This window comes from Coprobacillus cateniformis (genome assembly GCF_009767585.1).
GTDB lineage: Bacteria > Bacillota_I > Bacilli_A > Erysipelotrichales > Coprobacillaceae > Coprobacillus > Coprobacillus cateniformis.
This window is the reverse complement of record NZ_WSNW01000001.1, coordinates 2,737,055-2,794,725: the sequence shown is the minus strand read 5'-3', so window position 1 is coordinate 2,794,725 and position 57,671 is coordinate 2,737,055. Positions and strand designations below refer to the sequence as shown.

Here is a 57,671-nt window from a genome sequence, read left to right as displayed (position 1 = left end):
ACTTTTTTTACTCGTTTTCATGATATTCACCTCTTTTATTCAATGGCTAAATATTCTTCATACCATTTATCTATTCTTCTATTGGCTATTTTCACAAATAGATTTAAATTATCATTTAATTGTCTAAATGATAGATGTTTAGTTAGAGATATACTAACTTTATAATCTTTTTTACTACTGATTTTAAATTCTTCGTTTTGTGTTATTTTTACTAGACCATAAAACATTTCATTAAATGACTTTAATGCTTCATCATGTGAAGCCCCAAGGACTTTTCTTCTATAAAAAGTATCTTGTATTCTAGCTAATTTTAGATTGATTAGATTGATTCTTTGATTATAATTTAAGATTTTAATACGTTTATTCTTGCTATAAGATCTATCATATTGCTTATTTTTAAGTCTTAGAGGTAATTGCATCGTTTGAACAACTCTAGAAAATGCTTGAATTAATAAGTTTTTTAAATAATCAATTAATGAAATAAACATTTTCTTTCTTTCCATACAAACTTCACCTTTTCCAGTAGGTGAATAATTAAAATACCTTTGCTTATTAGATACTGTGATAATCCTTTTTATTGGATTTCCATCTTTATCTCTTCTTACCTCTCCTTTTTTACAACGATGAATTGCATCAGGATCATTAGCTTTTGTAGTTCTTCCAGTCTTTCTATTGATATACATATCACGTTGATAACGTAGTTCTTCCTCTTCAGGTTTTTCATAAATATATCTATCAAAGGCTATAACATCTATATATCTACCTTTACCCTTAGTTATAAACTTATATAAATAACAGATCATCTTATAATTAAGACTTACTTTAAGCATAAAATTTTTAATTAGTTCATGTTCTTGTGATTTTGTTAATCCTATTGGAATCATAACCCTTAAATATACCGCATATATCTTATTCTTATGATTTCTAAAATCTTCATAAGCTAAAAGTGTATTAATTGCCTTATGAGGATTGATCATATTAGAATAAAATTTTTCTTCAGTAAATTCTTTTATAATGCAACGTTCATGTATATCTAAGCGTTGTATAAATTGTCCAGTAAATTCAAGACTTCTTGTGCTCATGGTACCTCCAGTCAGTTCCTCGCTTTATATAAACATTAAAGGAACTTTAATGATTTTTAATTTTTTTCACTTTTTTCAGGAGTATTTTTAAGTTCCTGAATAAGCGAAATATAATAATTAACTTGATTCATAATATCATTGCCTACAAAAGCATCAGATTTAGCAATAGCAACTTTTTTTCTAGCTTCCCTTGATTTAGGTAAGTCATACTTAGGTCGAATATACTGTCTCGCATATTCAATGAGTTTGAGTTGCATTTCCTGGTCTTCAGCAAAAAAGTTGACCATAATTCTAATAAGGTAGGCTTCTTTTTCTAATTCTGAATACTTAGTCAGCATCTTTACTAATAAAACTTCATCATCACTCGGATATATTTGCCATCTGGCAGTATCTGAGCGTGGTAACAATACTTTTCTTTTCATTTTTTCATCTCCTTTTGGTTTTAAATACGAAAAAAAGCGATATTCTTTAACGAATATCGCTTGCATAATTATTTCTTTTATTAATCTATACAGTCCGTTTGACATTTTTTTACAAAAATCAAATGGTGCCCGAGGTCGGACTCGAACCGACATGACGCGAGTCGCAGCATTTTGAGTGCTGTGCGTATACCAATTTCGCCACTCGGGCATCGTGTGCTCAATTATTATATTATAGAATTGTAGTAAAAGTCAATAGGAAAACTATCATTTATAACAAAATGAAATAGTCTTCATTTCAAAAAGAGAAATCAAGACTATTTTTATATATAATATTAATCACACATCATTTTAATAATTTCTTTATCTGTTTCTTTCATTCCATCTCGAGATAAACGTCCAATATTACGAATTGTATTTTCAACACCTTTACAAACAATCCCATCGCCACCTTTAAACTGGCAGCCATTTTTATACATATAATAACCAAGAATTCCAGCATCTACACTCTCAGCTATTTTGGCAGCACATGAAGGCTTTGCTCCATCACATACAATTCCCGAATTAATGGCTAAGGCATTAACCAATGTATGAGCAATTGTTTTATAATCGCCACCTTTAAGATAAGCAATCCCACAGCCTGCCCCTACACCTGCGCTGACAGCTCCACAATAAGCCGATAATCTGCCAATTCCTGTTTTCTGATGAATTGTACATAAGTTAGATATAATCAAAGCACGATATAATTGTTCTTGTGTTGCCTTTTCTTCCAAAGCATAAATAATAACAGGTAAAGATGCTGTCATTCCTTGATTTCCACTACCAGAATTAATAATAACTGGCATTTCACAACCGCTCATTCTTGCATCACTGCCTGCTGCTGCATAAGCTTTTGCTTTAATCTTGACATCATCACCATAAGTTTTTAAAAGGATACTTCCAATATTAGCACCCCAGTTATTTTCAATCCCTTCCTTAGCAATCGCATAATTACAATCAATTTGTCTTTGTAAAACGTCTTGAACATCCTCAATAGCAACTGTTGTTGCAAATTCATAAATATCTTTGACATTTAATAAACTACGATCAGTTAACGAAGAATCACTTGATGCAACCACACCAGATTCATAAAGAACTTCACCATCTTTTTCAATATACACAATATTTGTATGATAGCCAGCAATACGAACTTTGGCATTATGATAAATACCATGAAGATGAACACAAATATCTAAAGCACAATCACTTTCAATGGCTTGAACTTTCATTGATATCGAGTCTAAGAAATGACGCATTTCTTCTTTTTGTAAATTTGTAACAATAGAAATAACTTCTAATACCTTTGTACTATCACCAGCCACAATTCCTGCAGCAACACTCGCCTCAATACCTTTTAAGCCACCAGTATTAGGAACAATAACACTCTTGACATTTTTAACAATATTTCCACTGACAAAAATATCTACTGACTGAACCTCATCTTGCAGTGTATCAAAGCACTTACTTGCACAATATGCTAATGCAATCGGTTCAGTACATCCCATTGCCGGAACCAATTCCTCTTTTAAAACTTGTACATATGTTTGATAAATATGTTTTTCCATTCTTTCCACCTCTTTATAGACATATTCTAACACGCTCATACAAAATAAGAAAGGCATCATTTGCCTTTCTTAGGTTTTCTAATTATAAATTGTCCTAGTTTTTTAAGATCTAATGGAAATAATGGTGATAAATAAGACATTCCAAAAGGCTTCAATCTTGCCAGATAGACCCACAAAAAGATATTAAAAATAACAAATCCAAAGATATTGAATAACATTATACTTACAATCATCATCACTTTAATATATTTATTTGTTAAGGATAACTCATAGTTTGGTGTTGCGAATCCACCAATTGCTCCAACCGCACAAAAGAGCAAGATTTCTTCTGAAAAGAATCCTAAATCAATAGCAAATTGTCCTAATAATAAAGCAGCAATTAACCCCATCGCATTAGATATGGCTTCTGGTGTATGAATCGTTGCTATTCTTAATAATTCAATAGATAATTCAACCAGTAATATCTGGATAAAGAATGTCCAGTCCCATTGCATAAAAGAAACAGATAGTGACCAAACAGGAACAAGATAAATGGATAATAAAACAGCACTTAAACGAATAATACGAATAAATGTTCCAATCAATGGTGTTTGACGATGCTCTTCCACATGTTCTAGAATTTCAAATATTGTCGTTGGAATCATTAAGACAGATGAAGATGTATCACAAATAATTGCAATATATCCATGCTGAATATGCGTTGCTACAATATCTGGTCTTTCACTATATCTCACCAAAGGAAAAGGATTATAGTTTTGATCTAAGATAAGTTCTTCTAGTGCCCTATCTGTCATAATTAAATCTTTCGCTTTTATTTCTTTAATCCTTTGCATCACTTGTTTTAAAACATTTTGATCAACTTTATTTTGAAGATAGGCAATAGCGATATCCATTTGATTTTCTGTTCCAATAATTTCTCTTTTAAAACATAATTCTACGGATTTAATACGTCTTCTAATTAATCCTGTATTGTTTAAGATAGATTCATTAAAACCATCTTTTGCACCACGAACACTTTTTTCTGTTTCAGGTTCTTCAATAGATCTGTTTGGATAATTCTTCGTATCCATCAAATAAGTCGTTTCACCATCAAACAGAGCACAATTTCCACTCATAATTGAATATTGGATTTGCTTAATATCATTTGTATTGACGATATCAACATCTCCCATATTCAGACAATTATCTAGATTTTTTCCTTCACCATTTTCTATTCCTTCTACAAGTCTTGAAATCAGTGTATCGTTAGAAAGACTGGCCAAAAAATAAAGATGAATCAGTCTTCCTTTATATATCAATACACGATGTTTTAAGTCATAAGAATTATTCATGATTTCGGTTTAAAAATAATGGCAACCAAGAATCCAAAGAGAATAGCTGCTGTAATTCCGGCTGCTGTTAAATCAAACATTCCCATAGCAATACCAAAAATACCATATTCTTCAGTTGCAGCCATTGCTCCATGCATCAAAGAATGTCCAAAACTTGTAATTGGAATTAAAGCCCCGGCATGAAAAATTTCCACCAGTTTATCATAAATATGAAATAAGTCTAAAAATGAACCAAGCACAACAAATAAACTTGTTATATGTCCTGGTGTTAACTTACTATTATCATAAATCATTTGAGCTAAAAAACACACCAAACCACTAAATAAAAATGCCATTATATAATTCATTCGACGACCTCCAAACTGATAGCATGTGCAACACATGGAATCGTATCTTTTTGTGCACTCATCATTGGTGAAAGCAAAGCTCCTGTTGCAACAACAAGAACACGTTTGTACTTTTTGTCTTTCAACATTGGATATAAATGCCCCATCGTGACAAGCCCACTACATGCACATCCACTTCCACCTTGAAAAACTTCTTGATTTTGTAAATCATATAACATACACCCACAGTCATTATAATGGACAACATCAATTTTATGACGTTGCATCATTTCCTTTAAAATCTTATGACCATAAGTTGATAAATCACCTGTAACAACCAAATCATAATCTTGAAAACTTCTTTTTAAGTCTTCAAAATGAGTTGTGATTGTATCATATGCTGCTGGTGCCATAGCACGTCCCATATCATTAGGGTCATCTTGTGAATAATCAACAACTTTTCCTAATGTAATAGATTCAACTCTCACTTGTGTTGGCTGATTAGTTAATAAAGTTGAAATAGCGCCTGTTGCAGTAAATGTTGTTGTATCTTTCTTTTGAACACCATATTCAACAGGGTAACGATACTGACGCTCAGCTGTTGCATTATGGCTTGATACCATGGCGATAACCTTATCCACGAAACCACCTTCAATTAATAAAGATGACATTGCCATAGATAAACAAAAGCTTGAGCAGGCACCATAAATACCAACAAATGGTTTAGGTAACTCCCTAGCCAAATAATTAACTGTTGTAATTTGATTTAATAAATCTCCACCAATATAAAGATCAATATCTTTTTGCTTTAATTTCTCTCTTTTTAAACAGATATCTAAAGAATCTCTTAGCATCTTTCGTTCTGCTTTTTCAAAAGAATCTTCACCACAATGATAATCGCCAAATCCTTTATCAAAACTTGAGCCTAATGGTCCTTGATATTCCAATGGTCCACATACAGTCCCTGTTGATGCAATATATACATTCTCTAGTTTTATTGAATTACCCAAAAAGTGTGATGACATAACGAATCACTCCTAACAATGAGGCACTCACAATTCCATACGTAATAACTGTTCCGCCTAATTTAAACATATTACTTCCAATTCCCATAACCAATCCTTCACTTTTACTATCAAGTGCACTTGAAGCCATACTATTTGCAAATCCAGTAATTGGAATAAAAGTACCTGCTCCAGCATGTTTAGCAATACTATCATATAATCCTAACCCAGTTAATAAGCAAGCCACAAATACAAGGGTTATAGTCATCATTGGGATTGCATCTTTTTCACTACAGTTATAAACATTCATGAAAAATTCTAGAACACCTTGAGCAATGGCTCCCATAACACCACCATATAAGAAAGCATTGAAACCATTTTTGACTTTATGACCACCTGGTTTTAATTCTTCAGCCATTTGATCATATTCTTTTCTATCCATAATTTTCACCTCTTAAATAGTCTTTACAATTTTTTCAAAAATAAACACAAAAAAACAAGCCTTAGTACTAAGACTTGTTTAAACGAACAAAAATACGTTTCATTAATTTAATCAATGTATATCCTATAAAAATTTCTATTGGCAATATTGCACATTCTTTAATAACTCGAATACATAGAGAAACAAAAAATGGAATACCATACATCATATCTAACCACAGTGGTGTTAAACATAATGTCACAACGATTTCAACCAAAGTCACACATAATATCCATGTCGAAAATTCTTTGGCCTCATCTTGACTGATTTGCTTTTTTAATATAAAAATCAAAATGATAAAGATAATCGTTAAAATTAAGCAAACAGAAATCAATGTTAACTTTTCTTGAGATGTAATAATATGAACAGTCGTTGATATCGTCACTTGATCAAGTGTATATATGTAAATTGAAGCACCTAACCCAAGAACCAATATCAATCCCATAACTATTGACTGAACAATCTTTTCACTTAACATCTTTGCATGTTCCTTAGCGAGTGAAGGAATGACACTAACCAAGATTGTTCCAAGTGTAAATCCAAGAAATGGAAAACCTGTAGGAACCAATATCAATCCGATAATATCACTACTCAATCCAACTAAAAATGCATATCCTGGAGATAAAAAGTAACCTGCTAACATCAAGGGAATATATTCAAACCCTATCTTTAAACTTTCCGCTCCAAACAATGGAATCATAATAGCCAATCTCTTACATATAGCTGTTAAAATAATAAAGATTGCCGCAATGACCAAATTCATAACATTCCCTTTTTCAAAAGGATAAAACTTAAATACATAAAATCCCAGTGCAATAATGATTATTGCTAAAATAATTTGTTCCATAACACAATGCTACTTATAACAAATGTTTCCTGCTTCGTCCTCATTTCTAGTCCACAGGCGTTAATTCCGATCAACAGACCGTACATTCTTTGCTACTAACGTAGACTCCTCCTTCTTTTTAATATATAGGTTATATCATAATATGATTGTATACAAAATACAACTCTTTTTACCTATATCATCAAGAATTTTAAATTATATCATCTTAATATCTTCATATTCTTTAATGAACTTAACAAAAAAATCAAACCGAATAAATCGCGTTGATTAGAGACTTGAAAATAATATTTTTTGGGTTGTTTTTTGATAAATCATATTTTCATAATGGTATCTATTTTGTTACTATCTTATCGCTAATAGAAAGCACATATCATTCAAACAAAAAACACATCCTATATAATGTGTTCTTTGCTCAAAAATATTTATTTTTATATTTATAAATTCACAATGTTTCGATTTATCCCATTTAAAAATGCCATTATATTTTCATAAACTTCATCAACACATCTTTGTCTTGCCTCAATTGAACCCCAAGCAATATGTGGTGTTAAAATCACTTTATTCATATCTTGAATAGAATAAATAATATCATTTTCTAATAATGGTTCATGTTCAAATACATCTAATCCAACTCCAGCTAAATGTCCTTCATTTAAGACCTTGACTAAGGCTTTCTCTTCAATAATCCCACCACGTCCAACATTAATAAGATAAGCATTATCTTTCATCTTTCTTAAGGCATCTTCATTAAATAAATATTTTGTTTTTTCATTTAATGGAGCATGAATACTAATAATATCAGAACTCTTTAATAAAGTTTCAAAATCAACTTGCTGATAATCACTTGTTGCATTCTGCCCACTTGTTGAATAATATTGAATTTTTGCTCCCATTGCAGTCGCAATGAAAGCCACTTTTCTACCAATATCACCCAATCCAACAATCCCCCAAGTTAATGAAGAAACATCATGAAATACTTCATCAAAATAACTAAAGCGTCCACTTAATGCATATTCTTTAGACTTCACATATTTATCATACATTGCATTCTTTTCAATCAGATGCATTAATAATGCGATTGTATGCTGAGCAACAGTATCCGTTGAATATCCCTTTACATTTGCAACTTTGATCCCCTGTTGACGACAATATTCTAAATCAATATTATTCGTTCCAGTCGCAAATAAACAAATCAATTGTAATTGATGCATTCCCTTCAACACTGATTCATTCAATATATTTTTATTTGTAATAACAATATGAGCATCTTTTATTCTTTCACGAATTTGATCTTGAGTTGTATCTTCATACATAACAACATCACCTAAAGATTCAAATCTTGATAAATCAACATCATAACCAACAGAAGCACTTTGTAAAATGACAATCTTCTTATCATTTTTCTTTAACATTCCCTTCACATCATGATATTTTAAGTTTTGTAACATTTCACCTAATTTTAACGCTTCATTAAGTTCTAATATATGTGTTTCTAAAGGTAACCCACACATCGTCTGATCAACAATCTGAAAATTTAAAATATGCTGAATCATTGCAATACCTAAAGCTTTAGAAGTCATTGTTTTATAATCTTCTAAAGCAGATAAAACATTTTCTTTAAAATTTTCATCTTTTGAAGCACAAGCTAATAAACAATCATGAAAGGAATGATGGTTTAAAATCTCATTTCTAAAAGTATCATTATATAATAATGGTAAAACAATATCATACATTTCCATTGGTACTGCTTTTTGATATCCTTTCGTAAAATTATATATTAATGCCACTCCTAAATCTTCATCTTTCATTTTATCTACAATCTTCATTCTTTTTCCTCCCTAAATATATAAACCTCTACTCTTTGCCTTTCAGCTTTCGCTTTATCATCATAAAAAATAATACAAGTCTTCATCTTCTTTTCCATTGTATTATATTTGACTATATTATATGAAATATAACGACTTTGACTTTCCTTTAATCCGCCAGTTGCACTTCCTGCACCTATATAATAGCACTCATCCTTACATCTAAAATAAGGTAAATGCTTATGTCCATGAAAAACATAATGAATATTTCTTTTTTGTAACCATTCTATTAATAAAGGTGCATCGACTAAAACCTTTGATGTTTCCACAATTCTATTGATAAACGTCTTTTCGTGCCATTTGGTTTTAATAAATTGTGCCTTACTTAAAGGATAGACATGATGATGTAACATCACAAGCATTGTATAGTCTTCTAAATGATCAATGGCTTCTAATTCATCATCTATTTCATCTAACTGTCTTTGCCCAATTTTTCCTCTCGCAAGATTCCCTTCACTGGTTGTATCCATTTTAATTAAAATCATCTTTTCTTTTTCTAATACTTTTATGTTTTCACCTAATAAATAAGCAATCACTTTACTCTTTTGATTCCTAGCCATATTAAAACCATGAACAATGACATCATGGTTACCCAGTATAAATGTAACATTTGCTTTATACCGTTTTTTTAAACTGTTCATAAAATCATTTGCTAAATACATATTTTTACGATTCGGTGATTCCATAAGATCTCCCGTAATTAGTACTTTTATCTGTTGATCTGTTTGTAAATAAGGCATGATAAAATCTAATGAATTATATAATTGAATCAAACCCTTTTGTCTTTTGTTTTTACCTAAGTGCAAATCACTTAATTGAATATAGTATGAATCATCTTTATTATCATTATAAACATCAAACAAATTCACTTTTTGATCAATATAATCAATTAATTTCTTGAATTCTGTTTGGGATGTCAATGCTGAAAAAACTTGTTGTGTATCATTAAAAATCAAAATACCGGGCCATAAATCAGCATGATTCATTGCACAGAAAAAAGCTGGGAACGGATCAAAAAATGATAAATCCTTGCGTTCAAAAGGCTCTTCAATTGCATAAAAATAAACATCTTTATACTCCTGAAAATGAATATTGAGTAGTTCTTCTCCATTATATCCAGGTATGTAAAGAACATGTGTCTTTTGGGCATATTGATCAGCTAGTTTTTGAATTCCATCAAGAAAAGGATAACGTAAGATATGCTCCATATCTCCAACTTTGATACGTTTGGAGAAAAATGTATAGTCAGTTTCTTGTATTCTTTCTAAAGAATCACATATTATCCCACGCTTCTTTAACCATTGACGAAAGCCATATAAATATTCATATGATGAAACGATATCACGCATATACGCAGTTTCATTTTGATAAATTATATTAAAAAAAGTGTTTATAAAATCAATATCGCGCAATATTCTCACCTCTCTGTGACCTATTATACACTAAATATCCATAAATATGTAGAAAAAGACGAAGTATCTCAAATTCAAATTGAACTGAAGTATTTCAGATTTATTCTCTAAAAAGACTAAAGAACAACTCTATTCTTTAGTCTTATAGATCATTTAAAATTTTAAATTTCTAGGTGTTCTTGGGAATGGTTCTACATCTCGAATGTTTTGCATACCAGTCAAATACATTAAGAAACGATCAAATCCTAATCCAAAGCCAGCATGTTTACAGCCACCATATCTACGTAAATCCATATACCATTGTAAACCATCCTTCGCCATTCCTTTTTCTTCCATGATTCTTTCCAAAACATCATATCTCTCTTCACGTTGACTTCCACCAACCAACTCACCAATTCCTGGAACAAGCAAGTCACAAGCAGCAACAGTCTTATTATCATCATTTAAGCGCATATAGAAAGCTTTGATTTCTTTAGGATAGTCTGTTAAGAAAACAGGACCTCCAATAACTTGTTCACAAATATAGCGTTCATGTTCACTATTTAAATCCATACCCCATTTGACTTCATTTTCAAATTTAACATCAGCTTTTTCTAATATTTCAACAGCTTCTGTATATGTCATTCGTTTGAAATCACTATTACGAACATGTGTTATACGTTCAATACACTCTTTATCAATCATTTGTGCAAAGAACTTCATTTCTTCAGGAGCATTCTCTAAAACATAATCAATACAGAATTTGACCATATCCTCAATTAAATCCATATCATCTTCTAAATCAGCAAAAGCAATTTCAGGTTCAATCATCCAAAATTCACTTGCATGACGTGATGTATTTGAATTTTCAGCTCTAAATGCTGGTCCAAAAGTATAAACATCTCTAAATGCCATACAGAAAGCTTCAACATGTAATTGACCAGTGACTGTCAAGAAAGCTTCTTTACCAAAGAAATCTTTATCAAAATCAGTATTATCAATCGTTGTTGCTCTAAACATTTCTCCAGCACCTTCACCATCATTTCCAGTAATTAATGGTGTATGCACATAAACAAATCCCTGTGATTGAAAAAATTCATGAATGGCCATTGATAATACACTGCGTAATCTAAATATTGCATAGAATGTGTTTGCTCTTGGTCTTAAATGTGGAATTTCTCTCATATACTCAAAAGAATGTCTTTTCTTTTGTAATGGAAAATCATCATCACAAGCACCCTCTACAACAATTTGTGTAGCCTCTATTTCAAAAGGCTGCTTACTCTCTGGCGTTAACTTGAATTTACCTAATACACGTATAGCACTTCCTGTACTAATGTGTTTAATTGTATCATAATCTTCTAAAGTTTCCTTCAGATAAACAATTTGACAATTTCTAAAATAAGTTCCATCATTCAAAGCCAAAAAACCAACTTTTCCATTATCCCTATTTGTACGTACCCAACCATCTAATTCTACATACTCCAAGCTTTCTGTTTCGAACTCTGCACCTGACATCACCATTTCATAGAGTTCTCTTACTGTCATAAATTCAAACATCTTTCTTCCTCCTTTGTATAATATAAAAAGCCATTCCTGTTAAGGAACGACTTATATCGCGGTACCATCCTCATTCATAATCTCTCAATTATGCACTCTGAAGCTTTAACGCAGCCTAACGGGATAGTCTACTCTTATTTCTCCTATCCTGCTCATTGAGTGTTCCATATTTTTGATATCTACTTTGCTTACACCATCCAAAGTTCGCTTAAGATACTGATAAAAATATGTTCTCAAATCATTGCTTATTAGTATTATTAACACCTTTTGATGAATATTTCAATACTTTTTCATAATTATTCATCATTTGCATGCATTTTTAAGACAAGTTCTTGAATTGCTACAACAACATCGACAGTTTGCACCACAACATCATCATGAACGGTAAAATGGCTATGTGTGAAATCTACAATCCCCTTAACACCTAATGCCATTAAACGATCAACTGTTTCTTGAACCTGATCACTAATTGCCAAAATAGCAATCTTACATCCTTCTGGAAATGTTTTCTCCAAATCATCAATATGATTTAATTTGACTCCAAAGCGTTCTCCTACTTTATTTTGATCTTGATCATAACAGCAAACAATCTTTCCAACTGTATATTGCCATCTATTATATTTTAAAATTGCACTTCCCAAATTCCCTACACCAATCAATATAATAGATTCATCTAATCCTAATCCTAGAACATTATTTAAAATATTAATGATTTCTTTTGTATCATAACCAATACCTCTTTTTCCTAAAGATTCTTTATCAGTTAAAAAACCAAAATCTCTACGAATTGTTGTGTCTAAAATTCCAGTTGCTTCACTCAATTCACTAGATAAAAAATGTTCTTTTCCTTCATGTTGCATATTGCGCAACGCCTTAAGATATCTAGGGAAACGTGACATCGTTGCCTTTGATATTTTTTGATGTTTATTTACCATATTATTCACCAATACTTTCTTCTTCTAAATCATATGACGGTTTGACACTTAAGTCAAGAGACGAGAATTGCTGATGTTCATACATCACTCTGGCTGCTGAAGCTATCATAGCAGCATTATCAGTACAATAGGCCATTGGTGGAAATAAAACTTTTATTGGACTATCAGCAGTTAATTTCTTCCTTAATCCTCTATTTGCACTCACACCACCTGCCACTATAATCTCTTTCACTTGATAATCTTTAGCAGCCTTTATTGTTTTAGATACCAATACATCTAAAGCAACTTCCTGAAACGAACACGCCAAATCAGCAGGAACAATATCTTCACCACGTTGAGCAGCATTATGACATAAGTTAATTACTGCTGACTTTAATCCACTAAATGAGAAATTATATGAATCATCATTTAATGGTAATGGTAAATCATATGTGTGTTGACCACTAGCAGCCATTTTATCAATAACTGGTCCCCCAGGATATGGCAAGTGTAAAACTCTGCCCGCTTTATCATATGCTTCACCAATTGCATCATCTAAAGTTTGGCCAATGACTTCAAAAGAAAATTCACTTTTCATATAAACAAGTTCACTATGTCCTCCACTTACAACCAGACATAGACAAGGGTATTCAATATCTTCGACCAATTCATTGGCATAAATATGTCCAGCAATATGATGAACACCAATAAACGGTTTATGATAAGCCAAAGCCAATGTTTTTGCAGCCTGCATTCCAACATGTAAAGACCCAACTAATCCAGGTCCTTTTGTAACAGCAATTGCATCTATATCATTCATATTAACATCAGCTTCGTTTAAAGCTGTTTTTAAAACAGTTGAAACACATTCGACATGCATACGACTTGCGATTTCTGGTACAACTCCACCATATAAACGATGTGTATCAATTTGTGATGCGACAACATTACATAACAATTCTCGCTTGTCTTTTAAAATAGCTACTGACATTTCATCACAACTTGATTCAATTGCAAGTATTAAACTCATTCTTGTCCCTCCAATCTTTTGACCATTAAATAAGCATCTTCATGATTATCTTGATAATAATTTTTACGTATTGCCTGATTTTCAAAGCCCAGACCTTTATATAAAGAAATAGCTTTATGATTGGAAACACGCACTTCTAAACTCATAACTTCACAACCTTGAGAAACTGCTAAGGCAAGCATCTCTTCCATTAATAGTCTCCCATAACCTTGCCCCTGATAATCAGGATCAATTCCTACTGTTGTAATCTGCGATTGTTCATACATAATCCAAACACCTACATACCCAACAATCTGCTCATCTACTTCTAAAACAAAATTATATGAAAATTGATTTTCTAAAATTTCGTACATGAAATCCGAAACATCCCAAGTTGATGTAAAAAGAATATGTTCTAACTCAACAATTCTCTCTAAATCATTTATATCCATTGCTCTTATAAGCATATTTGTTTTGCCTCAACATCTTTTAAATAGCAAGGAACTAACGCATCTACATTTTCAATAGGTTCAATTTTTTGTGATAACTCATAAAGATTCTGTCCTAAATTAACCTCAGCCAAAGGAAGTTTAACAACTTCACATTGTCCTACAACCTGATATCCTTCATAAGTTTTCATAAATTCATCAAAATCTTTAATCGCAAGCAACTGTTCTTCACCTAACGCCTGACCATTCTGATAAGCACAAACAAAAACTTTCTGACTTCGTGCATCAATGACTGATACACATGTCTTCAATCCCGCATAAGCTGCCAAAGAAGATATAACTTTTATATGAATTGATGAAACCACACTCAATGTTTTGGCTATTGTCATTGCAACTCTGACACCAGTATAAGATCCTGGTCCTTTTGTAATAATCATTTCATCAATATCTAATAATTGAAGTTGATGTTTCTTAAGCAAAGATGACAAATAAGGTATAGCATTTTCTGACTGTCTCTTTGACCCAAGTTCTTGAACCATTTCTAAACATTGTCCATCTCGATACAACGCCACCATTAAATACTGATTAGATGTATCCATAATCAAGCTTGTCATAACTTCAACTCCTCTACTATATTTTGATATTGAGCTCCATTTGCTTGAAAAGCAAAAGTTCGTGATTCATCATCATTTTTGGTAATTGTAATGTCTAGTCTTTCTTGTGGTAATATGTCTTGAATATAAATAGGCCATTCAACAACACATACCCCTTCATCTTCAAACATTTCTTCAAAACCTAATTCTTCATTTTGACCTTCTAAACGATAAGCATCGAAATGATATAACGGAAGATTCCCTTGATATATCTTAACAATTGTAAATGTTGGAGAATTAATAATCTTTTGAATTCCTAATCCTTTTCCAATCCCTTTTGTAAAGGTTGTCTTCCCAGCTCCCAAATCACCTTCTAAAGTCAATATTGCTCCTGGGAATAAATATGACGCTAATTTTTCACCAAAATCAATCATGTCTTGTTGATTTACAAATGTTAACATAGTCTTCCTCCTATCTATTGTGGACTTGTTCTTGATAAATATGATACCAATGTTCAGCAAACCCTGGTCTAAATGGTCCTGACATATTCATAGCCATCTGAATCAATACATCTAACTGTTCATTTAAGATACGATCTAATTGCTCACCATAATTCATTATTGCCTTATGCTGACGATATTCTTCTTCATCTAAGATTTTATATTTATAATCTGGAAAAACCTTTAAATCTAAATCATAATCTATGTACTTCAATGCTTCACCATCATATAGAGTTGGTGAGGCAATATTACAATAAAAATGAACCCCATTCTTACGAATCATGCATATAACATTATACCATCGATTCTTGGGAAAATAACAGATTGCTGGTTCCCTTGTATACCATTTTCTTCCATCAGACTCTGTTACCAATGTTCTATTATTAATAACAATAAAATGTTGATCCGTTTCTTCAAGAACAAACCCTTTATTCCAGCAACGATGTATACTTCCATCATGTTTATAACAATGAATCAATACATCTTTTCTTTCTAAGCGTTTATTCATAAACCTACCTCTTTCTACAACATTAATATTATACACAAAATAGAGCGAATTTGAAAGGCTTATTATCATCAAGAAAGAAAGTTAAAAAGAAAACTGAGCACTCTGTCCATTTTTACAAAATACTCAGTTTTTATTTTAGTTCAATTTTAAAACTTTATTTAATCTTGGATATATAACTATAAATAATACAAAACAAACAACAAGTGTTCCTAAATTATAAGGAATATTATACGTTAAATTTCCTTGAAGTGGTGTTTGAAAAGCAAACCAACCAGCCAATAAATGAGAAATTGTTTTTATAATCATAATAATGACCATTCCCCAAGGTATATCCATTCCTTTAAAATGCCACAATGGGAAAATCCCACAAAGACCAACTAAGGCCATCGGTAAAACATAATCAAAGAATAGAGATGCTATTCCATAATAAGTTGCTAATCCGAGAACAAATTGAGCACCCAAACAAACCAAAGCTGTAATGAGACCACGAATTGGTCCAAGTAAATATGATGCTAAAAATAAAGCAATTAATGAAAACGCAATATTTCCTCCATGAGGCATTTCCGTTATTTTTGTCATTGGTTCTAACACCAATTGAATGGCAACAAACATTGCCATATAAACCATGTATTTGATTTTTGTGTTCTGTGTATTCATTTTTCTTCCTCCCTTATTCATACATCGGGAGCCAACAAATAAAAAAGCTTTCTCACGAGCGTAAGAAAGCAAAAAAATCCTATTTGCACTCTCTACGCTGGCATTACCCAGTTCAGATGGTAAGGGATAAGGTTAACAACCTCTCTCAGCAAAATGCACCCCTGGCTCGACAATATTATAGCGCATTATATAAATAATTCAAGACTTTTTCTTCACCTATCCATATTCTAACAAGTCAGTTCCTACTCATTTACAAAACATTCTTTTTCTTTTCTTTCTTATATCTTGTTTTGTTATATTTTTCACGTATTTTTTCCTAGTTTTTTTTATATTTAATGCTATAATAAAGAGGAATTAAGGGAGGAAGATACAAATGTCAAAAGTTATTGCGGTGAACGCTGGTAGTTCATCATTAAAATTCCAATTATTCGAAATGGATAATGAAACAGTTATCACTTCAGGAGTTATTGAAAGAATTGGTATGGAAGATTCAATTTTCACAATTAAGTATAATGGTGAAAAAGATGTTCGTACTTTAGCAATTCCAACTCATAAAGAAGCTGTTCATTTATTATTAGATACATTAATTGAGAAACAAATCGTTTCTTCATTAGATGAAATCAAAGGTGTTGGTCACAGAGTTGTTCAAGGTGGTTCTTATTTCCAGGAATCTGCTATTATTGATGAAGATGTTATCAACAAAATTGATGAATTAAAATCTTTAGCACCTTTACATAACCCTGCTCACTTAACAGGATATTATGCATTCAAGGAAGCCATTCCAAGTGCTGGTGCAGTTGCAGTTTTTGATACAGCATTCCATCAAACATTACAACCAAAATGCTATATCTATCCAATTCCATATAAATTTTATACTGAAAACAAAGTTAGAAAATATGGTGCTCATGGAACATCTCATTTCTATGTTTCTCAAAGAGTTATTGACAAATTAGGTCAACCAGAGCATTCTAAAATCATTGTTGCACACTTAGGTGCTGGTGGTTCTTTAACAGCTGTTAAAGATGGAAAATCAATTAATACTTCAATGGGATTCACACCATTAGCTGGTATCATGATGGGAACTCGTAGTGGAGATCTTGACCCTTCTATTATTGATTATTTAATTGAACAAGTTGGTATGGATATGAAAGATGTTATTCATATGTTAAACAAAGAATCTGGACTTTTAGGTGTTTCAGGTGTTTCTAGTGACTTTAGAGATGTCTTAAATGCTGCGAATGAAGGTAATGAAAGAGCAAAACTTGCTATTGATATCTTCTTTAGAAGAGTTATTGCTTATATTGGTAGATACTTTATTGCTTTAGGTGGTTGTGATGCGATTGCATTTACAGCAGGTATTGGTGAAAACTCAGCTTATGCAAGAAAAGAAATTCTTTCATTAGTAAGTGAAGCTTTAGGTATTGTTGTTGATGATGATGCAAACGAAAATGGTGAAGGTGAACGTTTAATTTCTACACCTGAATCAAAAATCAAAGTTTATGTTATCCCTACAAATGAAGAATTGGTTATTGCAAGAGATACAAAACGTTTATTAAACTTATAATAAATAAGAGACTTAAAAAATATAAGTTATAAAAATAATTATAGAGACATAACAAACAAAGGTATTAATCTTTAGATGTTATGTCTCTTTTTGTTATTCATACATCAATATGTCCTTAAAAATCAATGAGTTGTTTGACTTGTATAATAGCAAGATTTAGCAAAACAAAGATATTTTAAATTGATATAATAGATAAAATGAATGGAATAGTTTATACCTATAAAATATTCTTAACACTATCTTATTCTATTAAAGGAGAAAAATATCATGAATACACAAAATAATCAACATAAACAAACGATACCATTTCCAGATGAAATTATTCACTTAGAAACTATTAATAAAAAATTAGATTTATCCATAGCCGAAACAAATTCAAGAGTTGAAAGAGTCAATTATGAATATATAAATTCAAAAAAGTATATGACAGATTATCGTGGGGAACTTGATCCACACGAAATGTTTCAAAATGAATTAGCCCTTAAACAAATTGATAGAACAGGAGCATTTGCTGTTGAAGTATGGGATAAACTCATGAAAATAAAAGAATCTCCCTACTTTGCTCGAATTGACTTTCAAGAAAAGGATGAACAATTAATCGAAAAAATCTACATAGGTCGCTTTTCTTTTCTTCATGAAAATGAACTTTTGATCTATGATTGGCGTTCCCCAATTGCTAGTATGTTCTATGATTATGAAACTGGACCTGCAAAGTATGATGCTCCTATAGGCCAAATTGAAGGCGCCTTAACACTTAAGCGACAGTTTAAGATAAAGAATGGTATTTTAGAATACGCATTAGAAAGTTCTATAAACATCCAAGATGATGTTTTACAACGTGTTCTATCTGATACTTCAAGTGAGAAAATGAAATCAATTATTTCTACAATTCAAAAAAAACAAAACCAAATTATTCGAAATGAAAAAAACAACACAATTATTATACAAGGTGTCGCTGGATCAGGAAAAACATCAATCGCACTCCATCGTATCGCTTTTTTGCTATATCGCTTTAAAAATAAACTATCAGCAAGAAATATAACAATAATATCACCTAATAAAGTCTTTGGTGATTATATTTCTACTGTTCTTCCAGAATTAGGGGAGGAACCAATATATGAATTAAGCTTTGAAAATATTGCCCAAATACAACTAGAAGATATTATCCAATTTGAATCTGATAAAGATCCATTAGAAACCAAAGATATACATTGGGCAAAAAGAACACGTTTTAAATCAACATTATATTTTGTCAAACAAATGAATGTATATTTATCTGAAATTTCTAAGACTCTCTTTGTTCCAAAGGATTATATATATGATGAATTAATAGCTCCAGCTGATTTTATAAAAGAACGCTTTTTCGCTTATCAATCTTACCCAATAAAAAAACGATTACAATTAATTGCTGATGATATTTATCATCGTTTCACATCACGCAATACGATGGGATATAAAGTTCCGCGGCCTCGAACAATTCTGAGTGGCTTAAACAAAATGTTAAAAATGAAAAGCACTATTGCTCTCTATAAAGAATTTTACAAATGGTTAGATTTATCTGAGATGTTTGTATTACCTGCAAAAAAAACTTTAGAATGGTCAGATGTATATCCCTTTCTCTATCTTCATGCAGCATTTGAAGGATTACAAGAGAGTCAACTTATCAAACATTTGGTAATTGATGAAATGCAAGATTATACCCCTATCCAATTTGCTGTTATCAATCAATTATTCCCATGTCAAAAAACTATTTTAGGTGACTTTAAGCAATTGATAAATCCTAATCATCTCAATACTATTGAAGACATACAAACATTATATAATGATGCAATCTATGTAGAACTCACAAAGAGTTATCGCTCTACCTATGAAATTATTACTTTTGCAAATAAAATTCAAAATATTGATCAGTTAGAACCAGTCGAACGACATGGTGAAACTCCACAACTTATATTCTGTAAGAATAAGCAAGATGAAATGCTGAAGTTAAAAAAGAAACTAAAATTATTTCAAGCCAGTTATCGTGCATCTCTTGGAATCATTGTGAGAACAAATAGTGAAGCAAAATCTCTATACTCACAACTCTTACCAGATTATAATATCAATTTAATCTCTCCAGAAAGTACAAGATTTGAAATTGGAATTTCTATTACATCAATTCAAATGTCAAAAGGATTAGAATTTGATGAAGTTATTATTTTAAATGTTAATCATGATAACTATAAGACTGAATATGATAGAAGTCTTCTTTATATTGCTGTCACAAGATGCATGCATCAATTAACAATAATGTATGTAGAAAAACCATCTCATTTCCTCCCATAAATCTTCACTTTATAAGAATAATCATTTTTCTTAATCTTCTTTTTTAAATAATATGAATAGAATAGCACATGCTCCTATCCCCATTATAAGATAAGAGAAAATTATTGTTTGATCTTCTGTTGGAATATCTTTTTGAGGTATATTGACCTTTGGTTCATCTCCTAACGTAATAACTGGAGCCTTTACATTCATAAAAGTAATTGATTGTATTTCTCGACTTTCTGGAATAATAAATTCTGTATCAGCAGCAAGAATATAGCCGAATGGTGCTTCTACTTCGTGAAGAATATAAGTTCTTCCTACAATAAGTCCTTGTACCAAATGTCCTTCCTTTTCACTCACCCACTCATCTATAACTTTATGAGATTCTTTATCTATTACCTGAAGTTTTGCTCCAATGATATTTTCAAGCGTTTCACTATCAACCTTATTTATTTGTGTTTTTGTCACTTGATTTAAAAAATCATATGTAAATATAAGCGTATCTTGTTTCTCAGTAGTATACTTACCATCAACATAATAATGAACATTTTTTAAAAGGTATCCATCTGGCTGTTTCGTTTCTTTAACAACATATAAAGAATTAGTATCACCTACTAATTCATCATTGAGCTCTGACAGTGGCATAATTGCATATTCAGGAGTTAAATCTAATGGTAAATCTGATTGAAAAGAAACCTTTCCATCTTGACGAGAAACAATAGTCTCTAAGAGTGTTCCTGCTTCAACAATAACATCTCCATCATAATTATAAATATCTCTATTGGCAAATAATGATATCTCAGCCCCACTTAAATACTTCTTTGTTTCTTCATCCTTCTTGCTAACCTCCACAACAATCTTTTGTCGCTCATTAGTAATGCCTATATCTTCGTACACAATATCAACACTCTGTCCTTTATATGACAAAGAAAAAGTCTTGACTTCTGAGTTCAAGACATACCCATATGGTGCTTCTAATTCTTTACATTCATAATCTCCCAAAGGAAGTTCATGAGATGTTATTTTTCCTCCTTCTGTTGTTTCTAATGTTTCAATAAGTTCACCTTGCTTATACAGAACTATCCCATCGTGACTTGGATCAAGGATATCACTTTTAGCATAAATCCCAAACTTTGCGTGAGCTAATCCTCTTTCCTCATAAATAAATTTCCCATCTTTATAATCTGTTAAAACTTCACCTTTTTTCTCAATAGTTACCTTGCCCTTTACAGATTGGTCAACCAATTGAACAACTGTAATAGGTGTAACTTGGTCACTGGATATCTCATAATGATCCATAGTGATTTCAAAAGGAATAGGTTCTTTTGTAAGAACGTACCCATCAGGTGCCTCAATTTCCTCTAATTGATAATGTCCTATTTTCAATTTCGTATTCAATGTTATCGTCCCATCATCATGTGTTGTCCATTGATTAACAATAATTTGTGGAAACAACGACCAATCAATATAAGATACATATTCATTTGTATCCACATTTTTAACTTTGAAAGTTGCTCCTTTCAAAAGAACTGTTTTACCTGTTTCCTTATCTTTCTTCACAACTTTTAACAATGATTCAAAAGGAACGTTATTTACAGTTACTTTTTTAATTTGATATCCTATCTCATATAGCGAGGCATCTTTTTCAATTGTTATTAGAAAATCACTTGCTCCATAATATCCCTCAGGAGTTTTGGTTTCTTTAACACGATAAGTTCCATATGGTAATAAAGAAGTTGTTAGATATCCATTTGTATCTGTTGTTCCAACAAAATACTTATGAGCCTTATCAAATCCAACTTTCTCATATTCACTATTTAAAACAAAAGTGAACTCAGCGCCTGCAAGTCCTGGCACGGTACCTGCTTCACCATCTTTGATTCCTTCTTTAAAAATTTGTATCCGTTGACTTGCTATTGTATTACTCGTTTTTGTTTTCACAGTAACATGTGACGTTGTTTGGTTCTGGTAATGAAGAGAAACATATATAATATCAGGATTTAATATCATTGAAGGATTTGTCTGTAATTCTTTAATATAATAATTTCCCATTGGTAAATCTGTCCATTCTATATGCCCATTCTCATCTGTTATTTTCTTTGAAACAAGTTCATCTTGACTATAAAAAACTTTTGTTCCAGAGACATTTGTAATCTTTTCTCGAGCATATAATCCAAATTCTACTTGAGATAAAAAAGCATCACCAAGTTGGTGATCTGTAATAGTACTCTCTATTTCTTTTTCTAAATGAATACTTCCTAAGGGTTCTTTATCTTCAATGGTCGTTGAACTTGTAATGACAGGAGTTGTTTGATTGTCATACCTCAATGAAACTTGATAACGCTCTGTATTTAATAAATATCCAGTTGGAGCTTGCGTCTCATAAACAATATAATTTCCTAAAGGAAGATTCTTTGTTACTGCTGTTCCTTGTTTATCAGTCGTTAAAGTATCAACAACATCTCCATTATTATATAAAACTTTACCAGCAGCTGATATTATCTCCCCATCCGCCACAACATTAAATTTAGCACCAATAATTCTATCTTTATTCTCACTTTCCTTTACTACAGTTATTTTCCCTGTGGGTTCTTTATTACTTACCGTTTGACTTGCACTATCCCCAGCATTCAATGTTATTGTATAAATCGTATCATCTACTAAAAATCCTTGTGGTGCTGTTTTCTCTTGTAAATAATATATGCCTGTTGTTAAGTTATCCACCTTGATTTTACCATTCGTTACAGTTACCTCCTTATCATAATCTCCATTATTCCATAACCTAAAAACTGCTCCATTAATTAGATTTCCATAAACATCAGTCTTGGTTAACTCTAAACTTGCTAATTGTAGCCAGTCCACAGTAAGAGAAGTTGTTTTAGATGGATCTTCAACATATTCACCATATCCTGTAGATTGATAACTACCTCCTGCTTTTGCTAATATCGGACTAAAGTTATAACTTTTTGTTTGTTCTCCAGTATTCCATTTATCTAATTCCACATTCAAAGGAGCTTCAAAATGAAATTTTGTTTTACCTTTAATTGTTAAACTTCCACCTGTTTGTCTGTTTCCATTTCCTTCATTAACATAAGTTACTTCATCTGGTAAATTTATAGTTATACCAAAAATATCGCTACCACTTTTCAAAGTAATAGATTCCGTTTTTTGAATATTTCCATCTCTGAATGCAAGGACATTAGATTTAGAAAATTCTAATTCAAACGATGGAACCTTATTTTTTTCTATAAATTCCATAAAATTCTTAATAGTTTTGAATGAAGAATTATCTCCATAGTAGTAATAACTCAAAGCAAGTGATGTGACTACTATACCATGTGCTCTATTTTCAAAACCACTCCATTGTTCTGGACCACCCCATCCATAATACAATACCTTCCTAATATCAGCATTATCATAAATGGAAACTGTAATCTTTGTACCTGTTGGTGGTGTGCTTTTTGGGTGTTCCATACAAAATGCTTGTTTTCCATTAATAGTAAAATCTCCTACAATATTACTACCATATGTTATTTTTCCATTATATTCGATTTTATCTTGTTTTGGATAATCATTGCTATTAGAAATATTATTTGCAGATACATTTCCAATTGAGACTAACGAAAATGATACTATTATTATGATTGATAGTATCATTTTAAATAATTTGCTTAACTTGTTCAATATTCATTTCTCCTTTTCATTAAAAAAAGAGTATCAATATACTCTTCAATATTTTATCAATTCTATTCCCATTCATCAGGCCACTCAAAGCTCCCACCCCATCCATAATTATTACCGTTATTAAATTCTTGATAACTATCTGAATCAGGTGTTACGATAATAGAATTTTTTTTGTCAGGTTGTGATTCATCTATTTTCGAACTCGATGAACTACTTGAATTTGATTTACTCTTATTCTTACTAGATGAACCTTTACTTGAATTATTTGATTGAGAAGACTGAGAAGAAGATCCAGGATCTTTTTTCTTTTCTTCAACTACAATCTTAATATCTTTCCTCGTTTCATTTCCACTTTCATCCTTAGCAATTACATTAGCTGTGTAAATTCCACTTTTGCTATAATTCACTTTACTATCATCAATAGAAAGAGTGACTTTAGACAAATCAGTGACTTTTAATTGAGTTATATCTAACTTACCATTAAGGTTTACTTTATAACTTTCTTTTAAATCCTTAAACTCTGGTGCTGTTGTATCTACAATTTCTACTGTAGTTTCAACAGTTTTTTGATTACGTGTAAAAGATACCTTATATTGACCTATAGACAAATAAGTTTTTCCTTCTTCATTTTGGCCATCAACAGTCATTTTGACATCTTTTAAAAAGTTATCTTTATTATCTAAATAATCACTTACTTTTGTAGAAATAGATTGTCCATATTCTACAACAAACTTTTCTTTCTTTAATATCATCTTTTCTTGAGAACATCCTAATAAAATACTACTCAATAAAATAATCATGATTTTTGAGCGATGTCTTTTCAATACATTTTTCATAATATCCCACCCTTTAGATCAATATCATTTTATCATATTCTATTCATGTCTCAAACAAAAGTCACAACTCATATTAAAATAGTTGGGGAACGATTCTTGATTAGCATTATTTTTGTCTCCTTTCTCTGATAAGAAAAGGAACAAGATTTCTCTTGTTCCCTTAACAAATAAAACTCATTACATAACTTGTTAACATTGCTGCTATAGCAACAAATACCAACCCTTTTTCCTTATAAGCAAAATACATCGCAACAAAACACCCTCCAATTGCACTATATATATTTGCTGTTGCATAAATAATACTTGGAAACGTTAAAGCGGATAAAACTGCATAAGGCACATAATATAACAATGATTTTAAAAATGGTGATGTTATTTCTTTCCTAAAGAGTGTTAATGGTAACATTCTTGGCAAATATGTAAAGATAGCCATAATTGCAACACTTATAAATATGTATTCACTCATACACTATCCTCCTCAAGAGGATAACGCCATGCACCATAAATTGCACCACTTAATGTTGCAATAATCAATTTAAAACCACTCGATAAATGATCAAACATCTGACCATAAAAGAAAATAACAGACATAACAGCACTTATAAAAACAACTTCTAATATTTTGCGTGACTTCGTTGCTGGTGGAACAATAATAGCTAAAAACATTCCATACAAAGCAATTCCCATTGCATTTTGTAATGCAACTGGTAAAAAATTCATTAATACCTCACCAGCAAATGCTCCACATGTCCATCCAATAATAGGCAATAAAATAAATCCAGACATAAAACGAAAAGTTAAATTTCCATGCTGTAAAGAAGCTAAACTAAAAGTTTCATCAGTAATACCAAACGAAATAATCATTCTTTGCAAAGTACTCATTTTCTGATCGATTTTTTGACTCAAAGATAATGACATTAAGAAATATCTAGCATTAATCATTAACAATGTTAACGCCATCTCAATATAAGATGCATTTGTCAGCATTAAAGAAACACCTGCAAATTGTCCAGATGATGTTAAATTGGTCATCGAAATCAATGTTGCTAAACCTAGTGGCAAGCCACTTGAAACAACCAGTACACCAAATGAAAAAGAAACTGGAAAATAGCCCAATGCTATTGGTATCCCCTTTTTACATCCACATAAAAACTCTTCCATCTATAATTCCCCCACATATATGACCTAATCATACATGAAAGAGAATTACTTATCAAATAGATTTTTTTCTACAAACTCTAAAATTTCTTGTTGATCAGTTAAAACATGATAAAATGGTTTTCTTAAATCTAACCTTTGAATATCTATGGAACGAATATCACTTAATTGAATACGGCAATACGTTATATGTTTGTCTGTTTTTATTGTAATATCCTTCTCAAATGAAGGATTAGCTGGTGTTGAATCCTCTTTAATAGATGTACAGGGAAGAACTAACATCTTATATCCCATATCCTTTAAAACATAGCACCAATGTCCATCCATTAATTCTTTAGGAAACCCTCGTCCAATATTGAAATATGCCAGTTCATGGATATGTGGTCTTTTATGAACATGATAATAAGTTTGATCACAATCTCCATCTTTTACAAGATGACAATAGAAATATTCTAATTGATTGGTTTGATGCAATAAAGCATAGCTATACTTTTCTACATCATAGACACCAGATTCTTTTAGTTTCTTGAGTGATTTATTCATTTCCATTAAATTTGTTTCTATACTCATAATAACCCTCCTACTTATATATTCAAAATTTTTTCTCATTTTTCTTCTTTTTAAACAAACTTTTTTAAAAAATTTTTAAAATCTATGTAAAACGTAGGAAATCTGACTTATTTTCGATAGAAAATATCACAATTATTCCTAATATCACATAAAATAGTCATATAGTGTCATATTGTTTTCACAATTTGAAAACTATAAAAAAAAGATTCATGTATAATGAATTACGTTATTGAAGAAGGATGAAAGAAAATAGCGCCAGGACTCTTAGGAGTTGACGAGGACCAGATTTATCGAAAGATTCGGCGGATGATCTGGAGGTATGATGCTACCTAAACGATGAGCAAAAATAATGAGTAATCATTAAACAAATATCATCAAGCATAACTTCATTCAATAATAAAAAAATCTAATGGAGGTATGTTTTTATGTGTGGAATTACAGCGTATTGCGGTAATGGTTTTGCTTTACCCTTTTTAATGCAAGGATTGTCTAAACTTGAGTATCGAGGATATGATAGTGCTGGCATAACAATTCTTGAAAATGAAGGTTTAAAAACGATTAAATGTAAGGGACGATTAAAAAATCTTGAAGATAAGCTTCAAGATTATCACTTGGAAGGACATGTTGGAATTGGTCATACAAGATGGGCAACTCATGGAATTCCTTCAAATTTAAATTCTCATCCTCATACAAATGATGATGAAACAATTTCTTTAGTTCATAATGGTATTATTGAAAACTATCGTGAATTAAAAGAAGAACTAATCAAAAAAGGATATCAGTTTCAATCAGAAACTGATAGTGAAGTTGTTGTTCATTTATTAGATGAATACTTTGAGGGAAATCTTTTTGAAGCCACAAAGAAAGTTTTAAAAAGGATTGATGGTAGTTATGCCTTATGTATTGTTTCAACATTAGAACCTGATAAAATCATTGTAGCCAAAAAAGATAGTCCATTAATTATTGGAAAAGCAGATGGAGCCTATGTAGCTGCAAGTGATATTCCAGCTTTATTGGAATATACAAAAGATGTTTATTTCTTAAATGATTATGAAATGGCTATTTTAGAAAATGAACATATCGAATTTTATAATCATGATGGAAATCCCATAACAAAAGAATTAGTCACAATTCCTTATGATTTAGAAGCTGCTCAAAAAGATGGTTATGATACTTTTATGTTAAAAGAAATCTATGAACAACCACATGTGATTCAAGAAACATTAAGAGGGCGTATTGTTAAAGATAAAATTGTTCTTGATGAACTACAGGAGATTGATTTCATTAACTATAATAAAGTTTACTTTGTGGCTTGCGGAACAGCTTATCATGCAACGCTATGTGGTTCTCAAGTTTTAGAAAGAACCACAAAACTCCCTGTCATTGTTATGGTAGCAAGTGAATTTAGATATAATGATCCACTTATTGATGAGCATACTTTAGCTATTTTTGTATCACAATCTGGGGAGACCGCCGATACTTTAGCTGCACTTCGTTTAGCCAAAGAAAAAGGCGCAACAACAATTGCGATAGCTAATGTCTTAGGAAGTACAATTTCTAGAGATGCTGACTATGTTTTATATACATGTGCTGGTCCAGAAATTGCTGTTGCTTCTACGAAGGCTTATACAACTCAATTGGTTTTACTCATGTTACTCGCTTATTATATAGCTCAAGTTCTTGGAAAAGATATTGATCATGAATTAATTGATCAATTAAATACAATCCCTCAATATGTTGAGAACATTTTAAATGATCATGCTATCTTTGAAAACTATGCAAAAATGTTAGAAAATCTTCATGATGCTTATTTCATTGGAAGAAGTTTAGATTATGCAAGTGTTTTAGAAGGTGCATTAAAACTCAAAGAAGTCTCTTATGTCCATGCTGATGCTTATATTGCTGGAGAATTAAAACATGGTCCAATTGCTTTAATTGAAGAAGGTTCCGTTGTAATCGCAGTCGCAACACAACCACATATTGCAGCAAAAACAATAAGTAATATTCAAGAAACAATTGCCAGAGGAGCAAAAGTTATCCTCTTGACAACACATCGTGAAGAGATTAAAAATGTTGAAAACACTTATTATTTACCAAATGTTTCTCCAACATTGCAGTCTATTTTGGTTGCTATACCTTTACAATTAATGGCTTATTATACAGCTTGTATAAAAGGTTGTGATGTGGATAAACCACGTAATTTAGCTAAATCTGTAACTGTAGAATAATATTGAAAACTCCATCTATGGAGTTTTTTATGTATAAAAAAAGAGAACGCATAACATTCTCTTCATATCTTATAAATCACAAATGCCTGTTCCTTCTCCATACATTGCATACCAGTCACTATTGAAATCATCTACTGCTTTTTCAATGTTTGGATTCTTGAATATCGCTTTTAACACCTCTACTGGTGCTGTAATGGCCTGTGCCCCATAATTGAATGAATCTCTAACCTGTTGTACGCCTTTGAAACTGGCTGCAATAATCTTACAGTCATATCCATCCATTGCAATACGATTTGATAATTCATTGATCAGTTCCATTGGATCACTTCCTAAGTTCCCTATACGATTCACATAAGGCGCAATATAATCCGCTCCTGCTGCTAGTGCCATATAAGCCTGCATCAAATCATAGACTGCTGTCGCTGTGACATTGATGCCTTCTGACTTTAAAATCTTGATGGCTTTGACTCCTTCATATGAAACTGGAACCTTGATATAAACCTGATTATCAATTTCTTCTAAAATACGATGAGCTTCTTTGACAATTGTCTCACAATCCTTAGAAATCACTTGTACGTGTAAACTTCTCTCTTTTCCGATGATATTTCTAATCTCTCTCATATGATCAAAGAACTTTGCTGGGCTTGTTCTTTTGACAATTGAGGGATTACTTGTTACTCCCACAATTGGCATATGTTCTACTGCATCCTTAATTTCTTCTAAATCAACTGTATCAATAATAAATTCCATTTCTCTTATCTCCTCTTATAAAGTTTGTTCAGTTCTTTCAATAATATCATCTTGTGTTGCTTTTGATAAAACGTTAAAGAATGCTGAGTATCCAGCAACACGGACAATTAAATCACGATGTTTTTCTGGATGTGCCTGAGCATCTAATAATGTTTCTCTATCAACGACATTATATTGAACATGATATCCGTGTAATCTATTAAAGAATGTTTTTATCATCATCTCTAATTTCATTTTATTTTCTTCAGTTGAAAGCATTGTTGGTGTCACCTTCTGATTGAGTAATACCCCTCCAGTAATTTCATGAGTTGGTAGTTTTGAAACAGACTTAAAGACAGCGGTTGGTCCACACTTGTCCATTGCATGAGCAGGTGAACAACCTTCAGCAAGTGGAGTATGGGCCTTACGACCATCTGGTGTTGCCATTGTGCCTAACCCTTGTCCAACATTTGCTGAAATCGAAGATGTCCCAGCATAGCGAATACCACCAATAGGTCCTCTTTGATATCTTGTATTTGGATATTTTTTCATTTCTTCTATATATGAGTTATAAGCATCAACAACCAATTGATCAACATAATCATCATCGTTTCCATATTTAGGAACATCATTGATTAACATCTTTTGAATTTTTTCATTTTCAACACCTTCAAAGTCATTTTGCAGAGCATTCCATAACTGTTCAGGTGTAATTTTCTTTTCTTCATAGACCAATTTCTTGATAGCTGCCAAACTATCTGCCATATTAGCAATTCCAATCTGTAAACCAGAAATAAAATCATAGATTGCGCCACCTTCTTTAATTGTCTTTCCTCGACCAATGCAGTCCTGTGTTAAAGCTGAACATAAGATATCTGGAATTTCTCTTTCTCCAGCAATATCGACAGCATTTTCAACAATAACAGAAACTCTTGTCAATTCTCTAATCGCTTTATCCCAAGCTGCCTGTAATTCTTCAAAAGATTTCATATCTTTAAAATGTCCACTGCCTTCAACAAATCTCTTTCCTGTTGTTAAGTCCACTCCATCATTCATCACACAAAGTAAAATTCTAGGAAAATTCAAATATGACATACCTGTACAGCGATATCCCCATTTTCCAGGTACAGCTGTTTCAACACATCCAATAGCTGAATAATTATATGCATCTTCTTCTTTAACCCCTAAATTCATAAATGAAGGAATAATAATTTCATCATTATTAAATGCTGGCATTCCTGTTCCTAGTTTCATGACTTCAACTGCTTCATCTAAGAATTCTTTTGGCATTCCATTATAGTATCTAACTGTTAAATTTGGTTGAGGGAGTCTAGTCTGGGCAACTGATTTCAAAACGAGATAGGATAACTTATTAACTGCACATTTCTTATCAGATGTTTGACCACCAATTGTTACATTTTGATACATTGGGCTTCCAGCACTACTAAAAGTATGTGCCTGAGAACGAACCTTATTAATAGTTAATGTCTTAATCCATAAATTTGTTAATAATTCTACTGCCATATCTTCAGTGATTATTCCTTGATCTAAATCATGTTGTAAATAAGGATAAACATATTGATCAAATCGTCCATAAGATAATGAATGACCATTAGACTCAATCTGTAAAATCAATTGAATAAACCATGTAGATTGAATCGCTTCATAGAATGTTTCAGCTGGTTCATAAGGGACCTTATTACAGATTCTAGAAATTTCTAACAATTCATCTTTCCTAGATCTTTCTGCCTTTTTGGCCAATTCTTTTGCCAATACACTAAACCTATGAGCATATGTTTTCACAGCTTCAATGACAGTCAGTACAGCCTTGTAAAAAACATATTTATCAATACTTTCAGGTTTGCATAAATCTAATTCAGATTTTAGTTTTTTAACTCTTTCTTCATAACCTTTTAAACCGATTTGTAAAACGGTTTGGTAATCAACAGCCAAATGAGCATCACCAGAATTTAATTTCCCTTCCATGCCTAATAAACCAGTTGACATAATATCCTTAACTTCATCAGGAAGTAAAGCATCACCTCTAGCTCTTAAATTATTATTTTCCCAAAATGGAGCAATAGAACGTAATGCTTCTTTAGTTTCCTCAGTAATATAGAAAACATCACCATCACGTTTTTCAAATTTATCTAATTCATTAATAACAAATTCTAATGTATATTCTGGGAAGATTGGTGCATCTTTATTTGAAGATGCCTGATTTCCAACAATCAATGTTTCATCCTCAATATAGATAGACATCTTTTCTAAGATATTCTTTAACATCAATGCACGTTTCATTACAGCTGGCTGATTTTGATGTTCCTTATAAGTTTCAGTAACCAATAAGGCTCTTTCAGCACAAATATAAGGCTTCTTCTCTAAAACTTTCTCTCTAAAATCATTCATTCTTGGTGTCAAGTCACCAAAATGCTCAACATTTTTCATAGTTTTCCTCCACTTTATTTCATTTGAAACTTAACATCATTTCATTTTCAAATATATAATAACAATAGTTTTATACAATGTCAATTCATATTTCATTTCTAATTATATTAACTTTCATTTGAAATATTATATTTACTATTTTATAAACATATGATAATATAAAGACAATGGAGGAGAAGAGATATGGTAAAAGGTAATATTTTTAATATTCAAAAATTTAGTATTCACGATGGTCCTGGTATTCGAACAACTGTCTTTCTAAAGGGTTGTCCTTTACAATGCCTATGGTGCTCTAACCCTGAATCACAATTAGAAAAAGTACAGATCTTATATGATGAACAAAAATGCGTACATTGTCTGAACTGTGTGAATTCTTGTCCTCAAAAAGCGATTGAAAATAAAAACAATCATATTCATATTCATTTTAATAAATGTGTTGGTTGCTTACAATGTGTTCACAACTGCTATCAGCAAGCATTATCACATGAAGGCGAGTACAAAGATGTTGATGAAGTTGTCAGAGTCTGTTTGCAAGATCAAGATTTCTATGAAGAATCAGATGGTGGTGTCACAATTTCTGGCGGTGAAGGAATGAGTCAGCCAGTGTTTGTCAAAGCCTTGATAACTGAATTAAAAAAACATAATATTCATGTTGCAATTGAAACAACTGGTTATATCCAATCTGACATATTTCAAGAACTTGCTCCCTTATTTGATTTACTTCTCTTTGATGTTAAACATTATGATAGTGAAAAACATTTTCAGGGCACTGCTGTGCATAACAAGCTGATTCTTTCTAATCTCAAATGGGCTATTGAAAATCAAATCAATGTTTTACCTCGTATCCCAGTTATCCCAGATTTTAATGATAGCTTAACTGATGCTGAAGGCATAGCCAATTTATTTTTAAATATGGGTATTCAAAAAGTTCAGTTATTACCTTTTCATCAATTTGGTGAAAGAAAATATGAAATGTTAAATCGAGATTATTTATATAAAAATAAAAAAGCCTTTCATCCAGAAGACTTAAAAGATTACCAGAAAGTCTTTTTAGAGAAAGGAATTCATTGTTATTTTTAAGACCTAATGGTCTTTTTTTTGAGAAAAACATGAGATAAAATTGAGACGCATAACCTCTTGTTTCATGATACAATAGAAGTGTTATCAGTTCCTCCCTTTGAAAGGAGGTGAACTTTATGTTAATTGAAACTATAGTTTAATTCATTGTCTCTATCACAGCAGGGTTAGTCGTTTACTTTCTTTGCAAATGGCTTGATAATAGACATGACTGATGACAAGCCTAGAAGAAAAGCCAAGGGGTATTGGATTAGACCCTTGGCTTTTCGTTTTGAACTCTATGTTTCAAAACTATAGTTTCATCAATAGTATTTTAGCATAATACTGATGACAATACAAGTATCTACTGATTTCTTTTGATTATTCTGAGTCACCTATTTTTCAGTCATAAATTCCTTTACACTGAATATTTTTGTCTTTCATTTTATAAGTCTCTTCATTTGGGGAGGAAAAAAGAACACTTTCAAATATTATTTATTTCTCATACAAAAATTTTTCAGGTAACGTCACATGAAAAGCATCTGCCAAAGACCTCAATTCATCTGTTTGAATAGTTTGTAATTTCTTTGGTGACATTGATAACATTTTCACCAATATCTCAGCTGATTTTTCTACAGTATGTGCAAGACCAAATGTGGTATCAAAATCCGAACCTGAACAGAATATTCCATGATGTGCCCAGATTGCCACATCATAATCTTTCATTAACTTACTTGTTGCAACAGCAATCTCTCTACCACCCGGTACCATCCAAGGCACAACACCTACACCTGCTGGAAATACAACTGGACATTCTGTTGCCATTTCCCATAACTCTCTTGTAAAGATTTCATCTTTGAGCGGTAAAACAAATGTTAATGCAATGACATTCGTTGAATGACAATGATAAATGACACGATGCTGATTATCAGTAACCATCTTCTTAATAGCGTGGTTCATCAAATGTGTTGGTAATTCACTGGTTGGAACTGCCTCATGAATCAGTCCCCAAACAACACGATACTTTGTTCCTGTTTTATCAATTTCAACAATGCCTATATTCGCTTCAGGATCTAACTCTACATTTCTAAAATATTTTCCAGAACCTGTGGCTAAGAAATATTCGTTCGCAAGTTCAGGAACTTCTGTTCCTATATCTTCCCAGCTACGGTGATAAGAAAACACGGATTGAACATACTTCACTTCTTCATCTTTCATACGATATGTTAAATTGCCGCCATTACGTTCATGCCATCCTTGCGCAAACCCATCACTACACATTCTGATAAATCCTTTGATAAATTCTTGTTCTAATATATTCATTCGATTATCCTCGCTTTGTTAAAACTTCTGTTTCATATTTTTTCACTTCATCATACCAAATTTCTCTTACTGGAACCTGATTGATTTCACAATAATAATCCCAAATATCATTGAATGGATAGGTTTTCAATTCTTCATTGATAACCATGATTTGTGTAAAGTCACCTTGATCTTGAGCTTCTTTTAACATTTCATAAGGCTGAAGCAAAGCATATAACATCGCTTTTTGCATATTTCTCATACCAACTGTCCACGCTGCTACTCTATTGATACTTGCATCAAAGAAATCCAAACCAACCAAAACTCTATCCATTGCATTATTTCTGACAATTTCTTTCGCAATTTCTTTTGTTTCATCATCAAATAAAACAACATGATCACTATCCCAGCGAACGGGTCTTGTCACATGCAATGCAACTTTATCATGGAATAATAACATAGCCGATAATTTATCTGAAACAACTTCTGTAGGATGATAATGACCATTATCCATCAATGGTAAAATATCTCTTGTTTTGGCATAATTCATTGTAAATTCACTTGAACCAACTGTATATGATTCCATTCCAATTCCAAAGACTTTTGATTCTAAACACACAAGAACCTTATTTTTATCATAATTGATAGAAAGTATCTCATTTAAAGATTCCATAAATCTTTTTCTTGGTGTCAAACGATCACCAGGAATATCCTTAAGACCATCAGGAATCCAAATATTCATTAAGCAAGGTGTTCCTAATTCATCAGCAAAATATTCACTAATACGAATACATGCCTGACAGTGTTCAATCCAAAACTCTCTTATCTTTTGATCAGGCGAAGAAAGTGTTAATCCTTCAGCAAGAGGGTGAGAGAAAATCGTTGGATTGAAATCCAATCCTAAATTTCTTGCCTTTGCAAATTCAACCCATTTTGCAAAGTGACGAGGTTCAATTGCATTTCTATCAACCTTTTCCCCCTCTTCAAAGATGGCATAAGATGCATGAAGATTAATACGTTTTGTTCCTGGTACTAATTTTAAAACTTCATCAATATCATTCATTAACTCCTGATAATTTCTTGCTTTCCCTGGATAATTTCCTGTTGTTTGAATCCCACCAGACAAAGCTCCTGCTCCATCAAATCCCACAACGTCATCACCTTGCCAACAATGCATAGAGACAGGAAATGTTTGTAATTGTTTTAATGCTTCATCTACATCAATACCTAATTTTTTATAAATTGTTTTGGCTTCTTCAAATCTTTGATTCATATTATTCTCCTTTATATTCTTTCATCTCAAATGATTTTTTAATCAATGCTCTCCCCTCACATAAATCATTAACAACTTTTTGCTGTATCAATTGTGCCAGAATATTTCCCAGTGCTGTCGCTTCTACAGGTCCAGCAACAACCTTTTTTCCAGTCATTTCAGCAATCATTTCATTCAATAATTGATTTTGACATCCCCCGCCAATAATATTAATAACTGGATAAGTTTGTTTAGTTATCATCTCTAATTCCTCAATGGCTTTTTTATAACCATATGCCAATGAATGATAAACACAAGAAGCGATCTGCCCAACTGTTTGAGGAGGTGTTTCATGTCTTTCTTGAAAGTATTGCTTAATTTCAAAAATCATACTCTCAGGTTTTAAGAAACGTTCATCATTGACATCAAAAATCCCAGCAAATTGATCTTGTCTTGCCAATTCCACTAACTTTGCAAAGCTATATTTCTCATCAAGATTTCTTGAAACTTCCTGAATAATCCATAGTCCCATGATATTTTTTAAAAAGCGATAACGTTGCTGATACCCCCCCTCATTGGTAAAGTTGGCATTCATTGATTCTAAAGTCACAATGGGTTGCATTGTTTCAATTCCTAATAATGACCATGTTCCTGAACTCAAAATAATACTCTTGTCTTCAATTGCTGCCATATAAGCACTACCCGTATCATGAGTACAAGGTACAATGACTTCTATATCAGCTCCAATCACTTTTCTCATATCTTTTGATAGTGAACCTAATGATGTTCCAGGCATCACAATATCTTGAAAAATCTCAACATCAGTTTGACAAAAGTCTAATAACTCTTTTGATAACTTGCTGGTTTGAATATCTAAGAGTTGTGTTGTTGACATATTGGTATACTCATTGACCTTTTTTCCAGTTAATAAATAATTGAGATAATCAGGTATCATGAGAAAATCAAGAGTTCTGGTTTTTCTTAATTCATCATCACTTGCAAGCTGATAAATCGTATTAAACTTTTGATACTGAACTCCTGTTTTCATATATAACTCTTCTATTTTATCTGGTTTGATAAAGCTATCCACTCTGTTATCTCTATAAGCATAAACATCATCAATACGATGTCCTAACTCATCTAACAACACATAATCTACTGCCCATGTATCAATTCCTAGTGTTGTTGGTATCTTATTGTGTTTGACACATTCTTTAATCCCTGCGACAACTTCTCCAAATAAATAATCTATATTCCAATAGTAATGACCATTTTTCAATTCAACATGATTTTCAAATCGATAGATTTCTTCTAGATATATTTGATTGTTTTGCAAAGAACACAACATATGTCTACCACTTGATGCTCCAATATCTATTGCGAGATAATATCTCATCTTCCCACCTCTTTTCTACAATCTCATCATACAAAAAAACAACCCAGTTTCAAATGTCCTGAGTTGTTTAATATATTGTCCTATTTTGCATTTATCAACTTATAATACAGTGCTTTTGCTGATTTAAACATTTTTATTAATAGTGATACGAAATGGTGCAATAGGAATTTCATTAATACCATATAAATTAGTTATTGGGTAATTTTTATAGGCATATAACAGTTGCGTACAATCTTGATCTATACCGAATATTAAAGTACCATCTTTTAATTCTGGATAAATAGGTTTTCTTACAAGATGATTTTCAATTTCAAATTCCTGTATATTCTCTCCCTTATAATAGAGATTTTGATTATACTTTATATATAATTTTGAATCAATGTATTCTATTGAAATAATTGTAGGAGCATCACCCTGAATAGAATAATTATAATAGTGTAAAAGAACAGATTTTCCTAGTCTTTGACCTATCACTTCTTTATGAATAGGATGGATATTAAATTCTTCTCCACAATCTATTGAAACAATTAAATGTACATCTTTGACTTTTTCACTTACTAATGCTTGTTTTTCTCTTAATATTGGCCACTTATCATATTTCTCATCATTATAATTAGGTAACTGTACACAGAAGAATGGTAAATGATTATTCCTTAAATCACTTCTCCATTTATGAATAAGTAAAGTTAATAAAATATCATAATATTCTGCATATTTAACATCTTCTTCTCCTTGATACCACAATACTGATGCAAATGAATATGTTTTGATAACTGAAAACATTGTTTCATACAATCCACCTGGCCTTCCAAAATCTTTCTTACCCTTTGGACCTGGCCAAGGAGTGTGGCCTACTGCTTTTTTTATTTCACTCATACTGTGGTCTGGATGGTTATTTTTATATGATTGAACTTTTTGCATGTATAACTGTAGACTTTGTTTGAATTCATCTATTTTTCTATTTTCATCTTCATCACTTTGATCTTGAATATCCTGAAAATATTGATCTATATAAAGCTCTTTTAAATAGATGTTTTTTTCTAATTCTTTGTTTGGTATCCAGCAAGACGCAGAAGTACCACCTTTATTACATTCAACTATTCCAATTGGAATATCTGTATATTGTCTTATTGTTCTTACAAAATGAATTCGAATAGTAGAAAAAAAGCTAAAAACTCCGTGTTTATCGGAGTTTTTTTGTATATTAACATGAAAATGATTCTATTTTGATACTACAGATTTTAAGACTGTACTATTCTTTTGATAATTCATTTATATATTTTGTAAGTGGTAAAGAAAGGATTGTAAGTATAAAAAAGCAGGAAAATCCTGCAATTAGTCATCTTGATTGTGTAACCAATCTTCCCGAGGTTGCTTGTTTATGTTTAAAGTTGAATATTTGGGAAAATTATATTTCCATTCTTCATACTGCTGTTGGGTTATTTTACCTTCTCTAAAGTTTTTGGCTTCTTCTAACCAATTTTGCATGTATTCGTACAAAGTATCTTGTTCATGAGGTAATAGCTTGTCAAATCGCAAAATAGGTTGACCATCTAATTCATCAATTTTTAAGCCGTATGAACGTTCTAGTTGAAATAAGGTATAAATAGCTCCTATGTATGTTTCAATATCAGGAATATCAATAGCTTGTGGTGAAACATCTAGTTTATAAGCTAGATTTTCAATAACATTTTCTCTTGGTTTCTTTTTATCGGATTCATATTGAGAAATACGCACATCAGCAGATGAAGTTGAAAAACCTAAAATTTGTCCTAATTCCTTTAAAGTTTTATTTCTAAATAGACGAATTGTTTTTAAATTTGAACCTAATGACATCATTATCACTCCTTTTGTCCCCATTATAACAGAATATATAATATTGGTAAAGAAAAAATAATACTAAATAAGTTAGTCTATAAACTTAAAAAAATAAGTAGACTAACCTAAATAGTATAATTTATTCTTGACAATAGTTGATTTTACTATTATTCTATAATATACAGATTAACTTATTTGGGTTAGTTAATGAAAGGAGGTGAAAATAAGATGGATATGAATACATTTATGGATGCTCACGATATTATTGAAATAACTGGTATGTCAGAAGCGTATGCTTATAAGTTGATCAAGCAACTTAATAAAGAGCTTGAAGAAAAAGGATTTATTACTATTCGTGGACGTGTTAGTAGGCAGTATTTTGAAGAAAGAATTTATGGAGTAAGAAAGGAGGAACAAAACTATGCCAGCATACAAGGATAATAACACTCAAACATGGTATGCTTCATTTTATTATCAAAATTGGAAAGGCGAAAGAATCAAAAAAATGAAACGAGGCTTTCGCACTAAAAGAGAAGCAGATGAGTTTATTGCAAAATTCAAATTGGAACAGGCAAAAGATTTAGATATGAATTTTGAAGAATTTCTCAATATCTATTTAAGAGATTTATCTAATCGTATTAAACAAAATACCATGATAACAAAAACATATGTTATTGAAGATAAAATCAAACCATATTTTAAATTGAAAAAGATAAATGAAATAAGTCCAGCAGATATTATCGAATGGCAAAATGAATTGCTTGCATATCGTGATGAAAATGGTAATCCATATTCTCCATGTTATCTTAAAACAGTTCATAACCAATTAAGTGCAATATTTAATCATGCAGTTAAGTATTACAATCTTAAAAATAATCCTGCTAGAATTGCTGGAAATATGGGAAAAGAAAAAAGTAAAGAAATGAAATTTTGGACAAAGGAGGAGTATTTAAAATTTTCTGAATCAATGATGAGAAAAGATGGTGTATATCAAGCATTTGAAATGCTTTATTGGTGTGGCTTAAGATTAGGTGAAATGTTGGCATTAACACCAGGTGATTTTAATTTTACAAAAGAGACTGTAAGAATTAATAAATCTTTTCAAAGAATTAAAGGACATGATGTGATTACAGATCCTAAAACTGAAAAGAGTAATAGAACAGTACAAATGCCACATTTCTTGGCTGAAGAAATACATGATTACATTAGTCGTTTATATGGAATTAAAAGAGATTCAAGAATATTTCATATAACAAAATCAGGATTACATCATGAAATGGATAGAGGATGTAAGGAAACAGGTGTTAAAAGAATCCGTTTGCATGATCTCCGTCACAGTCATGTATCATTATTGATTGAAATGGGATTTAGTGCAGTAGCTATAGCCGATAGAGTAGGACATGAAAGTATTGATATTACTTATCGATATGCACATTTGTTCCCTGCAAAAGGTAAAGAAATAGCTGATAAACTTAATATAGAAAGAGAGGAGATAGTGAATGTCGCATAAAAACAATGATAAACAAGGACGTTTTCGTAGTAAAGTGATTGCATTTAGGGTATCACCTGAAGAAAATAGAGTACTTGAAAGAAAAGTCTTTTTGAGTGGGTTAACCAAGCAGGACTATTTGATACATTGTATGGAAAATCAAGATTATGTTGTATTAGGTAATCCATATGTTTATCGTTCTTTAAAAAGAGAATTAATTCATTTTATTCAGTTGTTTGAAAAGATAGAAAGTTTTAATGATTTGGAATTAGATGAATTAGAAATATTAAAAATGATGTTAGAAATCGTTATATCAATGAAAAGAAAAAAAGAGCAAAAAATCAAAGCATCAAATAGAACTATTTAGCAGTGGATTCTCATTGAATGACTTTCATTTATGCTCATATTCATTTTATTGATTTTAAGGATATAAGTCAATGAAAAGAGGAATATGTATGTTAGATATATTAAATATAAAAACTAAATATCATTTATCAATGAAAGGAAAATATCATTGGATACCTTAAAAAACACTTCAGTTTTTAATGATATAACTTTACTTGATGATAATGAAGATTATCATATGATTTCAATGGATGAAGTTGAAGAAAAAGAAATACAATGGCTTATTCCCAACTATATTCCTAAAGAACAAATAACTTTGATTGTTGGTGATGGAGGGGTTGGTAAGACAACCTCTTGGACCAGCATTATATCAGCATTATCAAAAGGAGAGTTATGTTTCTTTGAAAATCAAGAAGAAGATAAAAGAGAACCTTTAAAAATTGGTTTTTTTAGTTCAGAAGATCCACATGATAGTATCATTAAAAAGAAGTTGCGACTCAATTTAGCAAAACAAAGCAATGTGAAAACAATTCCAATAACAGATAAGAGATTTCATAAAGTGAAATTCAATAGTCAATATCTAGAAGGTTTAATTATAGAAAATAAGTTAGAAGTATTAGTCTTTGATCCATTACAAAGCTTTATTGGTGATAGTGTTAATATGGGCGCAAGAAATACTATGAGAAGTACTCTTAATAACCTTATTGCATTGGGTAAAATATATCATGTCACAATCATCATTATTGTTCACACAAATAAACGAGAAATGGCAGGTGGACGAAATAGAGCATCTGATAGTTCTGATATTTGGGATATTGCAAGAAGTGTTATTTTTGTAGGAGATGCAAGTGATGAGGGTATTCATTATTTTTCGCAGGAAAAAAGTAATTATGGGAAATTGCAACCTACAACCTTATTTAAAATTGAAGATAGTGTGATTGTTAAAGTAGGAACGACTTCTAAAAAGGATTTTGACTTTCAAAAAGAAAAAACAAAAGGTAATAAGAAAAAATCATTGGTTGAAGAAGCTAAAGAAGCAGTTATAAGTTTATTAAATGACCATGATGCTTATTCAGATGAAATCTACAATTTAGCAGAAGAATTAGACATAAGCAAATCGACACTTAAAAGAGCAAGAGCAGAACTTACAAGTGAAGGAATAATCAAACCAAAAAGAACAGGTTCTAATAAAGGTAATGATAAACAAAGAACGATATTTAGTTTAGTAAAAAAAGTATAAATACAGAGGTTCAAAAAATACAGAGGGCCAAAAATACAGTGACTAACAAAGTGATCCTCTGTATTTTGAAAATATTTAAAAAGGTAACTCAAAGTAGTGATTATTGTATTAGCAAGCAGCGTAATTTGGGGGCAAATTACAATTTTAGGGATGACCCTAAGACCCAGAGAAAGGAGTGAAATGTCACATGAAACGAAATAAAGAAGTTAAAGTGAGATTTACTGATGACGAATTAATGCTTTTAAACAGCTATGTTTTGAAAGCAGGTTATACCAGCCGAGAAAATTATATGAGAACAACTTTGTTAAAAAGTGTTCCAAAAGAACAGCCATCAATTGATTATCAAAGGCTAATCAATGAGTTTAATTCTATTGGTAATAATCTCAATCAATTGGTGAAATTAGCTTATTATCAGCCATTAATTGAACAAGAGTCATTATCTGTTCTAACACAGTTAAAATCTCTTATATCATTCACAGAATCAATGATAAGAGGTGTTGTATAATGGCAACAACAGGAATGTGGGCAGTAAAGAATCGTTTAGACCATTTAGTTAATTATGTTTCCAATCCATATAAAACAATTGGATTGGAAACTGTTATCGATTATACGACTAATGGTGAAAAGACTATTGAAAAAAGATATGTCACTTATCTTAACTGTTTATTTGATAATCCAAAATTAAGCATGGTCAATACGAAGAGGCATTTCCATGATGAAAGCGAAATACTAGCATTTCATGGCTACCAGTCATTTGAAGAAGATGAAGTCAATGCAGATTTGGCACATCAGTTAGGTGTGGAGTTTGCAAAAAAGATGTGGGGAGATAGGTTTGAGGTGATTGTTTCAACACATTTGGATACTGATAATATTCATAATCATTTTCTATTAAACTCAACATCATTTGTAGATGGAAAAAGATATTGTAATACCTATAATGATATTCAAAATATGAGAAATATATCTGATGAATTATGCAGAGAACATAATTTATCAGTTGTAGAATTTAAACAATATGTAGGCAAGTCAAGAAAACAGGTTTTCCATAATGATAGACTTAAAGAAATTGTTAGAGAAGCAGTTGATCAGGTAATCAGTGTCAGTTATACAGATAGACAATTCTATAATGAACTTGAACTAGAAGGCTATGAAATCAAAATAACTGAAAGGAATATTTCTGTTAGGCATCCATTACATCGCAAATTTATTCGTTTGAAATCATTAGGTGATGATTATACAAAAGAAAAACTAATTGATAGAATATTAGATTTTAATAAAGATAAATATAATACATCACCATATGGACGATTAGGATTTGATATTAAGCCATATTGTCAGCAATATGAACAACGAAGATTAACAGGATTACAGAGATTGTTCCTTCACTATCAGTACAAATTAAAAATCTTACCACGTAATAATAGATGCAAGTTAAGTCCGTTTGAAAAGGAAGAATTACAAAAAGCAGTACAAAAGATGGAGGAATTTAATCAGCAGACAATCATTCTTTGTAAGAATAAAATTGAAACTTTTGATGATTTATACAGCCATATGGATAAGATTGAAAATGAACTTAACCATCTTATCAAGGAAAGACAAAAAGCAAGAAATCAAGTGAGAAAATATAAAACTAAAGAGCAAAAAGATGAACAAAAGTTAATAGCAAAATCATATACACCAGAGATAGGAAAGTTAAGAAAAGAATTAATGTATTGTCAAAAAATAGAAGAACGTTCATTAGGTATCAATAAATTTTTAAACGAACATGAAAAACAAAAGAGAAGAAAGGAAAGAACAAGATGAAAGAAATTGAATACATTGAAATTAATGGATTATTATATCCAAAATTAACATTACCGCCTCAAAAGGAAATACATTTAACAAGGTTTGGTAGAAAGAGATTGCAGTATCTAAAGCAATATCGACCAATATTTTATACAAATTTATTAACAAGTGGTGAATTAAATGAACATCTGCAAATGATAGATGATGAAGCAAATGTATTATATGATAGATTGATTGAACAATATAAAGTTAAAAGAAATATTACTAAAGAACTTAAAGAAAAAGATCAAATGAAATGGATTCAAGAGATGAATAACATTCAAAACTGTGTTGAAGAGGTTATTAATAAACAAATTATTCATATTTAAGGGAACTTATAGCAGAGTTCCTTTTTATATTTGAAATATAATGACTTTCTTGTAATAAATTTGTATAACATGATTTATTAAATATAAATTTTAAGGTAGCATATACTATGACTGAAAAAGAGAAAATGATTAATATAATCCTGCTAATCCTAAATTGGAGTTATAACTTGCAAAGGTAAATAAAATTTGTACTAAGTATAATAAGAAAGCATTTAATGAAATTAATATGAAATCAAAACTTTTAAGAAAAATAATGAAGACAAAAGGTAATAAGAAAAAATCATTGGTTGAGGAAGCAATCATAAGTTTGTTAAATGACCATGATGCTTATTCAGATGAAATCTATAATTTGGCAGAAGAATTAGATATAAGCAAATCAACACTTAAAAGAGCAAGAGCTGAACTTACAAGTGAAGGAACAATCAAACCAAAAAGAACAGGTTCTAATAAAGGTAATGATAAACAAAGAACGATATTTAGTTTAGTAAAAAAAGTACAAATACAGAGGTTCAAAAAATACAGTGACTAACAAAATGATCCTCTGTATTTTGAAAATATTTAAAAAGGTAACTCAGAGTAGTGATTACTGTATTAGCAAGCAACGAAATACAGACCACAACCACACAAAGTACCGAAATCACGAACAGGAGCGATAATATTAAGAAAATTATTGACAATATATATATCACACAATAATCGTAACAGGTTTACGTTTGTAAAAAGACGTAACTATACAGGGAGAAAGCAGGCTATTCTGGCTTTACGGTTGAAACCTTATACGATACATTTATACAGACAACACCCCGAATCAGCTTTTGGTTGGACAATTCCAACCAAACACCACAGCAAACAGCAGAGACTATTCTGAACGCCAAGAAGCCGGTATGATTGTTACATATAAGGGGAAGAAAAATTTCTTTTAGGTACTTGCTTTCCTAAAACTGATGTGATAGAATAATTTTGTTCTAGAAAAGGAGTAAAAAATATGCAGCAAGGTATTCTTAAATAAAACTATAATCAAATAGTAGGAACAAAGAATTATGATAGTCCCTTTCGTGGGGGGCTTAGTTTTTGTATCCAATTTTAAGAATACTTTTACCTTATCAATTTTGACATATCCAAAAAACAGCAATCATAAATAGGTGTATGCTGTATATGTGTATGTCCGCAAATTATAATCCCCAGTGGTAAAAGTACTTTACTGCTGGGGATTTTTATGCCCTTTAGGGCTGTAAAAGGAGGACAATCACATGAAAATAATCAATATTGGCATTCTTGCCCATGTAGACGCAGGAAAAACAACATTGACGGAAAGCCTGCTATACACCAGTGGAGCGATTGCGGAACAAGGAAACGTGGATAAAGGAACTACAAGAACAGACACTATGATTTTGGAACGGAAACGGGGAATCACCATTCAGACAGCGGTTACTTCTTTTTGCTGGAATGATTATAAAATCAATATCGTGGACACTCCTGGTCATATGGATTTTTTAACCGAAGCATACCGCTCTTTATCTGTCCTTGACGGAGCTGTTTTAGTCATTTCGGCAAAAGACGGCGTACAGGCACAGACCCGTATATTATTCCATGCGCTTCAGAAGATGAACATCCCGACAATTATCTTCGTAAATAAGATAGACCAAAATGGAATCGACCTGCAGCGTGTTTACCAAAGCATTAAAGATAAACTTACCAGTGATATGATTGTCATGCAGGAGGTTGCCTTGTCGCCAAAGATAACCATAACCGATATTTCTGATTTGGACAAATGGGATATTATTATTTCTGGAAGCGATGAACTATTAGAACGATATGTTGCAGAGGATTCTTTGGATATACAGGAATTACAATATGAAAAGTGCAAAAGAACCAGATGCTGCTCTTTGTTTCCTGTTTATCATGGGAGTGCAAAAGACAATTTAGGAACAGAAAAACTGATTGAAGCGATTACAGAAACTTTCATTACAGAAACAGACGATATTCAGTCTGAATTATGTGGATATGTTTTTAAGGTTGAGTATACAGACCGGAAAAAACGGCTTTCTTATTTACGCCTGTATCATGGGACGCTCCATTTACGGGATGCTCTGCCACTGTCAAAAAAGAAAAAAATAAAGATTACAGAAATGTGTATTCCGTTAAATGGTAAAATCGTCCCGGCTGACCATGCTTATCCGGGAGAAATTGTTATTTTAGCTGATGATACTTTGAAACTGAACGACATTCTGGGGAATGAAAAACTCTTACCTCAAAAAACACAGATTGATAATCCCATGCCATTACTTCGGACAACCGTAGAGCCGCAAAAGCCGGAGCAAAGGGAAGCCCTGTTAAATGCCCTCGTAGAGATTGCTGATACAGACCCTCTTTTGCATTTTGAAATTGATACTGTTACCCATGAGATTATGTTATCTTTTTTGGGAAAAGTACAGTTAGAAGTTATTTGTTCGCTATTAGAAGAAAAATATCATGTGGGCGTGGTTATGAAAGAGCCTTCGGTTATTTATCTGGAAAGACCGCAAAAAAAAGCAAGCTTCACGATTCATATTGAAGTGCCGCCGAATCCGTTTTGGGCATCTATTGGTTTGACTGTAACACCGCTTCCTGTTGGAAGCGGAACACAATATAAAAGCGAGGTATCTCTCGGATATTTAAACCAAAGTTTTCAAAATGCCGTCATGGAGGGTGTGTGTTATGGAATGGAGCAGGGCTTATATGGCTGGGGAGTGACAGACTGCCAAATTTGTTTTGATTATGGAGTTTATTACAGTCCAGTCAGTACCCCCGCTGATTTTCGTTTTCTTGCACCTGTCGTGTTGGAGCAAGCATTGAAAAAAGCAGGAACACAGCTGTTGGAACCATACCTTTCCTTTACTCTTTTTGCACCGCAGGAATATCTTTCACGGGCTTATAATGACGCACTAAAGTATTGCGCAATAATTGAATCAACCAGACTTGAAAAAGATGAAGTTATTTTTAAGGGGGAAATCCCTGCCCGTTGTATCGGTGAATATAGGAATGATTTGAATTTTTATACAAATGGAAGAAGTGTTTGTATTACAGAATTAAAAGGGTATCAGGAAACTTCCGGCGAGCCTGTGTTTCAGCCACGCCGCCCGAACAGCCGTTTAGATAAGGTTCGCCATATGTTTCAGAAGATAATGTAATGTCTTGCGCAATGCAAGTGTTCATTGCTTGCTATTGCGAAATATCATTGATAAAATTAGTATCAAAGAGGAGGAACTATTTTGAACCAGAAACAGAGGGATATTACAACAGGAAAGCAAATACGCCATCTGCGGACACAAGCGGGAATGACGCAAGAAGAATTAGCTAGAGAATTGAATGTCACTCGGCAGGCATTATCGAATTGGGAGAGAGATGTTAATGAACCTGATTTAAATATGTTGAAAAAAATTTGTTTTCTTTTTGGCGTTTACATGGACGATTTTGCGAAGGGGGTAATAACAAAAATGGAAACATATGAAAAAAAGGAGAAACAACAATTTAATAGGTACGATATGGCAATTGGACTTTTTTATGCTGTTGGTATATTTCTTGGCATTGGTATTTTCTTTGTTGGCGGTTTTATGACAATGTCGGGTGCAGGGTGGGGAGCATCACTATTTGGCGGTGGCTGTTTTTCTCTTGTATTTGGCTTGATATGCCATGCAGTTATTACATTGAGAAGAAATGACAAATGATGACATATCCTGCTTTCTTAAAAAGAAGCATGGAATGCTGTATTCCCGGAGGCTGATATTTTTAGAAAAGTGCACTGTGCGGCAATTTAGACTTTTCGGCCATATCGCGCAAAAAAGCCGCTACTTTTGGTTTTCCAATAGCGGCGGCCTAATGTAGGTTGGCTCTATTTTTGAGTGTCGATTTATTATACCCTTGTCAAATGTACTAACCTATTTTAAATAAATACCAGATAAATACACCAAATAAAAAACAAGGACTTTCAACATACATTGAAGCATATAAAGAACACATTATGTATACCGTTAATGCTTTTTGCAAAGCTGTTATTCGCTATGCCGCTATTAACTCATAGCGTGACAGGGGCAAACGGCGACAAAGGGAAATATACTTTGAATACCTTACAGAAGAAAAGTTTTACAGTATTACAAAAATAAAAGCCTATACCATTTTGGGAAGAAAAGATATATAATAGCCGAGACGACAACAATCAGAAGTTATGGAGGGTAACAATGGAATATAGTAAGGAAGATTTAATTGAAGCAAAAAGGCAAATTTTGGGAGGGAGAGAGAACATGGGAACAGAGGAAAGTAAAAAAATCTGGGAGAAAAACGCACAATTTTGGGATAATGCAATGGGTGACGAATCTAATGAATTTCACAGAGAGGTAGTACGTCCCAAAGTAACGGAACTTCTATCTCCTAATCCTGCGGATTACATTTTGGATATTGCGTGTGGCAATGGAAATTATTCTTCGTATCTTGCACAAAGAGGCGCTTCGATTGTCGCTTTTGATTACAGCAAAAAAATGATAGAGTTGGCTAAAAGACGGCAATCACAATATGCAAAACAAATTGAATTTTGTGTAGCGGATGCGACCAATAGAGAAAGTATATTAGAATTAAAAAGAAATCGAGCCTTTACGAAAGCAGTTTCTAATATGGCAATTATGGATATTACGGATATTGAACCACTTCTTATGGCTGTTTATGAACTGTTGGAGGAAAGCGGAATTTTTGTCTTTGCAACGCAACACCCTTGTTTTATCACGTTGACTGAAAAATATATGACACCGCACAGTTACTATGGTATAGCGATTGAAGGGCAACCGGAGGAGCAGATTTATTATCATCGTTCCATACAAGATATTTTTAACCTTTGTTTTAGAGCTGGATTTGTCATTGATGGATTTTATGAAGAATGTTTCAAAAACAACAAAGAAATTCCTATGGTAATGATAGTAAGGCTTAAAAAGGTAAAACGTGATAGCTTAAAATAAATTCAAGTTTGTTGGGTAAAAAGCAACTACCAACCAGCCACAGCCCTTTTGGGAGGAAAGGGGGATTTTCCATGACCTGTACAGAAGAATATCGGGAACCATATCGAGTACACTTTCCATGCCTTTTGCAAAGTCGTTATCCGAAATGCAACGATCAACGCAGCGAGGACACGGAGCAGGAAGCACAAAAGAAATATCCCTTGAATACCTTACAGAAAAAAGTTTTACAGTATTACAAAAATAAAAGCCTATACCATTTGGGGAAGAAAAGACATATAATAGCCAAGACGACAACAATCAGAAGTTATGGAGGGTAATAATGGAATATACTAAGGAAGATTTAATTGAAGCAAAAAGGCAAATTGATTCAACATTGCATAAATTACGGGAAACAATAATAACCTTTGAAGCAAAAGAAAATCCAGAGAGATATAAGTCACAAATCACTTTGGCGAAAAGACGAATAAAGGCTTTTGAAATAGCAAATTACTTTATAGGAAACGAAATTGAAAACAGTTAGTAAATTCAAAACTCTGGTTTCGCGGCAAGTGAAATCGTTAGGCAGTATAAATTAAATTTGCAAAGTCAGTAGTGATAGTTAATAGCAAGATGAAAACCAATGGTATTTCTAATCAAAAAGGAGGATAACAATATATGCTAAGTCCGAAAGAAGTAGTAAATAAATGGGTAGACGCTTTTAATGCCAGTGATGTGGACATGATTAGTAGTCTGTATGATAATAATGCAACAAACCATCAAGTTGCAAATGAACCTGTTGTAGGAGTTGTGGCTATTAGAGAAATGTTTGCAAATGAGTTTGCAACTGCAAAAATGGTTTGTATTGTGGAAAATATTTTTGAAGATGGGCAATGGGCTATCTTAGAGTGGAAAGACCCGTTAGGATTACGTGGGTGCGGATTTTTCCATGTTGTAAATGAAAAGATATTATTCCAGCGTGGATATTGGGATAAACTTTCTTTTTTAAAGCAACATAATCTCCCTGTAAAAGAATAATGAGAAGAAAGTTAAAGTATAAGAAAGGGTACAAAAATTGATAAGTTGTTTAACAAGGGACGGTTGCAGGAATAATATTGCAGTTGTAAAGGAGTAGCTGGCTATGAAATATAGCAAAATAATAATATTAAAGAATGGTATGGAATGTTGTTTGAGAAATGCAACTGAAAGTGATGGACAGCTTGTATTAGATAACTTCACTTTAACTCATACCCAAACCGACTATTTACTTACATATCCCGATGAAAACACTTTTGATGCAGCACAAGAAAGCCGGATTCTGAAAGAGAAGGAAAATAGTGAAAATGAAATCGAGATTATTGCTATAATTGATGGCGCAGTTATAGGGACTGCTGGAATCGAGGCAGTAGGGGCGAAATACAAGGTACGGCATCGTGCTGAATTTGGTATTAGTGTTCTGAAAAAGTTTTGGGAACTTGGAATTGGACAAGCATTGATGGCTTCATGTATTGAATTACTATATATTAAATATAAGATGTATCTTAGTGGTGAACATTTTCCCATAAAATGAAAATTTGTACTAAAATTGAACATATTTTTTAAAGGATGTCAAAATATTGATGTCCTTTTTTTTGAATGATATGATAATTTTGCTAGCAAGAAAGGAAGAGAAAATTGTACAAATTATTAATACTTGATATAGATGGAACACTTAGGGATGAAGTGCAAGGAATTCCAAAATCTGCAAAAAAGGCGATTCATTTATGTCAAAGAAATTATTGCAATGTTGTCATTTGCACAGGAAGAAGTATGGGTACAATACAAGATGATGTTCTGTCATTGGGGGTAGATGGATATATCGCAGGTGGTGGTAATTACATTATCTATCACGATAAAATACTCTATAATCAATCATTTGAACAAGACTTGATCAAAAAAGTTGTTCATTTATTAAAAAATAGAAATGTGGCTTTTTCAATTGAAAGTCAGAAGAAAGTTTTTATGAATCAAAAAGCTAAAGAAATTTTTGAATCAATGAATCAATTTAAAATAAAGCATTCAAGTACAAATAAACAGTTCATTACAGAAAAAATAATTTATAAAAATAATATTGATGAGTATGAACATTAAGATATACATAAGATTTGCTTATGCTCTAATCAAGAAATATTTAGTGGAGTTAAAACCATATTACAAGACAATATGCAATTAGCACAAAGTGATGCAGATCATCAATATTATGAAATTATTCAAAAAGATTGTGACAAAGGAAAAGCAATTCAACGATTACAAGAAAGATTAAGCATAAAGCAAGAAGAAACAATTTGTTTTGGTGATGGACAAAATGATATAGTCATGTCACAAGTAGCTGATATTGTAGTAGCTATGAAAAGAAGTCATCAAATGTTAAAGAATGTCGCAACTTCGGTATGTGAAGATGTTTTTGAACATGGTATTTATAAAGAATTAAAAAGAAGAAGTATTATATAAAGGAGTAAGATATTGAAAAGAAATGGTGTCTATAGTGGATCTGCATTTGTAGAAAATAATACAATCTATTATTTTTATACAGGTAATGTTAAATTAACAGATAGGAATGGCTATGATTATATTCATGAAGGAAGAGAACAAAATACGATTTGTTGTAAGAGTGAAGATGGTTTTTCTATAGATAAGAAAGAGTTAATCATGTCAAATAAACATTATCCATCAAATATTTCAAAACATGTTAGAGATCCAAAAATTATTAAAAAAGATGAAAATTATTATCTGATTCTAGGTGCAAGAACAAATGATAATCAAGGATGTGTATTGCTTTATAAAAGTCAAGATTTGAAGAATTTTGAATATTTTAACACTATAACAACGCCAAAAAGATTTGGATATATGTGGGAATGTCCTGATTTATTTGAGTTAGATGATTATTTATTTTTAGTTGTCTGTCCTCAAGGAGTAAAACAATCTCATTTTAATTATGAAAATATTTATCCATTATGGACAAGAAGTTATGACTACAAGAGTATATGATGCGATAAGAGAAAAGCAATTAAAATTTTTATCAAAGAATCATGGAAAAATAATTTTTTATACTTTAAATAGCTATAAGATAATTTAATGCTAAATACAATCTTTTGGTAATGGACAAGGAGTTTTTAATTTATATAACTTGATTATGACTACATGATAAGGAGTATTGTGGACAAATATTGATAGTATATTTTTATCATAATATATGAAAAATTACACTGAATCATTTTTATCAAATAACATACCAAAAAAATACCAAAATATTTCAAGTAAATGATAAATAACAAAAGATAGAATAAAATAGAAATAGTCTAAAATGCTTGAGTTTACAAGTATTTGTCATTATAAAACATGTACTTAATAATTAAAATAATCTAGATAAATAAATTCGATAGTAATGAAAGGGATGATTAATATCGTTAAAGAGCAAAAAAGTTAGATTAGTGTAATTGATTATAATTATATGATATAGAATATTATATGATACTAAGCATCTTGAAAAAATGCTTCTAATTTGATACTATTAGTTCATCAAAAGAATAGAGCAAACTAAAAAACATGGAAAAAATAGCTGATTTTTATAAAATCACTAACCTAAATAGGTTAGTAAAAATGTATTCTTAAGTGATATGCGACTGCTGAAAGATTTCCTGATGTTGTTGGGTTTGCTTCCTTCCAATGAGGTTTTTCAAAACGAGGATATGATTGTCCTTTTTCTCTATACTCTACTCTTGGCACTTGAAAGAAATATATATTATTTAGCTCTTGAGAATGAATATACTCATCTCCTAAATAAGAATCTTTTAAACGATACTCCATGTTTGATTGTCCTGCTGCCAGAAAAACATCACCAACATAAATATGTTCCCAAATAATTTGGCATTCATGACTCTCAATTAATAATTGATATGGTCCCCCTTCTTTTAAATGATCCAAACATATTTCCCATGTATTATTCTTACTCTGAGATCTATACCTTGTTCCTTGAAAATATATAGATACATCCTCATTATCTAAACATTGTCCAGTTATATAATTATGTGTATTTCTTTGTAAAACCATGTTATCTGAATAAACTATATCTACTATCATTTTACCTATCACTCTTTTCTATATAACGAAGATATTATAAATCTAGCACTTCTCCATTAGATTCAATGACTTTTTTAAACCAATGAAAACTCTTTTTCTTGTAACGCTTCATATCCTTAAAATCTGTTTCACCACGATCAACATATATAAAACCATAACGTTTTTTCATTTCACCTTGTGAACTCAAAATATCTATAGGTCCCCAAGTTAAAAAACCAAAACAGTCTACTCCATCAATCTCAATTGCTTTTTTCATTTCTACTAAATGATTCTTAAAATAATCAATCCGATAGTCATCGTCAACACTCATATTGTCATTAAGTTTTTCATCAACACCAATTCCACATTCTAAAATAATAATTGGTTTTTTATAACGACGATATATATCGTTTAATGCTATTCTAAAACCTATTTCATCAATTGTCCAAGACCATTCACTTTGCTTAAGATATGGATTTTTCTCCATATTATTTGACATCATAGATGTTAATAATTTCATTAATTCTTCTGGATTAGTGTCTTCTGATGTGCTTTCATTAACTAGACGAGAACAATAATAACTAAAACCAATGAATTCTGCTGGATTATCTTTAATTAATGTAAGTTCCTCTTCTGTCATTTTAGGCATGATATCATATCTTTCCCATGTCTTAAGTGTTTCATTTGAGTAATGTCCTTCAACAATAACATCTAAAGTAGATAATATAAACATTTCCTGAATACGTTTTGCCTTATGAATTGTAACTGGGTTACAATCATTTGGGTAAAATGGTGAATAACAAACCATTCCTCCAACTTGTGCATTAGGATTAACTCTTTTTACATAATATCTAAGAAATGCTCCTGCCACATGAGCATTATGTACTGATTGTGTTGATCTTTGATCACGTCCTTTCATATCATTACTAGCTAAATCAGTTGTTGGAAACATAAATGAAGAAAACATAATTGCATTTTGTTCATTAATAGGGAACCAATATTTAACTTTTTTTCCTAATCTATCAACCACAGCAGTTGTTAATCTTTTAAATGACTCAATAAATTCTTTAGACCACCAACCACCATATTTTTCAACCAATTCAAGAGGGACATCAAAATGATGCATACAAATAATTGGTTCTATTCCTTTTAATAACATTTCATCAACAATATTTTCATAGAAATCTAAACCTTGTTGATTTACCTCTTCTCCTCCCGTTGGTAAAATTCTTGACCACGAAATAGAAAAGCGATAAGTATTAAATCCCATTTCAGCAAATAAATTAATATCTTCTTTGTAACGATGATAAAAATCAATCGCCATTTTCCAGTCTGAGAAACCAGGCTTAATTTTTCTGACATCATAATTTGAAGGTCCCTTTCCATCTATATTCCATGCACCTTCTGTTTGCATACTTGAAACAGATCCACCCCATAGAAAATTATCCTTTAACATTTGATTTCCTCCTTATTTTGATATCCAAATTTAATTCCTAAAACAAAAGTCACAATACATGAAATTGCAATCGCAATAATCATATTAATAAGATTCATTGAATCAGAACCAATAAATCCTGGTAATCCCAAAAATCCTACTGTACCAGCCACTGCAAAACAATAAACTTTCATTAATCCTGCATAAATGCCACCACAAAAGCATCCAATCATTGAACAGTATAAAAGTTTTTTATTTTTTAATGAGAAACCAAATAATGCTGGTTCTGAAATACCTGCAACAAACGAAGTAATTGTACATGTTAATGCTTCAGATTTCACATCCTTATCTTTTGTTTTTGCAGCAACTACCAAAGTCACAACACCTTGATTGATTGTATATAACATACTAGCGATGACAGTGATTGGTTCATAACCAACGGTTGCTAACATTGTAAATAAAATAGGTAATAATGCTGTATGCATTCCTGTCATACATAGGAAAACATAAACACCACACACAACACCTACTGCTAAAAATCCAGTCGTATCATAAAGCCATGTAATTCCTGTACTTAAATATGACCCTAAAACTGATCCCATTGGTGCAAGAACACACAATGTTAATGGCAACATAATTAAAAGTGTAAACAATGGAACAACCAATGATTTTAACATTTGAGGAGTAAACTTTGTTATATATTTTTCTACATAAGATAAAACAAATGTTGCGAGAATCATTGGAAATATAGTACTTGCATATGATGCTGCATGAATTGGAATGTTATAGATAGATAATGCAGTTCCTTTACTTATTGCTTCGATGAATTGTGGATGTATTAACGTTGCTCCAAGTAGCATCCCATACCCCATATTTGCACCAAACTTTTTAGCGCCAGTCGCCCCTAAAAATACTGGTAAGAAATAAAAGGCTGCATCTCCTGTAAAGGATAAAACCATATATGTTGAACTCTCTACACTGATTAATTTGAATTGTAATAATATAAGCAGTACTGCCTTTATTAATCCTCCACCTATTATTAAAGGAAGAAGAGGTGTTACACATCCTGATATACTATCAAATATTAAACTAATACTTAGCTTTTTCTTTGGCACATCAGCATCTTCCTTAATAATCTCTTTAACCTCAAATCCAGCTTTCTGACAGATGACCTTGTATACATCACCAACATGTTGACCAATGATAATTTGAAATTGATCTCCTTGCCATTGACTACCAACAACTCCTTTTATATTTTTTAATTTTTCGTTATCAATTAAACCTTTATCTTTGACATTAAAACGTAAACGTGTAAGACAATGAATAAAGAAAGTCATATTTTCTTTTCCACCCATAACCTCAATAATTTCATCAGCTAAAGCTTCATAATTTTTCTTAGCCATACTTCTCTCTCCTTTATATTTTGTAAATCTATATAAACACAATACATGCGCGCTAATGCATTGTGAATGAACAAAATAAAAACCCAAACAAAAAAGTAATCATTTCTTACTTTTGTGGTTAGGTCAAGCCCTATTGGTAACAATCCTCACGAGCACAAAGTCTATTTATATGTAACATTAAATATAATATTTCTTCATCATTAAACGTATAGTTAAATTTCTTGAAAATATAATCATCAATTTGTTTTGCACACTCATACACGCTTGGAAAAGAAGAGGTTAATGTTTGAAACATCTCTTGATTATCAGACATTATATATTGTCCTTCACTTCCTCTTTTTAATAAGTACTGAATATGTGATACAAACCTTGAATAGTTAAAACTTTTTCTTTCTACAGTAATTGAAAAGAAACTTTCAATAATGTGAGTTATACTTTCAATAGCATCATTATTTCCTTCATTTTTTTGATAACTACTCACTATTGCTTTTGCATTAATCAGATGTAAAGCAATTCCAATAATCTCTTCTTTAGGTAATTGAATGCTCATCACTTTTTTAATTTCTTTTAACGCATACTCTCCAACTGCAAATTCATGAGGATATAAGTGTTGAATATCATAATAAACAGGTACATCTATAACCATCTTTTCTTCACATCTTTTTATAGCAAAGTTAATATGATCTGCTAAAGTAAAGATAATATTTGAATTTGTTAACTTTTCAATATTTTGTTGAGCATAATTCACTATTTTAACAGATAGCTCAAAGACTTTATCTGGAATAAGATTTATCATTTGAACAAAATCTGGATTGACATCATAGAATGTTCTTTCGACTTTAGATATATCTATCTCATATGGCGGTTTAATAAAACCTATACCTTTTCCAAAAGCAACAACTTCTTGATTGTTACTATCTAAACAAATAGATGTATTATTGTTAATGTTTTTAATGACTTTCATAATGATAACTCACCTCAACTTTCTTATTTCAATATTGTTAATAGTTCATCCTTATATGTAATCTTTTTCTTATCTTGAACAATAGAAACATTAAAAGACAAGCAATTTGTTACAATCATTGGTGTTGTCAAATCTATATTTTTTGATTCCATAAACACTCTATCTACTTTAAGTATAGGATCACCTACTTTAACCTTCTGATTCTCCTTAACAAGAACCTCAAACCCCTTACCATTTAAATTAACTGTATCTAAACCTACATGAATAATAATCTCTGCACCTATTGTAGATGTAATTCCAATCGCATGTTTGGTGACTGCAATCATACTTATAATTCCATCACATGGTGAACAAAGCAAATCATCTTCTAAAATAATTCCTACTCCATCACCCAATAATTTATCAGCAAACATTGCATCATTGACTTCACTTATTGGAATGACTTTACCAATAGCTGGAGAGTAGATTGTTTCTTCATTTTTATTTTTTCTTTTTATATTAAACATATTTTCACCTCTTAATTAATTAAAAAACTCTCTGAGCACCTAAAACACAAATCGTGTTTAAGGAAAAGCCTCAGAGAGTAACAAACCTTATTGACAATATTATTGTATATCTATCACTAGTATATGTCAATATAAATTTAAAACTATATCATTGATTAATCTAAATCTTCACCGTTACTTGCAATCACT

At 31.5% G+C, this 57,671-nt stretch carries 56 protein-coding genes, 1 tRNA gene, 1 pseudogene, 1 riboswitch and 1 other annotated feature (2 of these 60 running past the window's edge); of the genes and pseudogenes, 20 read left to right on the top strand and 38 right to left on the bottom strand.

Annotated elements, in window-relative coordinates; translation table 11 throughout:
• From GQF29_RS13700 to GQF29_RS13605, 20 genes are all read right to left on the bottom strand, one after another.
• Positions 1-21, bottom strand: partial view of a hypothetical protein gene (locus GQF29_RS13700; RefSeq protein ID WP_054688388.1) — the start only. The gene continues 177 nt to the left of window position 1, outside the view; only the first 21 of its 198 coding nucleotides appear in the window; the start codon lies at positions 19-21; the stop codon falls past the left edge of the window.
• 14 nt (positions 22-35) lie between these two features.
• On the bottom strand, positions 36-1,082 hold the full coding sequence (locus GQF29_RS13695; RefSeq protein ID WP_054688392.1) for a hypothetical protein: 1,047 nt from the start codon (positions 1,080-1,082) through the stop codon (positions 36-38).
• Positions 1,083-1,138: 56 nt separating this feature from the next.
• Positions 1,139-1,504 (bottom strand): hypothetical protein, encoded by a 366-nt coding sequence (locus GQF29_RS13690; RefSeq protein WP_236916438.1) that lies wholly within the window; start codon positions 1,502-1,504, stop codon positions 1,139-1,141.
• A 123-nt stretch (positions 1,505-1,627) separates the two neighbouring features.
• Positions 1,628-1,712, bottom strand: a tRNA-Leu gene (locus tag GQF29_RS13685).
• A gap of 124 nt (positions 1,713-1,836) precedes the next feature.
• Positions 1,837-3,105 carry an L-cysteine desulfidase family protein gene (locus GQF29_RS13680; protein ID WP_008787952.1) on the bottom strand — a complete coding sequence of 423 codons (1,269 nt, stop codon included), beginning with the start codon at positions 3,103-3,105 and terminating at the stop codon, positions 1,837-1,839.
• A 56-nt stretch (positions 3,106-3,161) separates the two neighbouring features.
• The gene (locus GQF29_RS13675; RefSeq protein ID WP_008787951.1) at positions 3,162-4,436 is read right to left on the bottom strand and encodes a spore germination protein; all 1,275 of its coding nucleotides are present in this window, start codon (positions 4,434-4,436) and stop codon (positions 3,162-3,164) included.
• Positions 4,433-4,783, bottom strand: coding sequence for a stage V sporulation protein AE (gene spoVAE, locus GQF29_RS13670; RefSeq protein WP_008787950.1), 351 nt, complete (start codon positions 4,781-4,783; stop codon positions 4,433-4,435). The genes GQF29_RS13675 and spoVAE overlap by 4 nt, the downstream gene beginning before the upstream one ends.
• Complete coding sequence (spoVAD, locus tag GQF29_RS13665; protein ID WP_017143842.1) at positions 4,780-5,787, bottom strand: stage V sporulation protein AD; 1,008 nt, start codon at positions 5,785-5,787, stop codon at positions 4,780-4,782. The genes spoVAE and spoVAD overlap by 4 nt, the downstream gene beginning before the upstream one ends.
• On the bottom strand, positions 5,765-6,208 hold the full coding sequence (spoVAC, locus tag GQF29_RS13660; RefSeq protein ID WP_008787948.1) for a stage V sporulation protein AC: 444 nt from the start codon (positions 6,206-6,208) through the stop codon (positions 5,765-5,767). Before spoVAC ends, spoVAD begins: the two co-directional genes overlap by 23 nt.
• A gap of 67 nt (positions 6,209-6,275) precedes the next feature.
• Entirely contained in the window at positions 6,276-7,094 is an 819-nt protein-coding gene (locus GQF29_RS13655; RefSeq protein ID WP_008787947.1) for a folate family ECF transporter S component, read from the bottom strand.
• Between the two features lie 434 nt (positions 7,095-7,528).
• Positions 7,529-8,920 carry a D-2-hydroxyacid dehydrogenase gene (locus tag GQF29_RS13650; protein ID WP_008787946.1) on the bottom strand — a complete coding sequence of 464 codons (1,392 nt, stop codon included), beginning with the start codon at positions 8,918-8,920 and terminating at the stop codon, positions 7,529-7,531.
• Positions 8,917-10,380, bottom strand: a complete 1,464-nt coding sequence (locus tag GQF29_RS13645) for a metallophosphoesterase family protein (protein ID WP_238637607.1) — start codon at positions 10,378-10,380, stop codon at positions 8,917-8,919. Before GQF29_RS13645 ends, GQF29_RS13650 begins: the two co-directional genes overlap by 4 nt.
• A 144-nt stretch (positions 10,381-10,524) precedes the next feature.
• Positions 10,525-11,910 carry an asparagine--tRNA ligase gene (gene asnS / locus GQF29_RS13640; RefSeq protein ID WP_008787944.1) on the bottom strand — a complete coding sequence of 462 codons (1,386 nt, stop codon included), beginning with the start codon at positions 11,908-11,910 and terminating at the stop codon, positions 10,525-10,527.
• A 39-nt stretch (positions 11,911-11,949) separates the two neighbouring features.
• Positions 11,950-12,161 (bottom strand) — a binding site (T-box leader).
• 45 nt (positions 12,162-12,206) lie between these two features.
• Positions 12,207-12,845 (bottom strand): redox-sensing transcriptional repressor Rex, encoded by a 639-nt coding sequence (locus GQF29_RS13635; RefSeq protein WP_008787943.1) that lies wholly within the window; start codon positions 12,843-12,845, stop codon positions 12,207-12,209.
• 1 nt (position 12,846) lies between these two features.
• Positions 12,847-13,854: a tRNA (adenosine(37)-N6)-threonylcarbamoyltransferase complex transferase subunit TsaD gene (gene tsaD, locus GQF29_RS13630; RefSeq protein WP_008787942.1), complete on the bottom strand. Its 1,008-nt coding sequence runs from the start codon at positions 13,852-13,854 to the stop codon at positions 12,847-12,849.
• Positions 13,851-14,300 carry a ribosomal protein S18-alanine N-acetyltransferase gene (gene rimI / locus GQF29_RS13625; protein WP_008787941.1) on the bottom strand — a complete coding sequence of 150 codons (450 nt, stop codon included), beginning with the start codon at positions 14,298-14,300 and terminating at the stop codon, positions 13,851-13,853. The genes tsaD and rimI overlap by 4 nt, the downstream gene beginning before the upstream one ends.
• On the bottom strand, positions 14,291-14,896 hold the full coding sequence (gene tsaB / locus GQF29_RS13620) for a tRNA (adenosine(37)-N6)-threonylcarbamoyltransferase complex dimerization subunit type 1 TsaB (RefSeq protein WP_008787940.1): 606 nt from the start codon (positions 14,894-14,896) through the stop codon (positions 14,291-14,293). The genes rimI and tsaB overlap by 10 nt, the downstream gene beginning before the upstream one ends.
• Positions 14,893-15,336, bottom strand: a complete 444-nt coding sequence (gene tsaE / locus GQF29_RS13615; protein ID WP_008787939.1) for a tRNA (adenosine(37)-N6)-threonylcarbamoyltransferase complex ATPase subunit type 1 TsaE — start codon at positions 15,334-15,336, stop codon at positions 14,893-14,895. Before tsaE ends, tsaB begins: the two co-directional genes overlap by 4 nt.
• A 10-nt stretch (positions 15,337-15,346) precedes the next feature.
• On the bottom strand, positions 15,347-15,883 hold the full coding sequence (locus tag GQF29_RS13610; RefSeq protein WP_008787938.1) for a DUF402 domain-containing protein: 537 nt from the start codon (positions 15,881-15,883) through the stop codon (positions 15,347-15,349).
• 135 nt (positions 15,884-16,018) lie between these two features.
• Positions 16,019-16,540 carry an energy-coupled thiamine transporter ThiT gene (locus GQF29_RS13605; protein WP_008787937.1) on the bottom strand — a complete coding sequence of 174 codons (522 nt, stop codon included), beginning with the start codon at positions 16,538-16,540 and terminating at the stop codon, positions 16,019-16,021.
• A gap of 71 nt (positions 16,541-16,611) precedes the next feature.
• A riboswitch (TPP riboswitch) is annotated at positions 16,612-16,713 on the bottom strand.
• 200 nt (positions 16,714-16,913) lie between these two features.
• On the opposite strand from GQF29_RS13605, the gene GQF29_RS13600 reads away from it, so the two are divergent.
• Together GQF29_RS13600 and GQF29_RS13595 are read left to right on the top strand one after the other, a co-directional pair.
• Positions 16,914-18,104 (top strand): acetate/propionate family kinase, encoded by a 1,191-nt coding sequence (locus tag GQF29_RS13600; RefSeq protein ID WP_008787936.1) that lies wholly within the window; start codon positions 16,914-16,916, stop codon positions 18,102-18,104.
• Between the two features lie 267 nt (positions 18,105-18,371).
• Positions 18,372-20,429 carry a HelD family protein gene (locus tag GQF29_RS13595; protein ID WP_017143844.1) on the top strand — a complete coding sequence of 686 codons (2,058 nt, stop codon included), beginning with the start codon at positions 18,372-18,374 and terminating at the stop codon, positions 20,427-20,429.
• A 30-nt stretch (positions 20,430-20,459) separates the two neighbouring features.
• Here GQF29_RS13595 and GQF29_RS13590 read toward each other — a convergent pair whose 3' ends face one another.
• From GQF29_RS13590 to GQF29_RS13570, 5 genes are all read right to left on the bottom strand, one after another.
• Positions 20,460-24,095 (bottom strand): SpaA isopeptide-forming pilin-related protein, encoded by a 3,636-nt coding sequence (locus GQF29_RS13590; protein ID WP_008787933.1) that lies wholly within the window; start codon positions 24,093-24,095, stop codon positions 20,460-20,462.
• A gap of 62 nt (positions 24,096-24,157) precedes the next feature.
• Positions 24,158-24,931, bottom strand: a complete 774-nt coding sequence (locus tag GQF29_RS13585) for a hypothetical protein (protein WP_017143845.1) — start codon at positions 24,929-24,931, stop codon at positions 24,158-24,160.
• Between the two features lie 160 nt (positions 24,932-25,091).
• The gene (locus GQF29_RS13580; RefSeq protein ID WP_008787931.1) at positions 25,092-25,397 is read right to left on the bottom strand and encodes an AzlD domain-containing protein; all 306 of its coding nucleotides are present in this window, start codon (positions 25,395-25,397) and stop codon (positions 25,092-25,094) included.
• Positions 25,394-26,092, bottom strand: coding sequence for an AzlC family ABC transporter permease (locus GQF29_RS13575; protein ID WP_008787930.1), 699 nt, complete (start codon positions 26,090-26,092; stop codon positions 25,394-25,396). The genes GQF29_RS13580 and GQF29_RS13575 overlap by 4 nt, the downstream gene beginning before the upstream one ends.
• 45 nt (positions 26,093-26,137) lie before the next feature.
• Positions 26,138-26,659 (bottom strand): hypothetical protein, encoded by a 522-nt coding sequence (locus GQF29_RS13570; protein WP_008787929.1) that lies wholly within the window; start codon positions 26,657-26,659, stop codon positions 26,138-26,140.
• Positions 26,660-27,084: 425 nt separating this feature from the next.
• Here GQF29_RS13570 and glmS point away from each other — a divergent pair, with 425 nt between their 5' ends.
• Positions 27,085-28,887 (top strand): glutamine--fructose-6-phosphate transaminase (isomerizing), encoded by a 1,803-nt coding sequence (glmS, locus tag GQF29_RS13565; RefSeq protein WP_117598689.1) that lies wholly within the window; start codon positions 27,085-27,087, stop codon positions 28,885-28,887.
• A gap of 69 nt (positions 28,888-28,956) precedes the next feature.
• On the opposite strand, the gene GQF29_RS13560 is transcribed toward glmS, so the two are convergent.
• Complete coding sequence (locus GQF29_RS13560; protein WP_008788088.1) at positions 28,957-29,637, bottom strand: fructose-6-phosphate aldolase; 681 nt, start codon at positions 29,635-29,637, stop codon at positions 28,957-28,959.
• A 15-nt stretch (positions 29,638-29,652) separates the two neighbouring features.
• Positions 29,653-32,064 (bottom strand): glycyl radical protein, encoded by a 2,412-nt coding sequence (locus tag GQF29_RS13555; protein ID WP_117598690.1) that lies wholly within the window; start codon positions 32,062-32,064, stop codon positions 29,653-29,655.
• Positions 32,065-32,247: 183 nt separating this feature from the next.
• Here GQF29_RS13555 and GQF29_RS13550 point away from each other — a divergent pair, with 183 nt between their 5' ends.
• On the top strand, positions 32,248-33,144 hold the full coding sequence (locus GQF29_RS13550; protein WP_117598691.1) for a glycyl-radical enzyme activating protein: 897 nt from the start codon (positions 32,248-32,250) through the stop codon (positions 33,142-33,144).
• A gap of 471 nt (positions 33,145-33,615) precedes the next feature.
• Here the strand turns inward: GQF29_RS13550 and rhaD are convergent, their stop codons facing one another.
• The 5 genes from rhaD to GQF29_RS13525 all read right to left on the bottom strand — a co-directional run bounded on the left by rhaD (position 33,616) and on the right by GQF29_RS13525 (position 38,906).
• Positions 33,616-34,443, bottom strand: a complete 828-nt coding sequence (rhaD, locus tag GQF29_RS13545; RefSeq protein WP_054325235.1) for a rhamnulose-1-phosphate aldolase — start codon at positions 34,441-34,443, stop codon at positions 33,616-33,618.
• Between the two features lie 4 nt (positions 34,444-34,447).
• Positions 34,448-35,695, bottom strand: a complete 1,248-nt coding sequence (locus GQF29_RS13540) for an L-rhamnose isomerase (protein ID WP_117598692.1) — start codon at positions 35,693-35,695, stop codon at positions 34,448-34,450.
• Between the two features lies 1 nt (position 35,696).
• Entirely contained in the window at positions 35,697-37,070 is a 1,374-nt protein-coding gene (locus GQF29_RS13535; protein ID WP_117598693.1) for a rhamnulokinase, read from the bottom strand.
• Between the two features lie 123 nt (positions 37,071-37,193).
• Positions 37,194-37,946: a sialate O-acetylesterase gene (locus GQF29_RS13530; protein WP_236916437.1), complete on the bottom strand. Its 753-nt coding sequence runs from the start codon at positions 37,944-37,946 to the stop codon at positions 37,194-37,196.
• Positions 37,947-38,405: 459 nt separating this feature from the next.
• Positions 38,406-38,906: a helix-turn-helix domain-containing protein gene (locus GQF29_RS13525; protein ID WP_017144208.1), complete on the bottom strand. Its 501-nt coding sequence runs from the start codon at positions 38,904-38,906 to the stop codon at positions 38,406-38,408.
• 210 nt (positions 38,907-39,116) lie between these two features.
• Between GQF29_RS13525 and GQF29_RS13520 the strand changes: the two genes are divergently transcribed.
• The 16 genes and pseudogenes from GQF29_RS13520 to GQF29_RS13430 all read left to right on the top strand — a co-directional run bounded on the left by GQF29_RS13520 (position 39,117) and on the right by GQF29_RS13430 (position 52,103).
• On the top strand, positions 39,117-39,329 hold the full coding sequence (locus tag GQF29_RS13520) for a hypothetical protein (RefSeq protein ID WP_008788586.1): 213 nt from the start codon (positions 39,117-39,119) through the stop codon (positions 39,327-39,329).
• Entirely contained in the window at positions 39,310-40,398 is a 1,089-nt protein-coding gene (locus tag GQF29_RS13515) for a site-specific integrase (RefSeq protein ID WP_022001766.1), read from the top strand. Before GQF29_RS13520 ends, GQF29_RS13515 begins: the two co-directional genes overlap by 20 nt.
• The gene (locus tag GQF29_RS13510; protein ID WP_008788588.1) at positions 40,388-40,744 is read left to right on the top strand and encodes a plasmid mobilization protein; all 357 of its coding nucleotides are present in this window, start codon (positions 40,388-40,390) and stop codon (positions 40,742-40,744) included. The genes GQF29_RS13515 and GQF29_RS13510 overlap by 11 nt, the downstream gene beginning before the upstream one ends.
• A 147-nt stretch (positions 40,745-40,891) precedes the next feature.
• Entirely contained in the window at positions 40,892-41,962 is a 1,071-nt protein-coding gene (locus GQF29_RS13505) for an AAA family ATPase (protein ID WP_017144209.1), read from the top strand.
• 187 nt (positions 41,963-42,149) lie between these two features.
• A complete protein-coding gene (locus GQF29_RS13500) occupies positions 42,150-42,467 on the top strand; it encodes a plasmid mobilization protein (RefSeq protein WP_017144210.1) in 318 nt (105 codons plus the stop codon).
• Positions 42,467-43,765 carry a relaxase/mobilization nuclease domain-containing protein gene (locus GQF29_RS13495; protein ID WP_008788591.1) on the top strand — a complete coding sequence of 433 codons (1,299 nt, stop codon included), beginning with the start codon at positions 42,467-42,469 and terminating at the stop codon, positions 43,763-43,765. Before GQF29_RS13500 ends, GQF29_RS13495 begins: the two co-directional genes overlap by 1 nt.
• A complete protein-coding gene (locus GQF29_RS13490) occupies positions 43,762-44,115 on the top strand; it encodes a TnpV protein (RefSeq protein ID WP_008788592.1) in 354 nt (117 codons plus the stop codon). The genes GQF29_RS13495 and GQF29_RS13490 overlap by 4 nt, the downstream gene beginning before the upstream one ends.
• Before the next feature lie 226 nt (positions 44,116-44,341).
• Positions 44,342-44,644, top strand: coding sequence for a hypothetical protein (locus GQF29_RS13485; RefSeq protein WP_008788593.1), 303 nt, complete (start codon positions 44,342-44,344; stop codon positions 44,642-44,644).
• A gap of 721 nt (positions 44,645-45,365) precedes the next feature.
• Positions 45,366-47,285: a tetracycline resistance ribosomal protection protein Tet(32) gene (gene tet(32) / locus GQF29_RS13475; RefSeq protein ID WP_017144211.1), complete on the top strand. Its 1,920-nt coding sequence runs from the start codon at positions 45,366-45,368 to the stop codon at positions 47,283-47,285.
• Between the two features lie 81 nt (positions 47,286-47,366).
• Positions 47,367-47,822, top strand: a complete 456-nt coding sequence (locus GQF29_RS13470; protein WP_008788595.1) for an XRE family transcriptional regulator — start codon at positions 47,367-47,369, stop codon at positions 47,820-47,822.
• A 510-nt stretch (positions 47,823-48,332) separates the two neighbouring features.
• Positions 48,333-49,100 carry a class I SAM-dependent methyltransferase gene (locus tag GQF29_RS13460; protein WP_008788596.1) on the top strand — a complete coding sequence of 256 codons (768 nt, stop codon included), beginning with the start codon at positions 48,333-48,335 and terminating at the stop codon, positions 49,098-49,100.
• Positions 49,101-49,419: 319 nt separating this feature from the next.
• Positions 49,420-49,620 (top strand): hypothetical protein, encoded by a 201-nt coding sequence (locus tag GQF29_RS13450; RefSeq protein WP_008788597.1) that lies wholly within the window; start codon positions 49,420-49,422, stop codon positions 49,618-49,620.
• 134 nt (positions 49,621-49,754) lie between these two features.
• A complete protein-coding gene (locus GQF29_RS13445; protein ID WP_008788598.1) occupies positions 49,755-50,114 on the top strand; it encodes a nuclear transport factor 2 family protein in 360 nt (119 codons plus the stop codon).
• Between the two features lie 103 nt (positions 50,115-50,217).
• Positions 50,218-50,646, top strand: a complete 429-nt coding sequence (locus tag GQF29_RS13440) for a GNAT family N-acetyltransferase (protein WP_008788599.1) — start codon at positions 50,218-50,220, stop codon at positions 50,644-50,646.
• Between the two features lie 104 nt (positions 50,647-50,750).
• A pseudogene (locus GQF29_RS18990) lies at positions 50,751-51,566 on the top strand (Cof-type HAD-IIB family hydrolase).
• A gap of 12 nt (positions 51,567-51,578) precedes the next feature.
• Positions 51,579-52,103 carry a glycoside hydrolase family protein gene (locus GQF29_RS13430; protein ID WP_008788602.1) on the top strand — a complete coding sequence of 175 codons (525 nt, stop codon included), beginning with the start codon at positions 51,579-51,581 and terminating at the stop codon, positions 52,101-52,103.
• Between the two features lie 603 nt (positions 52,104-52,706).
• Here GQF29_RS13430 and GQF29_RS13425 read toward each other — a convergent pair.
• From GQF29_RS13425 to GQF29_RS13400, 6 genes are all read right to left on the bottom strand, one after another.
• Positions 52,707-53,195 carry a hypothetical protein gene (locus tag GQF29_RS13425; RefSeq protein ID WP_054688413.1) on the bottom strand — a complete coding sequence of 163 codons (489 nt, stop codon included), beginning with the start codon at positions 53,193-53,195 and terminating at the stop codon, positions 52,707-52,709.
• 34 nt (positions 53,196-53,229) lie between these two features.
• Positions 53,230-54,630, bottom strand: a complete 1,401-nt coding sequence (locus GQF29_RS13420) for a glycoside hydrolase family 1 protein (RefSeq protein WP_054688416.1) — start codon at positions 54,628-54,630, stop codon at positions 53,230-53,232.
• Positions 54,624-56,012: a PTS transporter subunit EIIC gene (locus tag GQF29_RS13415; protein WP_117598695.1), complete on the bottom strand. Its 1,389-nt coding sequence runs from the start codon at positions 56,010-56,012 to the stop codon at positions 54,624-54,626. Before GQF29_RS13415 ends, GQF29_RS13420 begins: the two co-directional genes overlap by 7 nt.
• 130 nt (positions 56,013-56,142) lie before the next feature.
• Positions 56,143-56,976 carry a PRD domain-containing protein gene (locus GQF29_RS13410; RefSeq protein ID WP_054688420.1) on the bottom strand — a complete coding sequence of 278 codons (834 nt, stop codon included), beginning with the start codon at positions 56,974-56,976 and terminating at the stop codon, positions 56,143-56,145.
• A 23-nt stretch (positions 56,977-56,999) separates the two neighbouring features.
• On the bottom strand, positions 57,000-57,482 hold the full coding sequence (locus GQF29_RS13405) for a PTS sugar transporter subunit IIA (protein WP_054325236.1): 483 nt from the start codon (positions 57,480-57,482) through the stop codon (positions 57,000-57,002).
• Positions 57,483-57,637: 155 nt separating this feature from the next.
• Positions 57,638-57,671: the 3' end of a 6-phospho-beta-glucosidase gene (locus GQF29_RS13400; protein ID WP_117598696.1), read on the bottom strand. 1,391 nt of this gene lie beyond the right edge of the window; only the last 34 of its 1,425 coding nucleotides appear in the window; its start codon lies off the right edge, out of view — the gene reads right to left on this strand; the stop codon is at positions 57,638-57,640.

Bases quoted from the DNA above. Each gene is read 5' to 3' on its own strand.
- spoVAD (WP_017143842.1), bottom strand. From the start codon at position 5,787: ATGTCATCACACTTTTTGGGTAATTCAATAAAACTAGAGAATGTATAT.
- spoVAC (WP_008787948.1), bottom strand. From the start codon at position 6,208: ATGGATAGAAAAGAATATGATCAAATGGCTGAAGAATTAAAACCAGGT.
- GQF29_RS13445 (WP_008788598.1), top strand. From the start codon at position 49,755: ATGCTAAGTCCGAAAGAAGTAGTAAATAAATGGGTAGACGCTTTTAAT.
- GQF29_RS13690 (WP_236916438.1), bottom strand. From the start codon at position 1,504: ATGAAAAGAAAAGTATTGTTACCACGCTCAGATACTGCCAGATGGCAA.
- tsaB (WP_008787940.1), bottom strand. From the start codon at position 14,896: ATGACAAGCTTGATTATGGATACATCTAATCAGTATTTAATGGTGGCG.
- GQF29_RS13560 (WP_008788088.1), bottom strand. From the start codon at position 29,637: ATGGAATTTATTATTGATACAGTTGATTTAGAAGAAATTAAGGATGCA.
- GQF29_RS13680 (WP_008787952.1), bottom strand. From the start codon at position 3,105: ATGGAAAAACATATTTATCAAACATATGTACAAGTTTTAAAAGAGGAA.
- GQF29_RS13570 (WP_008787929.1), bottom strand. From the start codon at position 26,659: ATGAGTATAGAAACAAATTTAATGGAAATGAATAAATCACTCAAGAAA.
- GQF29_RS13490 (WP_008788592.1), top strand. From the start codon at position 43,762: ATGAAAGAAATTGAATACATTGAAATTAATGGATTATTATATCCAAAA.
- GQF29_RS13600 (WP_008787936.1), top strand. From the start codon at position 16,914: ATGTCAAAAGTTATTGCGGTGAACGCTGGTAGTTCATCATTAAAATTC.
- GQF29_RS13500 (WP_017144210.1), top strand. From the start codon at position 42,150: ATGAAACGAAATAAAGAAGTTAAAGTGAGATTTACTGATGACGAATTA.
- asnS (WP_008787944.1), bottom strand. From the start codon at position 11,910: ATGTTTGAATTTATGACAGTAAGAGAACTCTATGAAATGGTGATGTCA.
- GQF29_RS13530 (WP_236916437.1), bottom strand. From the start codon at position 37,946: ATGAGTGAAATAAAAAAAGCAGTAGGCCACACTCCTTGGCCAGGTCCA.
- GQF29_RS13495 (WP_008788591.1), top strand. From the start codon at position 42,467: ATGGCAACAACAGGAATGTGGGCAGTAAAGAATCGTTTAGACCATTTA.
- GQF29_RS13650 (WP_008787946.1), bottom strand. From the start codon at position 8,920: ATGAAGATTGTAGATAAAATGAAAGATGAAGATTTAGGAGTGGCATTA.
- GQF29_RS13520 (WP_008788586.1), top strand. From the start codon at position 39,117: ATGGATATGAATACATTTATGGATGCTCACGATATTATTGAAATAACT.
- GQF29_RS13405 (WP_054325236.1), bottom strand. From the start codon at position 57,482: ATGTTTAATATAAAAAGAAAAAATAAAAATGAAGAAACAATCTACTCT.
- GQF29_RS13440 (WP_008788599.1), top strand. From the start codon at position 50,218: ATGAAATATAGCAAAATAATAATATTAAAGAATGGTATGGAATGTTGT.
- GQF29_RS13425 (WP_054688413.1), bottom strand. From the start codon at position 53,195: ATGATAGTAGATATAGTTTATTCAGATAACATGGTTTTACAAAGAAAT.
- GQF29_RS13450 (WP_008788597.1), top strand. From the start codon at position 49,420: ATGGAATATACTAAGGAAGATTTAATTGAAGCAAAAAGGCAAATTGAT.
- GQF29_RS13540 (WP_117598692.1), bottom strand. From the start codon at position 35,695: ATGAATCAAAGATTTGAAGAAGCCAAAACAATTTATAAAAAATTAGGT.
- GQF29_RS13695 (WP_054688392.1), bottom strand. From the start codon at position 1,082: ATGAGCACAAGAAGTCTTGAATTTACTGGACAATTTATACAACGCTTA.
- GQF29_RS13410 (WP_054688420.1), bottom strand. From the start codon at position 56,976: ATGAAAGTCATTAAAAACATTAACAATAATACATCTATTTGTTTAGAT.
- GQF29_RS13535 (WP_117598693.1), bottom strand. From the start codon at position 37,070: ATGAGATATTATCTCGCAATAGATATTGGAGCATCAAGTGGTAGACAT.
- GQF29_RS13580 (WP_008787931.1), bottom strand. From the start codon at position 25,397: ATGAGTGAATACATATTTATAAGTGTTGCAATTATGGCTATCTTTACA.
- GQF29_RS13555 (WP_117598690.1), bottom strand. From the start codon at position 32,064: ATGAAAAATGTTGAGCATTTTGGTGACTTGACACCAAGAATGAATGAT.
- GQF29_RS13550 (WP_117598691.1), top strand. From the start codon at position 32,248: ATGGTAAAAGGTAATATTTTTAATATTCAAAAATTTAGTATTCACGAT.
- GQF29_RS13525 (WP_017144208.1), bottom strand. From the start codon at position 38,906: ATGTCATTAGGTTCAAATTTAAAAACAATTCGTCTATTTAGAAATAAA.
- GQF29_RS13655 (WP_008787947.1), bottom strand. From the start codon at position 7,094: ATGGAACAAATTATTTTAGCAATAATCATTATTGCACTGGGATTTTAT.
- spoVAE (WP_008787950.1), bottom strand. From the start codon at position 4,783: ATGAATTATATAATGGCATTTTTATTTAGTGGTTTGGTGTGTTTTTTA.
- tsaD (WP_008787942.1), bottom strand. From the start codon at position 13,854: ATGAGTTTAATACTTGCAATTGAATCAAGTTGTGATGAAATGTCAGTA.
- GQF29_RS13595 (WP_017143844.1), top strand. From the start codon at position 18,372: ATGAATACACAAAATAATCAACATAAACAAACGATACCATTTCCAGAT.
- GQF29_RS13585 (WP_017143845.1), bottom strand. From the start codon at position 24,931: ATGAAAAATGTATTGAAAAGACATCGCTCAAAAATCATGATTATTTTA.
- GQF29_RS13420 (WP_054688416.1), bottom strand. From the start codon at position 54,630: ATGTTAAAGGATAATTTTCTATGGGGTGGATCTGTTTCAAGTATGCAA.
- glmS (WP_117598689.1), top strand. From the start codon at position 27,085: ATGTGTGGAATTACAGCGTATTGCGGTAATGGTTTTGCTTTACCCTTT.
- GQF29_RS13460 (WP_008788596.1), top strand. From the start codon at position 48,333: ATGGAATATAGTAAGGAAGATTTAATTGAAGCAAAAAGGCAAATTTTG.
- GQF29_RS13515 (WP_022001766.1), top strand. From the start codon at position 39,310: ATGCCAGCATACAAGGATAATAACACTCAAACATGGTATGCTTCATTT.
- GQF29_RS13575 (WP_008787930.1), bottom strand. From the start codon at position 26,092: ATGGAAGAGTTTTTATGTGGATGTAAAAAGGGGATACCAATAGCATTG.
- GQF29_RS13510 (WP_008788588.1), top strand. From the start codon at position 40,388: ATGTCGCATAAAAACAATGATAAACAAGGACGTTTTCGTAGTAAAGTG.
- GQF29_RS13675 (WP_008787951.1), bottom strand. From the start codon at position 4,436: ATGAATAATTCTTATGACTTAAAACATCGTGTATTGATATATAAAGGA.
- GQF29_RS13415 (WP_117598695.1), bottom strand. From the start codon at position 56,012: ATGGCTAAGAAAAATTATGAAGCTTTAGCTGATGAAATTATTGAGGTT.
- tsaE (WP_008787939.1), bottom strand. From the start codon at position 15,336: ATGTTAACATTTGTAAATCAACAAGACATGATTGATTTTGGTGAAAAA.
- GQF29_RS13635 (WP_008787943.1), bottom strand. From the start codon at position 12,845: ATGGTAAATAAACATCAAAAAATATCAAAGGCAACGATGTCACGTTTC.
- rimI (WP_008787941.1), bottom strand. From the start codon at position 14,300: ATGCTTATAAGAGCAATGGATATAAATGATTTAGAGAGAATTGTTGAG.
- GQF29_RS13485 (WP_008788593.1), top strand. From the start codon at position 44,342: ATGAAATCAAAACTTTTAAGAAAAATAATGAAGACAAAAGGTAATAAG.
- GQF29_RS13605 (WP_008787937.1), bottom strand. From the start codon at position 16,540: ATGAATACACAGAACACAAAAATCAAATACATGGTTTATATGGCAATG.
- rhaD (WP_054325235.1), bottom strand. From the start codon at position 34,443: ATGAATATATTAGAACAAGAATTTATCAAAGGATTTATCAGAATGTGT.
- GQF29_RS13610 (WP_008787938.1), bottom strand. From the start codon at position 15,883: ATGAATAAACGCTTAGAAAGAAAAGATGTATTGATTCATTGTTATAAA.